The following is a 55436-nucleotide window of genomic DNA, read 5'->3' as shown; positions in this document are numbered from 1 at the left end:
GGCGACATGCAGAAGGAATGGGCCTCCTACGGTCCCGAGGCCAAACTCGCCGCCACCCGGTTCGCCGCGGGGATCAACTCCTACCTCGACTGGCTCGCCAAGCACCCCGAGGCCGCCCCGCCGGAGTTCGCCAGGCTCGGCTACCAGCCGTCACGCTGGCAGCCCGAGGACATCGTCCGCATCCGCTCGCACGCGATCGGCGAGAACCTCACCTGGGAGATCGCCCGCGCGCAAATGGTGTGCCACGCCGGGCCGGGCGCGAGCAAATACCTCCGCAGCCTGCACCCGGACCACGAAGCCGCGGTGCCCGAAGGCCTCGACCCCTGTTCGATCCCCGGCGACGTGCTTTCCGTGTACAACAAGGCGACCGCCGGCGTCACGTTCCCGAAGGGCGTCGCCTCGGACCGGGACATCGCCGACGCCACCAGCGGCAGCAACTCGTGGGCGATCGGCCCCGGCCGCACCGCCACCGGACGGCCGATCCTCGCCAGCGACCCGCACCGCCGCTCCGACTCGTTGCCCTCCGGCCGTTACGTCGCCCAGCTTTCCGCGCCCGGCCTGAACCTCACCGGCGCGGGCGAGCCGTGGAACCCGGGCATCGCCATCGGGCACAACGATTCCGTCGCGTTCGGCCTGACGAATCTGCCGGTCGACCAGACCGACCTCTACGTCTACGACCTCGATCCCGCCGACCACAGCCGGTACCGCTACCGCGGCGGCTGGGAGCCGATCACCAAGCTCACCGAAACCATCCCGGTGCTCGGCGGACAGCCGGTGACCCGCGAACTGTCCTTCACCCGGCACGGCCCGATCGTGAAGGTCGACGAAGCGGCAAACCGGGCATTCGCCGTGCGCACCGTGTGGACCGAACCGGGCAGCGCGGCGTATCTCGGCAGCCTGAACTACCAGAGGGCCCGCAACTTCACCGAATTCACCGCCGGAATGCGCGAATGGGGCACGCCCGGATCGAACCTCGTCTACGCCGACGTCCACGGCGACATCGGCTACGTCCCCGGCGCGCTGACCCCGCGCCGCACCGGGACCGCTTACGACGGTCTGCTGCCCGTTCCCGGCGACGGCCGCTACGAGTGGAACGGGTTCCATCCCAACTCCGAACTCCCGTGGCAGCACAATCCGCCTGCCGGATTCTTCGCCTCCGCCAACGACTACAACCTCCCGCCGGGCTTCCCGGTGGTGTCCAACTACGAATGGCAGCAGCCGTACCGCAAGGAGCGGATCGACGAACTGATCAAGTCCACGCCGCGCGCCCACGTCGCCGATTCGCTCGCCATCCAGCGCGACGAAAAGTCCTTGCTGGCACCCCGGCTCGCGCCGTTCCTGCGGAACCTCTCCTCCACGGATCCGGACACCGCGAAGGCGCTCGAAGTGCTGCGCGGTTTCGACGGCGTCGCCTCGGTGGATTCCGCACCGGCCCCGCTGTACGAAACTTGGCTGCTGAAGTACCTCCACGGCGGCTGGGCGCACGCGACGCTCCCGCAAGCCGCCGCGGATGTCCTGGCCAGCACGATCAATCCGGATTTCAGCCTGGTGCTCGCTTCGTTCGCCGACCCGGACGCGTGGTTCGGCCCGGGCGGTGCGGCCAAACGCGACAAGCTGATCCTCGACACTCTCCAGCTCGCTTTCCGCGACGTCGCCGGAAAACTCGGCAGCGACCCGGCGAAGTGGCGCTGGGGCGCGCTGCAGCACCAGGAATTCGTGCACCCGGCGGGCGGCCCGAACGTCGGCCCTAACTCGGTCGGCGGCGACTACCAGACCGTCCACCCGTCGTTCTTCCACCCGTTCACCTACCAGCAGCTCAACGGCGCGACCTTCAAAATGGCGCTCGACGTCGGCGACTGGGACGCGTCGCGGGCGATCAACGCGCCCGGCCAGTCCGGCGACCCGCGCAGCCCGCACTACCGCGACCTGAACGACCTGTGGGCGTCCGGCGGCTCGTTCCCCCTGCTCTCGAGCCGCTCGGCCGTCGAACGCAACCTCGACACCCGGATCAGGCTGGTTCCGAGGTCCGCTTCGGGAAGTTAGCCCGCATCCGGACGAGCGGGACCGCCGCGCCGGCCAGCAGGACCGCGCAGGCGGTCTGCAGCAGCAGGAACCAGACCGGGCACGCACCCGGGATCAGGTCGACGCCGACGAGCGCGACCGGAGCGATGATCGAGATGAACCGAGCCCGCTCATAAGCCCGGCGCGACCCCTTCGCCGCGAGCGTGACCAGCCAGTACATGATCGCGGCGCTGACCGGCACCAGTGCGGAGCGCGTCCACATGAAGCCGGTCGCGCTCCCGTCGACGACGGCCAGCGCGACGATCGTGCCGAAGACGGCCGCGCCCATCGCTCCGTAAGCCACGACGAACTTCTTCGCCAAGCCGAACCGGTCTTGGCCGGCCGGGCGTTCGATGGTCTGCATCGCTGTTCTCCCTTGTGGTTTCCCGTTGTGCCAGCAACGCTAGGAAGCCGCGGCCCGGCCCGGTATGGGTCTGGCCGCACAAGGGGGTGGGGCTGGACCCACTCCTGTCCCGCGACGGCGGGAATCCGGCGTTTCGTGGTGCACAGTGGACCGCGAAGCCGGATGGACAGGGGGAAGAAACGATGCGACAGCTACGGTCCTGGATACGGGACTGCGGGGTGGGATTCGTCCGCGCCGCCCAGGCGGCGGGCGTGGCGCTGCTGATCCCGGTCGTGTGGGCGGCCGCGGTCGGCCTGTGGCAGCTGTGGGGCGGCAGCCCGTGGTCGTGGATCGCGCCGTTCATCTGGGCGGCGATCGGGACGCTGGCGCTGGCGCGTCCGGTGTGCCGGATGACGCGGGTCATGGTCGCGAACTGGACCGGCATCGTGCTCCCGCCCGGATACCGGAAGCTCCCGCCGATCACCCAGCTGTCGACCGGATACTGGTGGAACGGCCACTCCTACTCGCGCACCCAGGAAGAGGCCCGGCGCGAGCAGCGGTTGAAGAACTGGCGCTACGACCCGGCGACCTGGCGGGACCTGCGGTTCGCGCTGCTCGCGCCGGTCTCGTTCGGCCTGGTCGCGCTCGTGCCGCTGCTCGGGGTCGTCGCGGCGGTACTGACGCTGGTGAACCTGCCGGAGGGATATCTCGCCGGTCTGCTGATCACGATCGCGACCGCGCCGTACGCCTGGCGCAGCGTCATCCCGGTGGCCACGCGGTTCCTGGGCGCGTCCGCCACGATGGAACTGGCCGACCGCGTCGACACCCTGACCGCCCTGCGCGCGGACACGACTATCGCGCAAGCCGCGGAAATCCGCCGCATCGAACGGGATCTGCACGACGGCGCGCAAGCCCGGCTGGTCGCGCTCGGCCTCGCGCTGGCGACGGCGGAGAAGCTGATGGAGACCGATCCCGAACAGGCCAAGGAATTGCTGCGCGACGCCCGGGCCGGTGCCGCCACGTCGCTCACCGAATTGCGCGAACTGGTCCGCGGCATCAGCCCGCCGGTGCTGAACGAACGCGGGCTCGCCGACGCGGTCCGCGCGATGGCGATGGACCTGCCGCTCGACGTGACGGTCGAAGCCGATCTGCCGCAGCCGCTCGATCCGCCGATCGAATCCGCGCTGTACTTCGGAATCGCCGAATTGCTCGCCAACACGGTGAAGCACGCGCACGCGTCGCACGTGCAGGTTTCCCTGTTGCAGGAAGGGAATCGGCTGTGCGCCGCGGTCGAGGACGACGGTCTCGGCGGGGCCGGGATCCACCCGGACGGCGGGCTTGCCGGACTGCGCCGACGCCTCGCGGTCTTCGACGGCACGCTGGAGATCACCAGCCCGGAAGGCGGGCCGACCCGAGCGTGGATGATGGTGCCATGCGCATCGTCGTAGCCGAAGACCTCTACCTGCTGCGGGACGGCTTGGTCCGGCTCCTCCAGGCATACGGTCACGAGGTGGTGGCGACCGCGACGACCGGCCCGGAAACCGTCGCCGTGCTGCGCGAACACCGGCCGGACGTCGCCGTGGTCGACGTCCGGATGCCGCCAACGCAAACCGACGAAGGCCTCCGTGCGGTCCTCGCCGCGCGCCGCGAGACGCCCGGGCTGCCGGTGCTGATCCTGTCGCAGCACGTCGAACAGCTCTATGCCCGCGAACTGCTGGTCGACGGGGCCAGCGGCGTCGGATATCTGTTGAAGGACAGCGTTTTCGAGGCCGAGCAGTTCATCGACGCGCTCGAACGCGTCGCGGCCGGCGGCACGGCGATGGACCCGGCGGTGATCTCGAAACTGCTCACCAGCGGATCGCCGGACCAGCGCCTCGGCTCGCTGACCGAGCGCGAGCGTTCGGTGCTGGAGCTGATGGCGGAAGGCCTGTCGAACGCGGAGATCGCCCGGCGGCTGTTCCTGAGCGAAAGCGCGATCAGCAAGTACACGACGTCGCTGTTCGGCAAACTCGGCATCACCGACGACGACACCGGCAACCGGCGCGTCCTGGCGGTGCTGACCTACCTCAACTCGTGAGTGCCTAGGCCGGTTAGAACCGGCCTAGGCACTCACGAGGGGGTCAGCCGACCAGATTGTCGAAGCGGCGCAACGTTTCCTCCGCGCCCAGCGCCTGCGTGATCGAGTGCAGGTCCGGGCTGCGGGTCGACCCGGTGATCGCGATCCGGATGATCTGCGAGGCCTCGCGGATCGAACCCGGGTACGCGTCCGGGTCCTTCTTGTATTCCTTGGCGTTCTTGGCGAACCCGTGCTTCGCCGCGACCTCGCGGATCTGCTGGAACCACTCCTGGCCGTCGTCGAGCTGCTGGTACGCGGACACGAAGTCCGACGCCACCGCGCGCACGACGTCCGCCGGAACGCCCAGCGCCGCGATCCGCTCGTCGTCCGGACCGGTCGCCGCCTGGTGCAGCTGCGGGAAGAAGAACCCGTAGACGGCGCGGAACTCGCTCCACTTCTTCAGGTCCTTGCGCGGGTTCTCGACGCCCTCGCGCTCCACCGCCAGCGCACGCAGCGCCAGCTCGCGGGAGGACTCCAGGACCGCCTTGAGCTCCGGGTCGAACCGCTCAGCCCACTCCAGCACCGACGCGAGGATCTCCTCGCCGGACAGCGTCGCGACGTAGTCGGCGGCGAGGTCGTCCAGCTTCACCAGGTCCACGAGCGGGCCGGCGACGCCGCACTCGTCGAGGTTGATCGGCGCGTCGAGCGCTTCGGCGAGCGGCATCTCGGCGAGCCGTCCGTTCGCCAGGCCGCGCAGGTAGTACAGCACCGCCGGGACCGGGTAGCCGGCTTCGAGATAGAAGTCGACGGAGGCTTCCGGGTCCTTGCGCTTGGACAGCTTCCGCTTGCTGCCGCCCTCCTGCTTCATCAGCGGCGCGATGTGCGCGTACTGGATCGGCTCGAAGCCGAGCGCTTCGAAGAGCTGCTGGTGCGTGGGCACCGAGGAGATCCACTCGTCGCCGCGGATCACGAGGTTCACCCGCATCAGGTGGTCGTCGACGGCGTGCGCGAAGTGGTAGGTCGGCAGCCGAGGGCTCTGGTCGGAGCTCTTGAGGATCACCACGTCGTTGCGGTTGGCCTCAGCCTCGATGGTGCCGCGGATCGCGTCGGTGAAGCGCACGCGCTGCCCGGTGTCGTCGGGCGCGCGAAAGCGGACTACCCACGGCTCGCCCGCGTCGAGCTTCGCCTGCACGTCGGCCGGGTCGGCGTCGCGCCAGATCGCCCACGAGCCGTAGTAGCCCGTCGGGAGCTTCGTGGCCTGCTGCCGCGCGGTGATCGACGCCAGCTCGTCCTTCGTCGCGAAGTCGATGTACGCGCGGCCTTCGCGCAGAAGGTGCCGTACGTAGGTGAGGTAGATCTGCTCGCGCTCGGACTGCCGGTACGGCCCGTACTCGCCGCCGCGCACCGCGTCCTCGTCCGCCTGCAGCCCGAAGTACGCGAAGCCGCGTTCGAACTGCTCCAGCGCCCCCTCGACCTCGCGCGACTGGTCGGTGTCCTCGACGCGCACCAGGTAGCGGCCTTCGGAACGGCGCGCGACGTCCTGGTCGATCGTCGCGACGTAGATGCCGCCGATGTGCACGAAGCCGGTCGGCGACGGGCCGAACCGGGTCACCTTCGCGCCGTCGGGCAGCTGCCGGGCCGGATAGCGCTGTTCCCAGTGCTCAGGCTCGGGCAGATCCGCGGGGAACAGGGCGTCGATGACCGCACGGTCCAGCATCGGAGGTCGGGTCTCCCAGGTCGTTCGGGTGTTTTCGCTAGTACTTCGAGTATCGCCGACCGCCGTCCTCCCCGGTCGGCCAGGTCCCCGGGTTGTCGGCATGGTTGCGAACCGACCGTTTCCGATATATCGTGAACGTGTCGCAACAGTTCGAGAAAGGAACTTAAGACCATGAACCGACGACGACACCCCTTCCCCGGCGGACGCGCGTTCCCCGGCGGACATCACGAACACGGAGAACACGAACAGCACGGCCGGTCCTCGTTCGGCCCCTGGGGCCGGGAATTCGGCGAGTTCGGCTTCGGGCCGGGCGGTCGCGGGCGACGCGGCCACGGTCCGGGCGGACGCCGCGGCTCCCGGCGCGGCCGGCGCGGCGACGTGCGGGCGGCGATCCTCACCCTGCTCGCGGAACAGCCGCGGCACGGGTACGAGATCATCCGCGAGATCGGCGAGCGCAGCGGCGGGCTCTGGAAGCCCAGCCCCGGCTCGATCTACCCGACCCTGCAGATGCTGGCCGACGAGGGCCTGGTCGTGAGCCGCGACGAGAGCGGCAAGAAGCTCTTCGAGCTCACCGACGAGGGCCGCACCACCGCCGAACAGCAGACCGGCACGCCGCCGTGGGAGCACTTCACCGACGACGTCGAACCGGTCGAGCACGACCTGCGCAAGGCGGGTGCCACGCTCGCCGCCGCGGTCGTGCAGGTGATGCGCGCGGGCAGCGAGAACCAGCAGGCCCGCGCGGTGGACGTGCTCAACGAGGCACGCCGGTCGATCTACTCGATCCTCGGCGAGGTCGAGGAATCGGAAGACTCGGCCGAGTCCGGAGAGGCAGCCGAGTGACCGGGCAGGACGAGGCCGGTGGGTTTGACGCGGCAGTGCACGCGATAACCCACCGGCAGCGTCACCTCGCCCGACCCCGGGTTCAGGCGGCGCGTGTCAGCGATCGCCCGCTGCGCGACTTTCCCGCTGAACTCGATCTTCAACACTGATTCCGCCGCGGCGAAGTCCGCGAAGCGCCAACGCGTGCGTACGCGCCGGCAGTTGAAGCCGTGCGCGGCGAAAAACCGTTCCACCGCAGGCGGGTCGTAGTGCGGCAAGTCCGTCCGCATCCACCCGCCGTAGGGCTCGCTGGTCACGTCGAGGTCGACGATCATGATCGATCCTCCTGGCCGCAGCACCCGTTCCGCTTCGCGCAAACCGGGTTCGCATCCAGGGCCGAAGAAATACGCGGTACGCGCGTGCACGATGTCCACACTGGCGTCGTCCACCGGCAGCCGCTGCGCTCGTCCCACCCGGACCCGCACGTTCTCCAGATCCCGCACCCGTCGCTCCGCGTCCCGCGCGAGCGGCGGGTGCGGTTCGATTCCGAGCACCGAACGCGCGTCCGCGGCGAAAAGCGGCAAGTGGTATCCGTCACCGCAGCCGAGATCGAGCACGTCGAGGCCGGTCCAGTCGTGCTCCTCGCGCAGTACGCGCCAGATCTCGCCGTCCGCGTCCTGCGCCCGGTTCTCGACGTCGTAAACGTCCTGGTAGTACCAGATGTTCGGGCTGGGAACGACTTCCTTCGACGCCGCCGGGCCGCGGAACAACCAGCGCACGGCACTCCTCTCCGCCTCCAGGGGCTCCGACGGGCGCGGCAGCTTTCCCGCTCAGAGCGTAGAACGCCGCTCCGCCGAATAGACTTCACCCTCTCGGGGAGGAGAACGCGATGTCGACCGACTGGCAACTCGCCCGCACGCTCCCGGCAGGCCTGCCCTGCTGGGTCGAGGTGGCGTGCCGCGACGAAGCCCGGACCCAGGACTTCTACTCCCGGCTTTTCGGCTGGGAATACGAAACCCGGCGCGATCCCGCGTCGCCGACCGGCCGGTACTCCATCGCCCTGTGCGACGGGGTTCCCGCCGGCGGCCTGTACGAAGCCGGCGCCCGCAGCGCACCCGGCTGGACGATGCAGCTCGCGGTGCCGCACACGGCGAGCGCCGCCGAATGGGTCGAGCACCTCGGCGGGCAGGTGACGCTCGGGCCGATCGCGATCCCCGAGCGCGGCAGCATCGTGCACGCGATCGACGCGTGCGGCGCGCCGGTGGTGTTCTGGGAAGCCCCGCCGGACTGGCAGTTCGCGGGCGGCGTGCCCAACACGTTCAGCGGCGCGGACCTCAACACGCACGACGGCGTGGCCGCGGACCACTTCTACACCAAGCTGTTCAACTACTCGAGCCGTCAGGTCGGCGACGGCGAAAGCGTCGACTATGCGGAATATTCCATTGAGCACACGGCGGTGCTGTACCGCTACGTGATGGGTCCCGAGTATCGCCGGGACACTCCCCCGCACTGGCTCGTGTACTTCGAGGTCGACCCCGCGCGCGGCGCGGACGCGGCGGCGGGCGAGGCGCTGATGCTGGGCGGTTCGGTGGTGATCGAGCCGTACGACACCCCGTTCGGCCGCACCGCGATCCTCGCCGATCCGGACGGCGCGGTGTTCGCGGTGATCGACCACTCGCGGGTGCTGGAAGACGTGGGCCGCGCCGAGGTCGACGACCCGTACGACGACTGAGGATTCAGGCGGGGGCTCAGGCCGGGACGAAGGCCGACAGCAGCAGCCACGACACGACGGCCGAGGGCAGCAGCGAGTCGAGGCGGTCCATGATGCCGCCGTGGCCGGGCAGCAGCGTGCCCATGTCTTTGATGCCGAGGTCGCGTTTGATGAGCGATTCGACGAGGTCGCCGAGCGTCGCGGTGAGCACGATGGCCGCGCCGAAGATGACGCCCTGCCACGCGTGGCCGTCCAGCATCAGGCTGATCGTGAGCACGCCCGCGACGATGCCCGCGATCATCGAACCGGCGAAGCCCTCCCAGGACTTCTTCGGGCTGATCGTGGGCGCCATCGGGTGCTTGCCGCCGAGCACGCCGGCGATGTAGCCGCCGGTGTCGGAAGCGACGACGCCGATCAGGAACGTGAGCACGCGCCCGACCCCGTCGTGCGGCGGCACGAGCATGGCCGCGAACGCGCCGAACAACGGCAGGTACGCGGCGGCGAAAACGGAAGCGCTGACGTCGCGCACATAGCCCTTCGCGCCGCCGGGCAACCGCCACAGCAGGCACGCGAGCACGGTGAGCACGAACGCGGTGAGCGCGCCTTCCCGGCCGAACGGCCAGGCCAGCCAGATCATCGCCTGCCCGCCGACGAGCACCGGGATCAGCGCGACCTTGGTGTCCGCGACCCGGCGCAGCACGCCGGAGAACTCGAACGTGCCGACCGCGATCGCGGCGGCGATCACCCCGATGAAAATGAACCGGACGGTGAGCAGGGAAACGATGATCGCGGCCCCGAGCAACAGCCCGACGCCGATCGCCGCGGGAAGGTTGCGCCCGGCCCGGGAGGCCTTCTTCTCCGGTTCGGCTTTCGCTTCGTCGCCGGGTTTGCCGTCAGCCGCAGCCGGTTCGGCTTTCCCGCCGTTCACCGGGCCGGTCTTCGCGCCTCGCTCCGGTTTGCCCCCGGGCACGACGGACTCGCCTTCGGCCGCACCTTTCGCTGATCCGCCCTTGGACGCAGCTTTCGCGCCTTCGGCCAACCCGCCCTTAGGCGCAGCCTTCGCACCCTTCGCCAGTCCGCCCGCGGGAACGCCCTTCGCACCCTTCGCCGACTCGCCCCCGGATTCCCCGAGATTCCCCGCCGCAGCACCGGATTCCGCGCGCGCATTCGTCGCGGAATCCGATTTCCGCTGCCCAGCAGGGGTTTCCGAAGCCGGTTCCAGCCGCGAAACCGGGTCCGGCTCGGCGGCCGGGCCCAGTGGCGGGGTGTCGCTCACCCGCTCGTCGCGTTCCTCGCTCACCTGGCTCATCAGACCTCGAGCAGCTCGGCTTCCTTGTGTTTCACCAGCTCGTCGACCTGGTGCACGTAGGTGTCGGTGAGGTTCTGCAGTTCCTTCTCGGCGCGCGCGACCTCGTCCTCGCCCGCTTCGCCGTCCTTGGCGATGCGGTCGAGTTCTTCCTTGGCTTTGCGGCGGACGCTGCGGATCGAGACGCGGGCGTCCTCGCCCTTGCCCTTCGCGACCTTCACCATCTCCTTGCGCCGCTCCTCGGTGAGCTGCGGGATGACGATGCGGATGACGTTGCCGTCGTTGCTCGGGTTGACGCCGAGGTCGGACTCGCGGATCGCCTTCTCGATGGCGTTCAGCTGCGTCTGGTCGTAAGGCTTGATCAACGCCATCCGGGCCTCCGGCACGTTGACGCTGGCCAGCTGGTTCAGCGGGGTCGGCGCACCGTAGTACTCGACGACGATGCGGGAGAACATCGACGGGTGGGCCCGCCCGGTGCGCACCGACGTGAGGTCTTCCTTCGCGACGGACACCGCTTTTTCCATCTTCTCCTCGGCGTCGAGGAGGGTCTCGTCGATCACGGCTACTCCCGGTGTTGTGTTGTCGGACCTGAGCTTGATCCCAGCAGGTCTAGGCGGACGCCTCGTCGGCGGGGGTCGAGACCAGCGTGCCGATCCTCTCACCGCCCACCGCGCGGGCGATGTTGCCCTCGGTGAGCAGGTTGAACACGATGATCGGCATCTTGTTGTCCATGCAGAGGCTGAACGCGGTGGCGTCGGCGACCTTGAGACCGCGCTCGAGCACCTCGCGGTGAGTGATGTCGGTGAACATCTTCGCGTCGGGGTCGGTCTTCGGATCCGCGGTGTAGACGCCGTCCACGGCCTTGGCCATCAGCACGGCTTCGCAGCCGAGTTCGAGCGCGCGCTGCGCGGCGGCGGTGTCGGTGGAGAAGTACGGCATGCCGACGCCGGCGCCGAAGATGACGACGCGGCCCTTCTCGAGGTGCCGTTCCGCGCGGCGCGGGATGTAGGGCTCGGCGACCTGTCCCATCGTGATCGCGGTCTGCACGCGGGTCGGGAGGCCTTCCTTTTCGAGGAAGTCCTGCAGCGCGAGGCAGTTCATCACGGTGCCGAGCATCGCCATGTAGTCGGCGCGGTCGCGGTCCATGCCGCGCTGCGACAGCTCCGCGCCGCGGAAATAGTTGCCGCCGCCGATCACCACCGCGATCTGCACCCCGGTGCGCGCGACGTCGGCGATCTGCTGGGCGACGGAGTGCACGACGTCGGGGTCGACGCCCACCGCGCCGCCGCCGAACATCTCGCCGCCCAGTTTCAGCAGCACCCGGCGGTACCCGCCCTCGACCCGGTCCTCACCCATGTCTGTCGCCTCCTGCCCCTCGGTAGACCCGACTGTGCCCCGTCCCCGATGCGCGGAGACGGGGCACAGTGCCAGAACCTAGTCCCAGTGCCTCGCTCAGGCCTGGCCGACCTCGAACCGGGCGAACCGGGTCAGGGTCACGCCCGCCTCGTCGAGCAGGGCCTTGACGGTCTTCTTGTTGTCCTTGACCGACGGCTGCTCGAGCAGCACGTTGTCCTTGTAGTACGCGTTGACCTTGCCCTCGATGATCTTCGGCAGCGCCTGCTCGGGCTTGCCTTCCTCGCGGGCGGTCTGCTCGGCGATGCGGCGCTCGTTCTCGATGATCTCGGCCGGCACCTCCTCGCGGGTCAGGTACTTCGCGCGCAGCGCGGCGACCTGCATCGCGGCGCCGCGGGCGGCGTCCACGTCGTCACCGGTGAACTCGACCAGCACGCCGACGGCGGGCGGGAGGTCGGAGCCGCGGCGGTGCAGGTAGGTCGCGGTCTTGCCCTCGAACGACACCACGCGGCGCAGCTCGAGCTTCTCGCCGATGCGGGCCGACAGCTCCTGCACGACCTCGTTGACCGGCTTGCCGTCCAGGTCGGCGGCCTTCAGAGCCTCGACGTCGCTGGACTTCAGCGCCTTCGCGGTCTCGACGATCTTCGCCGCGAGCTGCTGGAAGTCGTCGTTCTTGGCGACGAAGTCGGTCTCGGAGTCGAGTTCGATCATGACGCCGCCGTCGCCGGCGACCAGGCCCTCGGCGGTGGCGCGCTCGGCGCGCTTGCCGACGTCCTTGGCGCCCTTGATGCGCAGGAACTCGACAGCCTTCTCGAAGTCGCCGTCGTTCTCCTCGAGGGCCTTCTTGCAGTCCATCATGCCCGCGCCGGTCATCTCGCGCAGGCGCTTCACGTCAGCGGCGGTGTAGTTCGCCATCGTGTTGAATCCGTCCGTTTCAGGTACGTGTGCGGTGAGCGCCGTCCGGGCGGCCCTGCGCGGACCGCCCAGACGGGGTGGATCAGGAGTTGGCCGGAGCCTGCTCGCCGGTCGCTTCCGCGGTTTCGGTCGCGGCAGCCGTCTCGGTGGCGGCAGCGGCCTCGGTCGCGTCGGCGGCGGCGGTCTCCGAGCCCGCGAGGAGCTCCTTCTCCCACTCGGCCAGCGGCTCGTCCGAAGCACCGGTCTCCGGCTTCGCGTCGGCCGAGGCGCCGTTGCGGCCGGAACGGGCCATCAGCCCGGCCGCGGCGGCCTCGGCGACGACCTTCGTCAGCAGCGCGGCGGAACGGATCGCGTCGTCGTTGCCCGGAATCGGGTAGTCGACCTCGTCCGGGTCGCAGTTGGTGTCCAGGATCGCGACGACCGGGATGTTGAGCTTGCGAGCCTCGCCGACGGCGATGTGCTCCTTCTTGGTGTCGACGATCCACACCGCGGACGGCACCTTGGCCATGTCCCGGATGCCGCCCAGGGTCTTCTCGAGCTTGTCCTTCTCGCGGGTCAGCGTGAGGATCTCGCGCTTGGTCAGGCCGGTGAAACCGCCGGTCTGCTCCTGGGCCTCGAGCTCCTTCAGGCGGAGAAGGCGCTTGTGGACGGTCTGGAAGTTGGTCAGCATGCCGCCGAGCCAGCGCTGGTTCACGTAGGGCATGCCCACGCGCGCGGCCTCGTTGGCGATCGCTTCCTGAGCCTGCTTCTTCGTGCCGACGAACATGATGGTGCCGCCGTGCGCGACGGTTTCCTTGATGAACTCGAACGCACGGTCGATGTACGTCAGCGTCTGCTGCAGGTCGATGATGTAGATGCCGTTGCGCTCGGTGAAGATGTAGCGCTTCATCTTCGGGTTCCACCGACGGGTCTGGTGCCCGAAGTGCACGCCGCTGTCGAGCAGCTGCTTCATGGTGACGACGGCCATTGCCGGAATCACACCTTTTCTGTAGTCGCGCGCTCCCGCTGCCGGTGTTCGTTCCGCCCGCGGAGGCGCTGTTCCGGTTAGTCGCCCCCGACCGGGAGGTCGTGGGCCCTGGTGCCGCAGCCGATGCCCGGACCCGTGGGTTCGGCTGTGCGAAACCCCAGGGACCGCCGGACACCGTGCGCCCCTCCGTCCGGGTTCCCGCCAGAAGCGGCCCGTCCGGGGACGCGCGCACGTGCACGCGAAGTCAGCCCAGCGAGTGGACTGCGGAATTGATTCTACCCCCTGCCACCAGGCCCGCCCCTGCGGGCAGCCTTCGCCCGGCCCGGAGTTGTCCACAACCGCGCCCACCTGTGGACAACCCCCGCTGAACAGCGGGTTCCGGTCGGCCGGCGCCCGAGGATGGGGACATGACCACTACGCGATCTTTTCCCGTTGCCGCCGTTGCTTCCCGCACTGCCGATTCTCCTGAGGATTCCCCGGTTCTTGCGCCCTCGGTTCCTGCACCCTCGACGTCGAGTTCTCTGCCCAATCCCGCCGCTGTCTCCGCTGAATCACGCACGGCTTCCCGTGTGCGTGAGCCCTCGGCACCGAATTCTGTGGCCCACGCTCCTGCTTGTCCCGCCAACTCCCGCACGGCTTCCCCGTCGCGTGCGCCCTCGATGCCGAGCTCGGCCAGTTCAGTGCCCTCCCCTGTGCCTCGCCCGGACAGAGAAGCGAGCAGCCGATCCGGCCCCTCTCCGAATCCGTCGCCGCTCTATCGGCCGCCTGCGACACCACCGCCAGCGTCGTCAGTGTCACTGCCGTCGTCGCCGTCATCGACTGCGGTGGCGGCCGAGTCGGCGGGGCCGGGATCAGAGGGATCGGAATCGGCCGGGTTGGGGTCGGAGCCAGCGGTGTCGGCCTCGGCAGCGACGGTGCCGGATTCGCCTCATCCGGTGGTCCTGGCAACCGCTGCCCTGCTCACTCAGCACCCATCGGCAGGTGCCGCCCTCCTGAGCCCGGACGACGCCATCCCGCCCCCTACCTCAACGGGTCCGCTCCCGCGCGGCGGCCGCCATCGCCGACCACCCGCCAGACCGCCCAGAATCCGCACCGCACTCCGCCGCACGTGGACCCGCGCGAGGTCCGCCGCGAGCACCGTCAGCCGCTACGCCCTCTTCGCCTCCCGCAGGCTCCTTCGCCCTGCACGCCCAAGACCCGTGCCCCTCTTGCCGAGCGTCCGAATCTCGCTGCCCTGCGATTTCAGCTGGGGTCACCCACCCCTGCGACTGGCCGGAGCAGGCGGCGAACTCCCGACGTTCGCCCCGCGCAGCCGCAAAGTCACCCGAACGTGGCTGATCCTCGCGACGGTCTTGACCTTGTCCGCGGGCTCAGCAGCCCTGCTCCACTCCCGAGCCGACGCCGCGCCCCTCCAGCCCGTTCCGGAAGAACCCGGACGGCTGGCCTGGCCCCTGACGCCCCGCCCGCACGTCACCCGCAACTTCGAACCGCCCGCGACCCTGTTCGGCCCCGGTCACCGAGGCGTAGACCTGGAAGCCGCCGCCGGACAACAAGTGCTGGCTGCGGACATGGGAGTGGTGGTCTTCGCCGGTCAGGTCGCGGGACAAGGAGTAGTCGCCGTCGACCACGACGGCGGCCTCCACACGACCTACCTCCCGATCACCCCGACAGTCGCCGCCGGAGACCAGATCTACCGCGGCCAGCCGTTGGGAACCGCCATCCCCGGCCACCCCGGTTGCCCGACCGCCACCTGCCTGCACTGGGGAGCCCGCCGCGGCATGGAATACATCGACCCGCTCGCCTTGGTCGGCACTCCCAGCCGAGTACGCCTCAAGCCGTGGGCGGAAGGCCCGTGACACCAAAGCAGCCGTCGCTAGCGGCCGATCGATCCGAAGGAGGTCACTAGGGTCAAACCACCGACACATCGACCGTGGTCCGCCGCCGCGTCGACAGTGGTCCGCAACCACCGCCGCGTCGGCCCGTGGTCCGCACCGACCCCGCCTGAGCACCGGACAAGCCTTGCGAACAAGACAATCGATGCGCCGGTTGCGGATCCAGGGGTCAGCCGCTGGGCTGCTCCATCAGCTTGGCGCGCAGTCGCATCACCGCGCGGGTGTGCAGCTGGCTCACGCGCGATTCCGTGACTCCCAGGACCTTCCCGATTTCCGCCAAGGTCAGGCTTTCGAAGTAGTAGAGGCTGACGACGATCTTGTCCCGGTCGGTCAGCTGCGCGATGGCTTCGGCGAGCTGGCGGCGGTTGTCCTGGTCCACGAGGACGGCCACCGGGTCGACCGCGCCGTCGTCGGGGAGGGTGTCGACCAGCGAACCGGCGTCTTTGCCCGCGGTGACAAGGTCTTCGAGCGCGACCACGCTGGTGAGGCGGAGCTGGCCGTAGAAGTCGCGCAGGTCGTCGAGGCTGATGCCCATTTCGCCGGCGAGTTCGGCGTCGGTCGGGGTTCGGTGCAGGCGGGCGCCGAGGCGTTCCAGGGCGCGGGCCGTTTCCTTCGCCTTGCTGCGCACGGCGCGCGGGACCCAGTCCTGGGAGCGCAGGTCGTCCAGGATGGCGCCGCGGATGCGTTGCATCGCGTACGTCTCGAAGCGCAGGCCGCGTTCCGGGTCGAACTTCTCGATCGCGTCGACCAGACCGAAAATGCCTGACTGCACAAGGTCGCCGACGTCTACGTGCGTAGGCAGACCGGTGCCGACCCGGCCCGCGACGTACTTCACCAGCGGTGCGTAGTGCAGCACCAGCCGGTCGCGCGACGTCTGGTCCGGTTTGTCGGCGAACTGCTGCCACAGCGCCTGAATCCCCGCGTCGACGTCCTGACCAGGACGACCGTCCCCGTTGACGGCGTCCTGCACGCCGGGGCGTGCCGCCCCGGCTTCCGTGACCTGCGATGTGGAAGTCATTGCACGGTCGTTCTCGGCGTGCTGCTCAGTGTTGTCTCCGTGCTCGTGCGGATGCGCGTGCGCCGACGGTTCGGCCCTGCCGTCCCCGGCCGAGCCTCCGCCGGCCGCGTCAGGCCCGCGGGTGTGCTCGGTCATGGATCGCCTTCAGCCGATCGACGGTCACATGAGTGTAGAGCTGGGTCGTGGCCAGCGTAGCGTGACCAAGCAGTTCCTGAACGCTCCTGAGATCGGCACCTCCTTCGAGCAGATGCGTCGCGGCGGAATGCCTTAGCCCGTGCGGCCCCATGTCCGTTGCGCCCGGCACCGCGGCCACCGCCTCGTGCACCACCCGGCGCGCCGCGCGCGGGTCGAGACGCTTGCCGCGAACGCCCAGGAAAAGCGCCGCCGGCGGCGTTTCCCCAGCCAGCGCAGGCCGTCCGTCCTCCAGCCACGCGGTCAGCGCCTCGGCCGCCGGGACGCCGAACGGAACCGTCCGCTCCTTGTCTCCCTTGCCCACCACCGAAACCACGCGGCGGGAAAAGTCCACGCTGCCGACGTCCAGTCCGCACAACTCCGACACCCGAATGCCGGTTGCGTACAGCATTTCGACCAACGCGCGGTCACGCAGAGCGACCGGATCCCGTTCGGCTGCCCCTTTCGCGGAGGCGTCCATGAGCGCGTCGGCCTGCTCGGCGCGGAGTACCCCGGGCAAGGTCCGGTGCGTGCGCGGCGCGGCCAGCCGGCCGCCCGGGTCCGACTTCAGCAAACCAGTGCGGTGCGCCCAAGCCGTGAAGGTGCGCGCCGCCGCGGCGCGGCGCGCGAGGGTGGTGCGCCCGGCGCCGTCCGAGCACTGCCCCGCGAGCCACGCGCGCAGCTGCGTGACGTCCAAGTCCTCAAAGCGCCGCGCGGGACGGTCGCCCTCCCCCACGGTCAGGAACGCCAGCAGCGAAACGACATCGCCGACGTACGCGCGCACGGTGTGCGGCGACAGCCCACGCTCCAGCGACAGATGCCGTTCGTAACCGGCCACCACCGATTCGGCGGACTCCGGCAATTCGGCGCGAAGTGCACGAAGATCGGGTCGTGGCGGGCGTTTCCGGTGTCCACCGGGACGCGGGACCGCGTCCTTGCGTGCACTCGCTGACGGCATGACGATTACGCTGCGCGAACCATCGCCATTGGTCAAGCATCGCCACGCCCATCATCGGTTGGCCGTTCGGACTATCTGCCGCCAGCCGGTCTCGCCGCGCACCGCGAAACCGTCGACTTCCAGTGCGGGCAACAAGGCGCGAACTCGGGAAACAGGCACTCCAGCGCTTTCCGCTACCTCTTCCGGAGCCCGGCCAGCCCGCGGAAGCAGCGCGTCGTAGACCCGTGATGCCTCCGGACCGAGATTGTCCGTGGGCCGCCGACTCGACTCGGCCGCGGGAGCAGCGGTGCCGAACCTGCCCACGGTTTCGAGCACCTCGTCAACCGAAGTGACCAACGTGGCTTTGCAGTCCCGGATCAGTGCGTGGCAACCGGCTGAACTGCCAGAATGCACTGATCCCGGCAACGCCATCACGACCTTGCCCAGCGCACCCGCGATAGTGGCGGTGTTGCGCGCACCACTGCGGATTCCGGCCTCTACAACGACTGTGCCGTCGGTAAGACCTGCGATAAGGCGATTCCGCACCAGAAATCGATGGCGCGCGGGCGGGGTCTTCGGCGCGTACTCGCTGACGATCGCACCGCCCTCGGCGACGATGCGGTCCAACAAGCCGCTGTTCCCAACCGGATAGGAGTAGTCGACAGCGCAACCGAGGAGCGCGACCGTGATCCCGCCGCCGCTGAGCGCGCCTCGGTGGGCGGCGGCGTCGATGCCCAGGGCAGCACCGGAGAAAACCGGTACTTGGCGGGTTGCCAAGGCGTGGCCGATCTCGACGGCGTTGTGCAGGCCGTAGTCCGTGGCCATCCGAGCGCCGACGACCGCCACCGCGCGGTCCGCGACTTCCGCCAGGCTCGCGTCGCCGCGCACCCAGAGCCCGAGCGGTGCCGCCACGTGCTTCACACCGTTTCCGGTTGCTACCGCTAGCGACAGCAGTGGCCACGCGGGCCATTCGTGGTCTTCGGGAACCACGAGCCGGGCACCGGCTTTGGCGGCTGCCTCGAGATCTTGTTCCGCGATCGTGGATTCCCGCCGCGCGGCCGTTTCGCGGAGAACCTTCTCGGGACAGTCCCCGGCCCGGACGCGCTCGGCGGCCGCGACCGGGCCTTGTTCGCCGACGAACTCCAGCAGATGCGGTGCCGGTGGTTCCGCGACGCCGAGCAGATACGCGCGGGCGAGGCGTTCGGAGTCGGTTGCCGCGGTCTGGTCCTCGACAGCGATGCTCACGCCGCACCTCTTCGGCTGCCGGGGTTTTCGGGGCGGACGACGGCGAGGTGGCGGTGCAGCGCCAACCGTTCTCGGACCCGGACCGGATCGTGTTCGGGGCGGACTTCCCGGTGCCGGACCGGATGCAGATGCCGGACGATCTTGTGCTGCGGCGTCTTCGGCCTGCGGTGCCGGGTGCGCGGGGACGAGGACGGGATGGCTCGGTGGGACATGGTGCTTTCCTTTCGTTGGGATTCCGGACGGGCAGGCTTGCCGGTCCGAGACTGGGGGCCACGGCCGCGACTGGGCTGGGCTGGGCTGGGCTGGGCTGGGCTGGGCTGGGCTGGGCTGGGCTGGGCTGGGCTGGGCTGGGCTGGGCTGGGCTGGGACGCAGGATTGCGGATCTAGGAGTTGGGACATCTGGTCCGGACATCGGCGAGAAAGCGCTGGGCGGAGCTCCGGGGATCGCCAACGTCAGCGCGCATGGCCGCTTACTCGGCCTGTTCGCCGGGCACGGCTGAGCAGACGGCAGAACCTCTTGCCGGAGGCGGACCCTGCACCGAAGCGAGCTGATACCTGCCGAAGTTTCCTGGCACTCGCCTTGGGCAGGCTCGGCCTACGGGGTGGATCAGCCGGTTTTGCGTTCTCGGAAGTCCAGGGCCGCGGTGACGTGGTCGGTGTCGGGTTGGGGCAAGGCCGCCAGGTCGGCCAGCGTCCAGGCGATGCGCAGGCATCTGTCGGCTCCTCGGGCGGTCAGCAAGCCTCGGTCCAGGGCTCTGTCTAAAACCGCGGTGGCGGGGGGTGGCAGGGCGAAATCTCGGCGCAGGATCGGGCCTGGGACTTCGGTGTTGGACTGCCAGCCGTGTTCGTGCCAGCGGTGTTTGGCTCTTTCGCGGGCGGCCAGGACGCGGGCTCGGACGGTCGAGGACGGTTCTGGGGCGGTGGATTGGTGGGCGGAGATCGCAGTCAGAGGGCGTAGGCGGACGCGGAGGTCTACTCGGTCCAGGAGAGGGCCCGAAAGGCGCGACAGGTAGCGGCGGCGGGTGGGTACTGAGCAGGTGCAGTCGGTTTCTCGCGGTGGGGCGCAGGGGCAGGGGTTGGTGGCCAGCACCAGTTGGAACTGGGCGGGATAGCGGACGACGCCCTTCGCGCGGGCGATGCGGACTTCGCCTTCTTCCATGACGGTGCGGAGCGAGTCGAGGCGTTGGTTGCCGAATTCGCAGGCCTCGTCTAGGAAAAGGACGCCTCGGTGGGCTCGACTGATGGCACCCGGAGCCGCTAAGCCGGTGCCGCCGCCGATTAGGGCTGGTGGGCTGATCGAGTGGTGTGGGGCGACGAAAGGCGGGACTGTTACCAGGGGCGATGACTTGGACAGGGAGCCGTCTACTGAGTGGATGGCGGTTACTTCCAGGGACTCGGCTGGGGAGAGGTCGGGCAGCAGGCCGGGGAGGCGTCTGGCCAGCATGCTTTTGCCTACGCCAGGCGGGCCGGTGAGCAGGAGGTGGTGGCCGCCTGCTGCGGCGACTTCCAAGGCCCATCTGGCTTCTGGTTGGCCTACTACGTCGGCCAGGTCGGGGACTTCTACTGGGGCGGCGGCTGCGGGAGCGGCGGGTGGTTCCAGGTCGGCTTCGTCTTTGAGCCAGGCGATGAGTTCTGCCAGGCGGGTTACTCCGGAGACTTCCAGGCCGTCTACCAGGGCGGCTTCTACCAACGACTCGGTGGGCACGACGGCGCGTTCGTGGCCGGCGGCTTTGGCTGCCAGCAGGCCGGGGAGGACGCCGCGTACGGGGCGGATTCGGCCGTCCAAGGCCAGTTCGCCCAGCAGGATTGTGTGCAGGAGTTTTCGGGCTGGGACGGCACCGATGGCGGCTAGGACTGCGGCGGCGATGCCCAGGTCGTAGCCGGAGCCCATTTTGGGCAGGTTGGCGGGAGACAAGGCCAGCGTGATCTTGCCGTCGGGCCAGGATTGGCCGGAGTTGCGGACTGCGGAGCGGACGCGGTCTTTCGCCTCGCGGAGGCCGGCGTCGGGCAGGCCGACCAGGGTGACTCGGCTCAGGCCGCCGCCTAGATCGGCTTCGATTTCCACTACGCGGCCTTCGATGCCGAGCAACGCGACGGACCAGGTTTTGGCGTGTGGCATCAGAAAGCACCCACCAGGTGCCGGACGACCGGCTCTTCTCCGTCGGGGGCGTAGACGGTCACGACGTCGTAGCGAATGCGGCACCAACCGACTCGATGTTCCTTGAGCCAGCGCATCGCGGCTCGGTGCACGCGGTCGATCTTGTCCTGTGTAACCGACTCGGCGGGAGTGCCGTATTCGGTGCTCGAGCGGGTTTTGACCTCGCAGAAGATCACGCGGTCGCCCTCGGAGAGGACTAAATCCAGTTCGCCCTCGCGGCAGTGCCAGTTCCGGCTGAGCAGGACCATGCCGGCGGCCTGCAGATGCCGGGCGGCGAGGTCCTCGCCCCAGCGGCCGAACGTCCGTCGCCAGGCCGCGCCGGGGTGCGGGCCGTCGTTCATGGTGTCCCCCTCGGACAGCGTGAGCACCGTCGATCACGGTGCGTGTGCTTTCACGATCGCAGCGTGATCAAACGCTGCGCCAGGGGGATTCCGAGCAACTGTGGATAAGCCGGGGGTTGTGGATCAAGCGCTGGTCTACGGGCGAGAAAACCGGCGGATTGTCGGTGCGGTGTGCGTGAGGGCAGAGAACGACGAAGGCCACCCGGGCAGGTGCCGGGTGGCCTCGTGGTGAGAGAAAAGCGGGGGTCAGCCCGAGAACGGACCGTCCTCGGGGAGCCGCAGGTCGGGCTTGTCCAGTTCTTCGACGTTGACGTCCTTGAAGGTGATGACCCGGACGTGCTTCACGAACCGGGCGGGGCGGTACATGTCCCACACCCAGGCGTCCGACATCCGCACCTCGAAGTACACCTCGCCCCCGCCGTCGCGGACCTGGACGTCCACCGCGTTGGCCAGGTAGAACCGCCGCTCGGTCTCCACCACGTACGAGAACTGGCCCACTATGTCGCGGTACTCGCGGTACAGCGAGAGCTCCATCTCGGTCTCGTACTTCTCGAGATCCTCTGCGCTCATGAAATCCGCGCCCCTCCTCGCATTCGTCCTGCTCCGGCGGCGGAGCGTTCATTCTTACCCACCGAGCGGCCCGGGGCACGGACCGGCCCGCCCGCTTTTTCCAGGGCATTCTCCAGTGCAGCGTAGGTGAGCACGACCGGATGCGGGGCAGTGAGTCCGTGTGCGAGGGCGACAGTGGCGACATTCGTGTAGGACCAGCGGTGCGCCGGGCTCGGGCCGTGCTCACTCAGCGCAGCCAGATGGTCCGAGGTGCTGTAGCCCTTGTGCACGTCGAAGCCGTACGCCGGCAACTCTTCGTGCAGGCCGGCCATGATCCGGTCCCTCGTCACCTTCGCCAGGACCGACGCCGCCGCGATGCTCGCGACGCTGCGGTCTCCCTTGATCACCGCGACATTCGGCGCGGGAATGCCGGGGACCGGGAAGCCGTCGGTGAGGACGTACCCGGGATGCGTGCGCAGTCCGGCGACGGCGCGGCGCATGCCTTCCAGGTTCATCACCCGGATGCCGAGCAGGTCCACCTGCTCGGAGGGGATGACGATCACCGAGTAGTCGAGGGCGCGTTGCAGGACCCGGTCGTAAACCCGGTCCCGGGCCTTCGCGGTGAGCATCTTCGAATCGGTCAGCTCGGGCAGGCGCGCGCCGTCGCCGGGACGGAGCACGCAGGAAGCCACCACGAGCGGGCCCGCGCAGGCTCCGGCGCCGGCTTCGTCCACGCCGGCGACCGGGCCGAGGCCGCGTCGTTCGAGTGCGCCTTGCAGACCCCAGAACAGCTCGCCGCGCACCACGGCACGGGGCGGGCGCAGCGGTTCCGCCGGAGTGCGGGGAGGAGGGAGAGTCACCGAAACACCACCCGGGAGTCGCGGACGACGGAGCGCACCGCTCAGCGTCTCCGGCCGGCCGCCTTGCGGAGGCCTGCCTTCAACCGGCGTCCGACGAAGAGCGTCGGCACCGCGGTGGCGAAACCGATGCCGAGCGGCAGCCCTTGCTGCCACGCGGGCGCGCCGAGCGCGACCGGCTGGGCGTTCTGCTGCGGATTGTGGTCCGAGATCCCGCCCCAGCGGCTCGGCGGCAGCACGATGATGCGGGCCTTGCCGATGACGTCGTCGACCGGAACCGCGCCGTTGGGCCCGCCGCCGCCCTGATAACGCGAGTCGGCGGAGTTGTTGCGGTTGTCGCCCATCACCCAGAGCGCGCCCTGCGGGACCTTCACTGGGGCGAACGACTCCTGCACGCGGTGGTTGTCGTCTTCCCAGTGGATGTAGGGCTCGTCGAGGGCCTTGCCGTCCACGATCACCCGGTTGCGGTCGTCGCAGCACTGGACGGTCTGGCCGCCGGTGGCGATGACGCGCTTGACGAAGTCCCGCTCGTCCGGCGGCGCGAAGCCGACCAGCGAGCCGAGACCGCGCAGCGCGCGCACGACGATGTTGCTCGACTCCTGCGGCGCGATCTCGTTCTCGGTCCACGCGGGCGGGCCCTTGAACACGATCACGTCCCCCGGGGAGGGGTCGGTGAAGTCGTAGGTGACGCGGTCGACCAGGATCCGGTCGCCGGTGCAGCTCGGGCAGCCGTGCAGCGTGGACTCCATGGACCCCGACGGGATCATGTAGACCTTGGCGAGGAACGCCTGGATCAGGATCGTGAGCACCAGGGCGATCACGATCAGGATCGGCAGTTCCTTCCAGAACGACCGCTTTTTCGAGGACTTGCCCCGCCGGTGCGACCCCCGACGCCCGCCGGACCGTTCCTGGTCCTCCTCCGGGCGTTCGGGGCCGTCCTCATCGGCGTTCCGCGACACAGGTTCGACCACGTCGCCAGGCTACCGGTAACCGGCTCGTCACTCAGGAGGCGGAGGTGGTCTCGCGGTTCTCGCGGCGCTCCTTGATCTTGGCCTTCTTGCCGCGCAGCTCGCGCAGGTAGTACAGCTTCGCCCGGCGGACGTCGCCGCGCTTGAAGACCTCGACCTCGGCCAGGTTCGGCGAGTGCACCGGGAAGGTGCGCTCGACGCCCACGCCGAACGAAACCTTGCGCACGGTGAAGGTCTCCCGGATGCCGCCGCCCTGACGGCGGATCACGACGCCCTGGAAGACCTGGTTGCGCTCGCGGTTGCCCTCGATGACGCGGACGTGCACCTTGAGCGTGTCGCCGGGGCGGAAGTCCGGGATGTCGGAACGCAGTGACTGCGCGTCCAGCGCGTCCAGGGTGTTCATCGGTGGTCCGTCCTCGTATTCGTGTGGCTTACGTACAGCTCGAGCGCGCAGCGGATCACTGCGACTAGCCCGGGGCTGATGGCATTCACGGTTGGCATCGCGACTGAACCGCCGCTGTGAGCGCATGTAAAGCACCACGCGTCACGCCAACTAATCCATTATGGCAGAGGCCCCCGGAGACCTCGCACGGGGCCTATCCGGGCTGGTCGTCCAGCCCTTCGAGGACCTCGCGGTCCCGCTTGTCCAGGCTGCCCTCGGGCAGCCGGTCCAGGAGATCCGGCCGCCGCTGGGCGGTGCGAGCCAGCGCCTGGTCGCGCCGCCAGCGGTCGATGAGCGCGTGGTTGCCCGAGCGCAGCACGTCCGGCACCGCCAGGTCGCGCCACACTTCCGGGCGGGTGTAGCTGGGGCCTTCGAGCAGGCCGTCGGAGAACGAGTCCTCGGCCGCCGAGCGCGCGTTGCCGAGCACGCCCGGCAGCAGCCGGACCACGGCCTCGACGATCACCAGCACCGCGGCCTCGCCGCCGACCAGCACGTAGTCGCCGATGGAGACCTCGTCCACCGGCATCCGGCGGGCCGCGTCGTCGACGACCCGCTGGTCGATGCCCTCGTACCGGCCGCAGGCGAACACCAGGTGCTTTTCCTCAGCGTAGGCGTGCGCCAGCTCCTGGGTGAACGGCTTGCCCGCCGGGGTCGGGACCACGAGCCGGGTCCCCTCGCCGCACACGTCGTCCAGCGCCGGGCCCCAGATCTGCGGCTTCATGACCATGCCGGGGCCGCCGCCGTACGGCGCGTCGTCCACCGCGCGGTGCACGTCGTGGGTCCAGTCGCGCAGGTCGTGCACGCCGACCTCGATGAGGCCGCGGTCGATCGCCCGGCCCAGCAGCGCCGCGCGCAGCGGGTCGAGGTACTCGGGGAAAATGGTGACGACGTCGATGCGCAAGCGGTTACCAGTTCCAGTACTCGGTGGCCTGGGCGTGCCACGGGCTCGGGACGTCCTGGTCGATCGCGAAGGCCATGCCCAGCCCCTTCGCGATCTTGATGCTGCGGTGCAGGGTCTTGCGGATCGGCGACCCGGCGGGCAGCCCGTTGTCGTCCGACCACGTCTCGGTCTGCGTGACGCAGGTGCGCGCCCCGAAGCGGGCGTTCGAGCACGGAGCGGGCGCGCCCCACGTCTGCAGGTGCTCGAAGTGGACGACCTTGCCCGAGCTCTTCTCGGTGATCGTGCCGCGCGCGACGAGCCGGTAGTCGGTGGACGGCACGGTCCAGCGCACGTAGTGCTGGCGGCCGCCGTCGGACGGGATCGGCGTGCAGGTGGAACCGGTGCACGCGAGTTCTTCGGTGACCCGCTCCGTGTAGTACGTGCCGTTGCCGTCCCAGCCGTCGATCAGCACCCAGTCGCCGGAGCGGACGAAGTGCTCGGCGGTCGCGGGCGGCCACGCGACCGGGTCGCCCCAGGTGATCTGCGATTCGGTGGCCGACTGCGGCGACCACGCCCATTGGAACGCCTTCTCCCCCGGCGGCGCGTACTGTCCGGCGCTGCGCTGGAACATCATCGAGAAGTCGCCGTACACCGGCGAAGCGGCCTGCGCGGGCGGCGCGGCGAAAGCGGTGGCCAAAACGGCTGCGAAGACAGCCTTCGTCCAGAACTTCACGAACTCCCCCTCAGTCAGCGTCGAGGAGGCCTTCGGGCGGATCGAGCACGACCCGGCCCCCCGCGACGTCCACCACCGGAACGATGGCGCGGACGAAAGGTACCAAGACCGAGCGTCCGTCATGATCGAGTTCGAGCAATTCCCCGGCCGGCGAGTGGACCACCTCGACGACCTTGCCCACGGCCGTCCCGTCGGCGAGTTCCGCGCGAAGCCCGGCCAGCTCGTGGTCGTAGAACTCGTCCGGGTCGCCGGTGGGCGGCAGCGAATCGGTGTCCGCCAGCAGCAGGGCGCCGCGCAGGGTTTCCGCGACGTCGCGCGTGAGCACTTCCTCGAAACGCACCAGCAGCCGCCCGCTGTGTTCGCGGGCGGCTGCGATGGTGAGTTCTCTCGTGCTGCCGTCGCGCAGCTTCGTCGTGACGACCGCACCGATCGCGAACCGCTCCTGCGGCGAATCCGTGCGCACGTCGACCGCGAGCTCGCCGCGGATGCCGTGCGCCTTCGCGATACGGCCGACTACGACGTCCATACCTGACCGTTTCCGAGAATCCGGGTCAGCGATCGGTGTCGACGACGTCCACGCGGACGCCTCGGCCGCCGATGCCGCCCATCACGGTGCGCAGAGCGGTCGCGGTGCGCCCGCCCCGGCCGATCACCTTGCCGAGATCGTCGGGGTGGACGTGCACCTCGAGCGTGCGGCCACGACGCGTGGTCAGCAGCTCGACCCGGACCTCGTCCGGGTTGTCGACGATCCCGCGCACCAGGTGCTCGAGGGAGTCGGCGAGGAAGCTCACTCGGACTTCTCGCCCTCGGCAGCCTCGGCCTTGTCGGCTTCGGCCTTCTTCGGGGCCGACTTCTTCTTCGGCGTGACGGCCTCGGTGGAGGGCTCCTCGCCCGCCGCGGCCAGCGCCGCGTTGAACAGGTCCTGCTTGGACGGCTTCGGCTCGGCCACCTTCAGGGTGCCCTCGGCTCCCGGCAGGCCCTTGAACTTCTGCCAGTCGCCGGTGATCTCGAGGATGCGCTGGACCGGCTCGGTCGGCTGCGCGCCGACGCCCAGCCAGTACTGCGCCCGCTCGGTGTCGACCTCGATGAAGCTCGGCTCTTCCTTGGGGTGGTACTTGCCGATCGTCTCGATGGCCTTGCCGTCCCGGCGGGTGCGCGCGTCGGCGATGATGATGCGGTAGTACGGCGCACGGATCTTGCCGAGGCGCTGCAGCTTGATCTTGACGGCCACGGGTGTGGGTACTCCTCAGTGCTGTGTGGTGCAGGGCGCGCGCGAAACCCGTGGGGACAGGCTCGCGACGCCCGGAGGTCAGGAGCTTCCACACGGCGAGAGGGTCCGGCGGAAGCGGGCAAGCGAACATTCTGCCAGATGCCGTCGTTGTGCCTGCGCAGGGGCCTCAGAAGGACGCGAGGCCGAGCGCGCCGAGCAGGATCGCGACGGCGGGCAGGAAGTTGTTGACCGCGTGCGCGACGATGCTGCCCGCCAGCCGTCCGGTGGACAGCCGGGCCAGCCCGATCGGGATGGAGATCACCAGCAGCAGCGTGGTGCGCAGCGGTTCCAGGTGGCTGGCCGCGAAGACCGCGGTGGACAGCAGGAACGCGGCGACCCGGCCCCAGCGCTCGCTGCGCCACTGCAGCCGCTCGACCGCGCCCCAGAGCAGGCCGCGGTAGATGATCTCCTCGCAGATCGGCCCGAGCAGCCAGAGGTAGCCGAACATCACCGCGGCGGCGGGCACGGACATCTTGCGGTCGTCGACCAGCGCGCTGATCGCCGACGTCGCGTCCGCCGTGCCGACCAGCTGGGTCCACACGTAGGCGCTCAGCGAGGTGAGCACGAGGCCGAGCATGCCGAATTTGAGCCCGGTCCAGACGTCCGCCCAGCGCCATTCGAGCCGCAGGTCGAGCTTCGGGCCGTTGCCGCGCACGACGGTGATCAGCACCGCGACGCCCGCGGCGATCATGGTGGGCAGCATCGTGCCGAGCAGCACCGTGCCGATCGGGAGCGGCTTGCCCGGAGCCGTGGGGCCGGCGAGCGCGCCGATGAACGCGGCCGACGCCAGCAGCACCGCCTCGACCAGCAGGAACGCCCCGAATCCCCAGCGATGCGCCGGGAACGCGGTCGGTTCGGCCACCAAGTCCTCCGGGGAGAGCGCGCGGGAGAAAGGTTCACGGGGCTGTGATGTGGTCACGCCCGCCTCCCCGTGCTCGCTCTGCTCACCGGTCGAGCCTAGCGGCCGAAATGGTTTCGCACAGTACTCGGCCGGTCACCGGTTTCCCTCAATGCCCGGTGAAGAGAAGGACGGCGGGCGGCAGGTTGTTCGCCGCGTGCGCGAGCACGCTCGCCGAGGTCCGGCCGGAAAAATGCCGCGCCAGCCCGAGGACGAGGCCCTGGCCGAACAGCGCGATCGTGCGCGTGGTCTCGCCGTGCAGCAGCGCGAACACCAACGAGGTGAGCACGAGCACCACCCACGGCGGGATCCGGTAGTGCAGCAGGGCGTTCCACAGCGCCCCGCGCAGCAGCAGTTCCTCGGTGAGCGGGACGGCGACCACCAGCACCAGAGCGGTCGCGATCAGCCAGACCGGGCTGCCGCCGGACACGTCGGGCAGGTCGGTGAGCGGGCTGTCGGACACCTCGTCGCCGCCGAAGACCGCGATTTCGGCGGCGTTCAGCACGAAGCCGACGACGAGCGCGAGCAGGCCGCAGGCAAGGCCGATGCGGAGGTCGCGGCCCCGGGTGCGGAGCCCGAAGTCGCGTTCGAGGCCGGAGCCGTACCGCAGCGAGGCGGTCGCCGGGCCGAGGCCGAGGACCAGGTTCGGCAGGAACGCCAGCAGCAGCAACGGTCCCGCGTACGCCTCGACCGGATCGTCGTCGCCGACGTGCCGGTTGAACGCGGCGGCGGTGAGGAGGGTGACGAGGTAGTAGCCGGCTACTCCGAAGAAGAACGCGGCGAAAGCCCAATGGGCGCCCAGGATTCGCTTTCCCCCACCGTCTTCGGCCACGGGTTCACGCTATGTGGCTGGGGCGTGGCGCATCGAGGCGGGGTCGTCTCGCGCTCCTCGACCGGACTGCCCCTCGCCCCGGCGCGGACGCGAGGTCCGTGAGGGTCGCCTTGAGGGAATCTGATTCCCTCAAGGCGACCCTCACGGACTTCTGCGGAGCGGGAAGGCCACTGGGCCACCTCGTGCCCCGACGGGTATCGCATGCAACGAACGCCACATTGGGTGCGTTCAGCGCAACCAATGCCACATTGGGGTGGTCAGTGGAAGACCGTGCCGCCCAAGACAATGTGGGTCGGGTGGTGCAGGGCGGCCAGGTCGGCGCGCGGGTCCTCGGCGTAAACGATCAGGTCCGCTGGGGCGCCGTGTTCGATGCCGGGGTGGCCCAGCCATTCGCGCGCCTCCCAGGAAGCGCTCGCGAGAGCCTGCGTACGCGACATGCCCGCGCGGTGGAGCGCTTCGACCTCGTCGGCGATACGGCCGTGCGCGACCATGCCGCCCGCGTCCGTTCCCGCGAAGACGCGTACGCCCGCTTCGACCGCTGAGGACACCATCTCGCCCACACCGGCGTGCAGCGCGCGCATGTGGGCCGCGTACGTCGGGTACTTGCCTGCCTTGTCCGCGATGCCCGGGAAGTTCTCGATGTTGATGAGCGTGGGCACCAAGGCGACGTCGCGGCGCGCGAGCTCGGCGAGCTGATCCGGCGACAACGCGGTGCCGTGCTCGAGGCAGTCGATGCCCGCGCCGATCAAGCCTGGCAGCGCTGCTTCGCCGAAGACGTGCGCCGTGACGCGTGCGCCGAGGTCGTGGGCGATGCGGATGGCTTCAGCCAGCACGTCGTCCGGCCAGAGCGGCGCGAGGTCGCCTTGGCCGCGGTCGATCCAGTCGCCGACGAGCTTGACCCAGCCGTCGCCGTCGCGGGCCTGTTCGGCGACTGCTTCCGGCAGCAGGGCCGGGTCGTCCAGTTCGATCGCGAAGCCGGGGATGTACCGCTTCGGCAGCGCCAGGTGGCGTCCGCAGCGGATGATCGTGGGCAGGTCGGCGCGCGATTGCAGCGGGCGGACGTCCAGCGGCAGGCCGCAATCGCGGATCAGCAGGGTGCCCGCGTCGCGGTCGGTCGCGGCCTGGTCCGCCGCCTCCTCCACCGACAGTCCGCCGCTCGGGCCGAGGCCAGGGTGGCAGTGCGCGTCGACGAGCCCGGGGACCACGAATCCGCCGGTGGACAGCGTTTCCGCGCCGGGAACCGGCTCGAAGGACAGCTTTCCGTCCTGGATCCAGAGGTCACGCGGTTCGCCGTCGGGCAGGACGGTTCCGTGCAGGTGCAGCGGGCTCAATTGTTCTTCGGGTCCTTCGGCAGCTTGAACTTGGACGGGTCGAAGCCGGGCACGTCGTTCATGCCGCCGAGCTGCGACAGGTCCGGCATCCCGCCGGGCATTCCGCCGCCGGGGGGCAGCATCGGCATGCCGCCGGGCATCCCGCCGCGCATCCTCGGCTGCGTGGGGCCCTTCTTGCCCTTCTTCCCCTTCTTGCCCTTGCGGTTCTTGCTCCCGCCGCCTCCGCCGCCGAAGCCGAACCGGCCCGCCATCTGCGCCATCATCTTGCGCGCCTCGAAGAAGCGGTTGACCAGGTCGTTGACCTCGCGGACGGTCACGCCGGAGCCGTTCGCGATGCGCAGCCTGCGCGAGCCGTTGATGATCTTCGGGTCGGCGCGCTCGGCGGGCGTCATGCCGCGGATGATCGCCTGGAGCCGGTCGAGCTGCTTGTCGTCGACCGCGGCGAGCTGGTCTTTCATCTGGCCCGCGCCGGGCAGCATGCCGAGCAGGTTGCCGATCGGGCCCATCTTGCGCACCGCGAGCATCTGCTCGAGGAAGTCCTCCAGCGTGAGCTGCCCGCTGGTGAGCTTCTGCGCGGCCTGTTCGGCCTGTTCCTGGTCGAAGTGCTGTTCGGCCTGCTCGATCAGGGTCAGCACGTCGCCCATGCCCAGGATGCGCGAGGCCATCCGGTCCGGGTGGAACGTGTCGAAGTCTTCGAGCTTCTCGCCGTTGGACGCGAAGAGGATCGGCTGGCCGGTGACCTCGCGGACGGACAGCGCGGCGCCACCGCGGGCGTCGCCGTCGAGCTTCGTGAGCACCACGCCGGTGAAGCCGACGCCGTCGCGGAACGCCTCGGCCGTGGTGACCGCGTCCTGACCGATCATGGCGTCGACCACGAACAGGACTTCGTCCGGCTGCACGGCCTCGCGGATGTCCGCGGCCTGCTTCATCAGCTCTTCGTCGACACCGAGGCGACCCGCGGTGTCGACCACGACGATGTCGTGCTGCGCGTGCTTGGCCTCTTCGATCGCGCGGCGGGCGACGTCGACCGGGTCGCCGACGCCGTTGCCCGGCTCCGGCGCGAACGTGACGACACCGGCTCGCTCGCCGACGACCTGCAGCTGGGTGACCGCGTTCGGCCGCTGGAGGTCACAGGCGACCAGCATCGGCGCGTGGCCCTGCTTCTTCAGCCACATCGCCAGCTTGCCGGCGAGCGTCGTCTTACCAGCGCCCTGGAGACCCGCGAGCATGATCACCGACGGCGGGTTCTTCGCCAGGTTCAGCCGCCGCGTCTCGCCGCCGAGGATGCCGACGAGCTCCTCGTTGACGATCTTCACGACCTGCTGCGCCGGGTTCAGCGCCTGCGAGACCTCGGCGCCCTTCGCGCGGTCCTTGATCTTCGCGATGAACGCCTTGACCACCGGGAGCGCGACGTCCGCTTCCAGCAGCGCGATGCGGATCTCGCGCGCGGTGGCGTCGATGTCGGCGTCGGACAGCCGGCCCTTGCGCGAGAGCGACTGCAGGGCCGAGGTGAGCCGATCGGAGAGGGTGTCGAACACGGGGGTGCACGCTCCAGCTGGGTCGAAAGTTCGCGTGCCGGGCGGTGCTCGGCACCCCCGGCATCTTCCGAGGGTAGCCGCCCCGGCCACCCGGCCTTCACGGGTACGGGAAGGGTACTACGCATGCGCGTATTAATTGTCCCCACGACAACAGCTCAACCACGCGAAAACCGCTCGACCAGCGTCGGGAATTAAGTAAACATAGGCGTATGACATCAGCTACGGCCCGGCGTCCGACGCTCGCCGAACCGGCAGGGGACGAGGACGACCAGGTCCCGTTCCGCCGCATCGCGGGCCTCTTCCGGCCGCACCGGCGGGCGCTGGCCGGGCTGTGCGCGCTGCTGGTCGTGCAGGCCGGGCTGGGCGTCACCTCGCCGTTCCTGCTGCGCGAGATGCTGGACGACGCGCTGCCGCACCGCGACGTCCTGCTGGTCAGCCTGCTGGCGGCCGGGATGATCGCCGCCGCGCTCGGGTCCGGCGCGCTGAGCGTGCGGACCACCGGGCTGTCCAACACCATCGGCCAGCGGGTGATGAACGAGCTGCGGGTCGCGGTGTACAGCCATCTGCAGCGGATGTCGCTGGGCTTCTACACCCGGACCAAGACCGGCGAGGTGCTGTCGCGGGTGTTCAACGACATCGGCGGCGTGGACAACGTCGTCACCGGGACCGCCGCGTCGATCGTGCAGAACGGCACGACAGCGCTGGCGATCGCGGTGGCGATCCTGGTGATGGACTGGCAGCTGGCGCTGTTGTCGCTGGTCGTCGTGCCGTTGTTCCTGCTGTTCACGCTGCGTCTTGGCGGCAAGCAGCGGAGGCTCGCCCGCGGCCGGACCCGGCGGATGGCGCGGCTGACCACCATCGTCGAAGAATCGCTGTCGGTCACCGGCGTGCTGCTGGCCAAGACGATGGGCAACGCGAAGCTGATGCGCGACCGGTTCGCGGCGGAATCGCGCGAGGTCGCGGCGCTGGAACGCAGTGCCGCGCTGGCCGGGCGGTGGCAGCGGGCGGCGCGGTCGATGAGCCTGACGATCATCCCGGCGCTGGTCTACTGGGCGGCCGGGCTGGAACTCGCCGGGGGCGCGGCACCGATTTCGCTGGGCACGGTCGTCGCGTTCACCAGTATGTTGAACCGGCTGCTCGCGCCTGCGACAGCGATGCAGACGGTGGGCCAGAACGTCTCGTCGGCGAAGGCGTTGTTCGGGCGGATCTTCGAGGTGCTCGATCTGCCGGTGGAGATCGACGACCGGCAGGGCGCGCGGACACTGCATCCGAGCGGCGGGGCGGTCTCGATGCGCGGAGTCTCGTTCCGCTACGACGACGAGGGGCCGTGGACGTTGCGCGATATCGATCTCGACGTGCCCGCGGGGACGACGACGGCGTTGGTCGGGTCGACGGGTTCGGGGAAGACGACGCTCGCCTACCTGGTCGCCCGGTTGTACGAGGTGACCGAGGGAAAGGTGTGCGTGGACGGGACGGATGTCCGGGATGTCACGCTCGCGTCGCTGGCCGCCGGGGTCGGGCTGGTGTCGCAGGAGACGTATCTGTTCCACGCGTCGGTGCGGGAGAACCTGCGGTTCGCGAAACCGGACGCCACCGACGAGGAGCTGGAGAACGCCGCGAAGGCCGCGCACATCCACGACACGCTGGCCGCACTGCCGGAGGGATACGACACCGTCGTCGGGGAACGCGGCTACCGGTTTTCCGGCGGGGAGAAGCAGCGGATGGCGATCGCGCGGATCCTGCTGCGCAATCCGCCGGTGCTGATCCTGGACGAGGCGACGAGCTCGCTGGACAACCGCACGGAACGCGCGGTGCAGGCGGAACTGGACCGGCTCGCCGCGGGCCGCACGACGATCGCGATCGCGCACCGGCTGTCCACTGTGGAGCACGCGGATCAGATCGCGGTGCTGGACACGGGACGGATCGTCGAACGGGGAACGCACGCGGAGCTGCTCGCCTCCGGCGGCAGGTATGCCGCGCTGGTGCGGGGAGAAACCGCCTAATGTGGCCGCATGGAGACCGAACCCGACGCGCACCGGGCCGACGAGCTGGCGACGCTGGCCCGGACGGTGCGCGAGGGCGTCGGGCGGCTGAACTGGCGGATGCGCTCCGAGGCGGGCTCGCCCGCCCCGGGACCGGCCGTGCTGGCGGTGCTGTCGCGGCTGTACCGCGGCGGCACGCACACGCCGGGCGAGCTGGCCGAGGCCGAGCGGATCCATCCGCAGTCGCTGACGCGGATCCTGGCCTCGCTGGCCGAACGCGAGTGGATCACGCGCACCCCGGACCCGGCGGACGGGCGGCGGTCGCTGATCGAGATCACCCCGGCCGGGCTGCGGGAACTGCGCACCTACTCGATCGCGCGGGAGAACTGGCTGGCCGCGGCCGTCGAACGGACGCTGAGCCCCACCGAACAGGAACTGCTCCGGCTCGCGGCCGGGCTGCTGACGCGGATCGCGGATTCCTGAGGCCCGGGAGTTCCGGGGCGGCCGCTCCCCACGGCCGTCCCCGGAACCGTGGCGGAAGAGCTCACCTCCCCAGGAGGCCTTCCGCCGCGGGCACGCGGAGCGGTTCCCCCTCGGCCGCCCGGCGTTGGGGAGAAGTCTGCCGTCCGGGGGCGGGCGCGCGGCAGCGTGAAGTCCCCCAATCCGGACTGAGTAGGACTACTCAAACGCGGGTGTCGGGTCCCGCGGAGTCGCTCGCGAACTCGAAGAGCGGTTCGGCGTCGGCGAGTTCCTCGGCGGAGCAGCTGACCGCGCAGGCGGCGGCTTGCAGGACCTCGGTGAGGACCTCGACCTCGGACGGCGAGACCGTGGCGAGCGCGGGGTTGCGGACGTCCATGCGCCCGGCGAGACCGGCCAGGGCGTGGGACAGCGCGTGCTGCCCGGCGACCAGCTGGGTGACCACCTCGGAGAGTTCGCCGAGGGTGGCGGCGGATCCGTCGCCGCGGAGCAGGGCGGAGAGTTCCTCGGCGCAGGTGCGGAGGTGCCCGGCCACGACGGTCGGGGGCAGCGAAAGCTCCGGCAGGTTCTCGTGCCCTCGCATCGCGTTCACCTCGCCCCTTGCCCGGACCTGCCATCCTGCCATCGGAACCGGGGTCGGCGCCGCCGACACCCCGGACGGGTGAGCCCGGATGGCGCAATGCGGCCGGGTCTGCCCTGGTCATTCGTCCGTGAAGGGCTCCTTGACGGAATCTGATTCCCTCAAGGAGTCCTTCACGGACGGTCAGGAGACCGCAGCCAGGACGGCGTCGGTGATCGCGGTGCGCCACGAAGGGGTGACATGGCCGGAGCGCGGCGAGAGGGCGAACGAGTCGACGACGGCGCCGCCCAGGGTCGCGGCTTTCGCCCAGTGGACGTCGGCCTCCGCGCGGCGCAGGGCGCTCGCCACGCGGAACAGCAGGCCGATCCGGTCGGCGGCGCGCAGTTCCAGCACGACGGCGTCGGGACCGCTCGTTTCGTCGTCGAACCAGCGCACCACCGGCTTGACCACGACCGGCGACGCGGTCGCGTAGTCGCGTTCCTTCGCGGCCAGCCGCTGGGTGAGCGGCATCGTCCCGGCGACCGCGCGGGCGAACTGTTCCCGCAGCAGCGCGGGATCCGGCAGCGATCCGAACTTCGGCGACGCGGTGAACACGCCCGCCCGGCCGTGATGCTCGCGCAGGACCGCCGAGTGGACTTCCAGGGAGTTCAGCGCCAGCACGCCGGCCGCGGGAGCGAGCAGTTCGCGGTCCGCAGGGACGGCCAGCAGCACCGTGACGACCTTGCCGTGTGCGGAGATCCGGATTTGGCCGACGCCGGTCCGGGTGGCTTCGGCGACCAGCTCGCGTTGGTCGTCGTCCAAGGGCTCCGGCGGCGTGAAACCCTTGCCGTGCACGGCTTCCTCGCAGCCGCTGACCAGCTCGGCGAGCAGGCGGTCCTTCCAGTCGGTCCAGACGCCGGGTCCGGTGGCCAGCGAATCGGCGCGGGTGAGGGCGTGCAGGAGTTCCAGCAGGACGACGTCGCGGTCCAGGGTTTTCACCACGCGCGAGATGGTCGCGGGATCGCCGATGTCGCGTCTGGTCGCGGTGTGCGGCAGCAGCAGGTGGTGGCGGACCATCGCGGAGACCGTCGCGACGTCCGCGGGCGGCAGGCCCAGGCGTTGCGCTACCGAGGCGGAGATCTTCGCGCCCAGTTCGGAGTGGTCGGCGTCGCGGCCCTTGCCGATGTCGTGCAGCAACGCGCCGATCAGCAGCAGGTCCGGCCGCGACACGGTGGTGGTCAGTTTCGCTGCTTCGACGCACGCCTGGACGAGGTGCCGGTCGACGGTCCATTGGTGCACTGGCGACCGCGGCGGCAGGTCGCGCACGGCGCCCCACTCCGGGAACAGCCGGGCCCACAGACCGGTGCGGTCGAGGGCTTCGACCGCGTCGACCAGTCCCTCCCCCGCGCCCAGCAGTTCGACGAGGGCGTTGCGGGCGTCGTCCGGCCATGGTTCGCGCAGTTCCGGGGCGGACTCCGCGAGGGTGCGCAACGTGCCTGGTGAGATGGGTTTTCCGGTCCGAGCCGAGGCCGCTGCGGCACGGAGCAGAAGCGCGGGGTCCCGGGCGGGGAGTGCGTCTCGGGCCAGCGCGACCTCGTCGCCGTGCAGTACGACGCCCTCCGCCAGCGGGCGGCGAACCGGGCGTCGGCCGAAGAGTGGACGCGGTTGCTCCACAGTGGACCGAAGAGCGACATCGACGGCGTACGCGATGGTTCGGCCCGCGCCGGAAAGCTTGCGCGCCAAGGCGAATCGGTCGCCCAGCTCCAGTTCGTGCGCTACGACGTCGGCGTCGGCCGCGCTGAGGATGTCTCGTTCGCGACGTGCTTCGCGGCGGAGTTCGGTGCGGACGTCGAGCAGGAGTTGCTTGGCTGCCAACAGTTCTTCGCCCGGTCGCGCGGTGAGCTGTCCGGCCGCGAGGGCTTCCAGCACGCCGAAGTCGCGAAGGCCGCCGCGGCCGTGTTTCAAGTCCGGCTCGGCGGATTGGGCGATCTCGCCGCTGCGCCGCCATCGTCCGTGGACGGATTCAGCCAGCTCCGGCAAGCGTTTGCGGGCGGTGCGCCGCCACTGGTCGCGGGCGGCGGACGCGAGGCGTTCGGTGAGGCCCGGGTCTCCGGCCAGGTGCCGGGCGTCGAGCAGACCGAGCGCGGTACGCAGGTCCTCCGCGGCGACTTTCAGCGCCTCGCCGGGCGTGCGGACCGAATGGTCGAGGCCGACCCGCGCGTCCCACAACGGGTACCACAGCGCGTCGGCGATCTCCCCGACCTGGTTGTTTCCGTTGTGCAGCAAGACCAAATCGAGATCGGAGTACGGCACGAGCTCGCGCCGCCCCAACCCCCCTACGGCGACCAGCGCGACACCTGGGTCCGCGGTGTCGACGCCGGCCGCCGTCGCTCCTTTCCCGAGCCAGAACTCGTAGAGATCGACCAGGGAGTTCCGCAGCGCGGGCGCTCCGTGCCGTCCTTCGAGCAGCAGCGCAGTGGCTCGGGCGAGTTCGCCCCCGTCGGTCATCGGCTACAGCGCGTCCGTGCCGCGTTCGCCGGTGCGGACCCGGATGACCGTCTCCACCGGCGTCACCCAGACCTTCCCGTCGCCGATCTTCCCGGTGTGCGCGGCGGTGGTGACCGCGTCGAGGACCTTCTCGACCACGACGTCGTCCACCACGACCTCGATCTTCAGCTTGGCCACGAAATCCACCGAGTACTCGGCCCCCCGGTAGACCTCGGTGTGGCCCTTCTGCCTGCCGTAGCCCTGGACCTCGCTCACCGTCATCCCGAGCACGCCCAGCTGCTCCAGCGAGGAGCGGACGTCGTCGAGCGTGAACGGCTTGACGATCGCGGTGATGAGCTTCATGCCTTGGTCTCCTCGAGTTTCGTGGCGGGCTTGGCCGGGAACGTCGCCGAGTGGCCGAGGCCGCCCATGCCGGTGAAGTCGTAGGCGCTCTCCGCGTGCTGGCCCTCGTCGATGCCGCTGACCTCGTGTTCGGTGCTGACGCGGAACCCGCCCGCCTTCTTGATCGCGAAGCCGATGATCAAGGTCATGATGAACGAGTAGCCCAGCACCGCAAGCGCGGCGACCACCTGGATGCCCAGCTGTTTGAAGCCGCCGCCGTAGAACAGGCCGTCCGCGCCCGCCGGGTTCACGCTCTTGGTGGCGAAGAACCCGATCAGCACGGTGCCGACGAGACCGCCGACGAGGTGCACGCCGACGACGTCGAGGGAGTCGTCGAAGCCGAAGCGGAATTTCAGCGAGATGGCGAGCGCGCACAGCACCCCGGCGATCACGCCGATCGCGATCGAGCCGAGCGGGCTCACGAAACCGCAGGCGGGGGTGATCGCGACCAGCCCGGCGACCGCGCCGGACGCCGCGCCGAGCGTGGTCGGCTTGCCGAACTTCAGCTGTTCCACGACGAGCCAGCCGAGCACCGCGGCCGCGGTCGCGACGGTGGTGTTGGTGAACGCGACGCCCGCGAGGTCGTTGGCGCCGAGCGCGGAACCGGCGTTGAAGCCGTACCAGCCGAACCACAGCAGCGACGCGCCGAGCAGGACGAACGGGACGTTGTGCGGACGGCCGGTGTCCTTCGGCCAGCCCTTGCGCTTGCCGAGCACCAGCGCGAGGGCGAGACCCGCGGCGCCCGCGTTGATGTGCACCGCCGTGCCGCCCGCGAAGTCGAGCGCCTTGAGCTGGTTGGCGATCCAGCCGCCCACCGAATCCTTGCCGGTGAATCCGTCGAACGAGAACACCCAGTGCGCGACCGGGAAATACACGACAATGACCCAGATCGTCACGAAAAGCGTCCAGCCCCAGAACTTCGCGCGATCCGCGATGGCTCCGGAAATGAGCGCCGGGGTGATGATCGCGAACATCAGCTGGAACATGCAGAACGCGAGCAGCGGCAACGCGTCCGGGCCGGGCCACGGGACGGCGGGCGGGCCCGCGCTGGCGAGGCCGACGAGCTTGCCGAACGCGTCCGTCAGGCCGGCGTAGTCGAAGTTCCCGACCAGGCCGCCGAAAGCGTCGTCGCCGAAGGACAGCGAGAACCCGAAGAGCACCCACAGCACCCCGACTATCGCGAGTGCGATGAAGTTCATCATCAACATGTTCAAAACGCTCTTCGCGCGGACCATGCCGCCGTAAAAGAACGCGAGGCCTGGGGTCATGAGCATGACCAGCGCGGCGCTGATCAGCACCCAGGCGGTGTCTCCGGCGTTCAGCACAATCGTCCTCCCGTGCCGTGGGCAACTGCAGAGGAAGTGTTGGCCGCGGGTGTTTCACCAGGCTTCGGTTCACGTTTCCCTCGCGTGAACTCCGGCACGTGGGTTGTTACGGGGACGTTTCCGGGGAGCCGGGGTGAAATGTCCGGTCAGGCAACCTCATGGTCGAATAGCGCCATGTCTTTGCCTGATCGGGTGATCGCGGCGCTGCGCTGTTCGGTGTGCGCGGAGCCGGTCTCGCTGACCGGCCGGACGCTGCGCTGCGAGCGGCGGCATTCGTTCGATCTGGCCCGGCAGGGTTACGTCAATCTTCTCCACGCGCGCATCCCGGCGGGCACGGCCGACACCGCGCCGATGGTGGACGCGCGGGCGGCGTTTTTGTCCTCCGGGGCGTACGCGCCGCTCGCCGAGGCGGTCGCTGAGGTTGGTTCTGCTCCTGGATTGATCATCGACGCCGGAGCCGGGTCGGGTTATTACCTCTCGCGAGTACTGGACGCCGCACCGGACGCGGTCGGGCTCGCACTGGACGTGTCGGCGATCGCGCTGCGACGGGCCGCGCGGGCGCATCCGCGGCTGGGCGCGGCGGTGTGGAACCTGTGGGAACCGTGGCCGGTGGGCGACGGGGTGGCTTCGGTGGTGTTGGACGTGTTCTCGCCGCGGAACGCCGCGGAGTTCCACCGGGTGCTCGCGCCGGGCGGGAAGCTGGTGGTGGCATCGCCGTTGCCGGGGCATCTCGCGGAGCTGGGGGATCTGGTGCTCGCGGTGGACGCGCGTAAGGAAGAACGGCTCGAGGCCGCGTTGGGCGGGTTGTTCGAGCGGGAGTCCGGGATGGAGGTGGTCCGGACGCAGGAGTTCAGCGCGGCGCAGGTGCGGGATGTGGTGGCGATGGGGCCCGCGGGCTTCCATCTGGACCGGGACGGACGGCGGGAGCGCCTCGAAGCGGCGACTGGGAGGGACGTGACGCTGGCGGTTTCGGTGAGCACGTGGCGGAAGAGGGACGACGGGCTGTGAGCCGGGTGCGCGTGGCCGAGCTGAGCGACGTCGAGGCGATCTGCCGTTTCGGCGAGACGCACATCCCACCGCACTACGCCCCGCTGATCGGCGAAGCGGCAGCCCAGCGCCAAGTCCGTCGGTGGTGGAACGAAGCGCATATCGGCGCCGCCGTGACCGACGGGCGCGTGGTCGTCGCTGAAGCCGAGGGGCGCATCGTCGGCGTCGGACAGCGCGGACCGGACCACGTCGTCTACAAGCTCTACCTGGACCCGGAACACCGCGGCCACGGGTTGGGCCCACAACTGCTCGATGCCCTAACCAGCCACCTGCCAGAAGGCGTCGACCGGCTGCGCATCGAGCACTTCGCCGCCAACGAGCGGGCCGCGGCGTTCTACGAACGGGAAGGATTCGCCGTCGAGCGGATCGAGCCGGACCCCGGTGGCGATCCGGCGCTCGCCGTGGTCTGGCGCGCCCGCCCGATCACTCTCCGGGAGGAATGGCCGCCACCGCCGCCGCTGGGTTAGCGTGGCCGTCGATGAGCGAACGTACCTGGGGCTTCCGCACCCGCGCCCTGCACGCCGGCGGCACTCCCGACCCCGCTACCGGGGCTCGTGCGGTGCCGATTTACCAGACGACCAGCTTCGTGTTCGAGGACGCGGCCGACGCGGCCAATCTGTTCGCGCTGCAGAAGTACGGGAACGTCTACAGCCGGATCGGCAACCCGACCGTCGCGGCGTTCGAGGAGCGCGTCGCGAGTCTCGAAGGGGCCATCGGCGGGGTCGCGACGGCCAGCGGGCAGGCGGCGGAGTTCCTCACCTTCTCGGCGCTCGCGGAGGCCGGCGACCACATCGTGTCGGCCGCCGGGCTGTACGGCGGGACGGTCACGCAGCTCACCGGGACGCTCGCGCGGTTCGGTGTCGAGACGACGTTCGTGCACGGTGACACCGAGGACTACGCCAAAGCGGTGACCGACCGCACGAAGCTCATCTACACCGAGGTGATCGGCAACCCGAGCGGCGCGATCGCGGACCTCGCCGGGCTGGCTGATCTCGCGCATTCGCACGGCATCCCGCTCGTGGTCGACGCGACGCTCGCCACTCCGTATCTCTGCCGCCCGATCGAGCACGGCGCGGACATCGTCCTGCACTCGGCCACGAAGTTCCTCGGCGGGCACGGCACGACGCTCGGCGGGGTCGTCGTCGAGGCGGGGACTTTCAACTGGGGCAACGGAAAGTTTCCTCGGATGACCGAGACCGTCGACAGTTACGGCGGGCTCAAGTACTGGGAGAACTTCGGCGAGTACGCGTTCTGCACGCGGCTGCGCGCGGAGCAACTGCGCGACATCGGCGCGGTGCTGTCGCCGCATTCCGCGTTTTTGCTGCTGCAGGGCGTGGAAACGCTGCCGCAGCGGATGGACGCGCACGTCGTCAACGCGCGGGCGATCGCGGAGTACCTGAACGCGGACCCGCGGGTCGCGTGGGTGTCTTACGCGGGGTTGCCCGATCACCCGGATCACGAGCGGGCGGCGCGGTATCTGCCGCAGGGGCCGGGCGCGGTGTTTTCGTTCGGGGTCAAGGGCGGACGCGCGGCGGGCGAGAAGTTCGTGGAGTCGGTGGAACTGTTGTCGCACTTGGCGAACGTCGGCGACGCGCGGACGTTGGTGATCCACCCGGCCTCGACGACGCACGCGCAGCTTTCCGAGGACCAGCTCGCCGCGGCGGGCGTCGGCGCGGACCTGATCCGGCTGTCGGTCGGGCTGGAGGACGTCGAGGATCTGTTGTGGGACCTCGACCAGGCTCTCGACAAGGCGGTGAATGCGTGAGCTACGACGTCGGGGCGGTCGAACGGCGGCGTCTTCTCGGGCGCACGAAATCGGTGACGGTCGTGGGCGCGTCGGCGAATCCGGCGCGGCCGAGCTACTTCGTGGCGACGTATCTGCTGTCTTCGACGCGGTACGAGGTCAACTTCGTCAACCCGCGGCTCGACACGTTGCTCGGGCGGCCGGTGTATCCGTCACTGGCGGATGTGCCGGGCGAACTGGATCTGGTGAGCGTGTTCCGCAAGCACGATGACCTCCCCGGGGTCGCCGAGGAGGTCATCGAGGCCGGCGCGCGGACGTTGTGGCTCCAGCTCGGCCTGTGGCACGAACCGGTGGCGGACCGCGCCCGCGAAGCCGGGCTGGACGTGGTGATGAACCGCTGCGTGAAGATCGAGCACGCGCGGTTCGCGGGCGGGCTGCATCTCGCGGGGTTCAACACCGGGGTGATCAGCTCGCGGCGGCAAACCGCGCCCTGAACCGGCTAGGTTCGGCGAGGTGAACCCGAACTGCCCGCACGGCTGGCCGCGTCCGGAAACCGAGATGACCTGCCTGGACGACCGGGAAGTCGTGTTCCGCGGCGACCAGGTCTCGGTGCGGTTCGGCGAAGCCGCGGCCTCGCCCGGTTCCTCGACGGGCTCGACTTCCGCGGCTGGGAAGGCGAGCGACGCTGGGTCAACGCCGACCGCGACCTGATCGTCTGCGCGACCCACCACTCCGGCGGCCGCGTCGAACTGGCCTGGACGCTGCGGCCGTGGCGGCATTCCGTCTACGGCGAATGGGAAGCCACCGTCACGACCGCGATGGAGGCAGGCGCCGAGAAGGACGACCTCGCCGCCCAGCTGCACGATTTCCTTACTGCCGAAGGGTTTCCGGTCGAATACCGCGACGCCGAGTTCAGCTGACCGTCGCCACCAGGAACTCCTCCCCCGACGTCTCCAGCCCGTCCGAACGACCGGACAGATACCGCTTGTTCAGCTCAGCCGCACTGACATGCCGGGCGTCCTGGAAACCGCACTCCCGCGCGAAATCCAGCATCTCGTCCGGCGCGAAGAAGCTCACGAACGGCGTCCCCGCCGCCTTCGCGCCCTTCATCGCCGCTGCCCTGGCCGCGCGATCGGGTTCGTCCAGGTACTCCTCCGGCATCTGGAACGTCATCGCCACCACGGTGCCCGGCGCGAAACCGGCGAGCGCGCGCAATGTCGCGGCGTTCGCCTCGCGCGTCAGGTACATGCTGACTCCCGTCGACGCCACCACGGCGGGCTTCTCCAGCTCGAAACCGTTGGCAGCCAAGCGTTCCGGCCACTGTTCGCCGGATTCGAAGTCGACCGGCACGAACCGGTACGGGGCGGGCAGCCCGAGTTCGGCCAGCCGCGCGCGCTTCCACTCCTGCGTGCCCGGCTGGTCGATCTCGAACACCCGCACGCCCAGCTCCGGTTCCCGCTGCGCGAACGTGTCCAGCCCGGCGCCGAGCAGGACGTACTGCGAGACCCCGCGTTCGCGCACCAGATCTTCGACAAACCGGCTGCGCAACGCGATTCCCGCGCGGAACCGGCGGGTGAAGTCCCGGTCCATGTCCGGCCGGGAGCGCCAGTCCGGACCAGGATCGGCCAACTGGAGCCCGATCTCGTCGGCCAGCGCGTGCGGCGGCGGATCGGCGAGCACGTGCAGCGCGCGCCACAACGCGACGCGCACCGCGGTGTGGTCCGGCTCGCTCACTTCGGGGCCCGCAGGGTCCAGATCCGGCCGTCCGGATCCCGCACGGTCATCTCGCGCGTGCCGTAGTGAGTGTCTTCGAACGGGGTGACGACGTCGAGTTCCGCGTCGACCGACTCGTCCGGCACCGCTACCACCACGGCCGTGCGCGGCTCCTGGTTTTCCGGCACCTCGACGACGAACACCGGCGCGCCGTCGCCGTTCGAGAGCTGACCCGAGTTGTGGTCGGTCTCGAAATCGAGGCTGAACCCCACGCGCTGCAGGAACTTCGCGGTCTTGCCCCAGTTGTGCGTCTCCATGACGAACATCGTGATGCCGTCGCTCATGTCAGCCGTCCTCTCGTTGGTCGGGCGAGGTGCCGAGATAAGCCCGCAAGGCCGCGGTGACCAGCGCGGACAGTGACTGCTCGGTCTCGATCGCCCGGTACTTCACCTGCTTGATCAGCTCGACCGGCAGGTAGACGTTGAATTGTTTGACCTCTTCACCGGCCATTCTAGGATGCTAGCAATCTAGCCGGCGGCGGACAAGGCCCGCCCCGGCGCTCGTGAGAAGGTGGAGGCATGGCGAAACCCTCCGGGCTGCAGATCAGGAACATCATCGCCGCCGTCCTGATGGCTGCCGCGTTCGTGTTCAACCTGGTGACCGGCGGCCCATGGTGGGTCACCGCGATCGTCGGCGTCGCGGCCCTGCTGTCGTCCTTCTCCGCCTACCTGAACCGCCCCAGCGCGCGCGGCTGACCCGTCCGTCCCTTCCGGCCCGCACGCTCGGGCAGGAAGATCGTCTCGTTCAGCCTTCGTCCGCACGCACGTCGCCTCCGGTTCAGCCGCCGCTGCTCTACTCGGCGCGGCCCGATCGCGGCAGGCGAAGGAGTGTTGGTGGCAGGGAACGGCTTCACCGTCCACCCGGACGAGTTGCACACATTCAGCGAGTACCTGGACAAGACCACCGTGCCGACGGTGAACGACTCCGCGAAGGCGGTGGACGACGCCAATGGCGGGGACATCGACGCGTTCGGCGTCGTGCTCGCGCAGGTGCTCGCGATTCCGGCGCGCATCGCGCTGAAGGCCGTCTCCGACAATCTGCACGGCGTCGCGAAGGACGTGACCGACAGCGCGGACAAGACGCGCCAAGCCAGCGAGCAGTACAGCAAGGGCGACCAGGACCTCGCGAAGGCGTTCGACAAGTTCAAGCCGGAGCAGGTGAAATGAGCGTCGTCGAGCCGATCACCGATTCGAACAACACCACCGGCGCGGGCGCCATCGACAGCTGGCACAGCGTCGTCTCGTCGATCCAGGAGATCCAGCACCTGCACGGCGCCGACGCGGCTGCGGTGGGCGTCGAGATCGGCGTTTCGATCGTCGGCGCGATCGCGGACACCGCGGCGCTCGTCCTCGACCCGTTCGGCAAACTGATCGCGGCCGGGCTCGGCTGGCTGATCGAGCACATCTCGTTCCTCAAAGAGGGCCTCGACAAGCTCGCCGGCGACCCCGCGGCGATCAAAAAGATGGCCGAGGAACTGCACAAGACCGCGCAGAACCTGCGCAACGCGGCGAAGGACCTCGACGCCACGCTGCAGAAAACGGTCACCGACTGGCAGGGCGACGGCGCCGAGGCGTTCAAGAAGAACATCGGCGACCGGCGCGGCCAGATCGACAGCGCCGGACAGGCGGTCGACGTCGCCGGTTACGTCGTCGAGACGACGATGGCCCTGGTCACCGTGGTGCGCTCGCTGATCCGCGACCTGATCACGACGTTCCTCGGCGACGTCATCGCGACGATGCTGATCGCGCTCGCGATGGCGGCGTTCACGTTCGGCGCGTCGATCGTGGTCGGGGTCGGCAACGTGATCCGATCGGGGATCTCGCTGGCGCTGACGATGGCGTCCAAGATCGCCCGGGTGGTCGGCCTGGGAGGGCGGACCGCGAGCCGGTTGGCGCAACTGGCGGAGAAGGTGAAACCCGGACGCGGCGGCGGCTCGCACGGCGGCGGGAACAACCACGAGATGACCGACCTGGGCGGCAACCACGGCGGCGGCCATGGCGGCGGGACCGGTGGCGGCGGTGGCGGTGGCGGTCAGGGCGGGCAGGGTGGTCACGGCGGGAACAACACGCCGCATGACGACACGCCGGGTGGCAACAACAACCACCACGACGACACCCCGGACGGGAACAACGCCCCGCACGACGACACCCCCGGCGGCAGCAACACCCCGCACGACGACACGCCAGGTGGCAGCAACCACCACGACGACACCCCGGGCGGGAACAACACCCCGCACGACGACACCCCCGGCGGGAACAACACCCCACACGAGGACACCCCCGGCAGCAACACGCCGCACGACGACACGCCAGGCGGCAACAACCACCACGACGCCACACCCGGCGGAAACAACACCCCACACGAAGAGCGGCCGAACAATCAGCCGCACGAGGACGATCCGTTCGACACCTGGCTGGCCGCGGATCAGCACTTCAACCCGCCGCCCAACCGCCCCCACGACACTCCTGGCGGCAATCCGCACCACGAAGACACCACGGGCGGGGGCGGCAACCACGAGAACACCCCGGGCGGCCACGACAACACCCCCGGCGGGAACAACCAGGACCACGACACCCCCGGCGGCAACAACACCCCGCACGACGAGACTCCCGGCGGGAACAACCACCACGACGACAATCCGGGCGAGAACCAGAACCACGAGACCAACGGCGACCACCACGGCGACAACGCAGGCGGGAACCATCAAGAAGGCAACGCAGGCGGCAATCACCAAGAGGGCAACGCAGGCGGCAACCACCAGGAAACCAACCAAGGCGGCGAGCACGGGAACACGCAGGGCGAGGGAGGCGGGTCCGGTCGTCCCTCCGGCCCGCAGTCGCCGTTCAAGCCGTACGACTTCAGGTGGATGAAGAAGCACGAAGACTGGCTCGAGAACATGTGCAACCTCCCCCAGGTCCAGAAGTACACCGGGGGCAAGAACGTCTGGAAAGACATCGTCAAGGCCCCGGACGAGTACTTCAAGACGCACCCGAAGCTCTACCCCTTCCTCAAGGGTCTGGCGGATGCCAAGAGCAGCAAGAACTTCGTGGGCTGGATCGGCAAGGACGCGATCAACTTCGACAAGGCGATCACCGACATCCACATGCAGGCCGAGGAGGCCTGGAAGACCTCCGACGAGGAGTGGCGCAAGGAGCATCCGGACCCGGCCGCCGAAGGAAGCACCGCGGAGTAACGAAAAAACCGTGCGGGTCACCCGGAAGGAATTCCAGGGTGACCCGCACGGCTGTGACCGAGCCGAGAGGTCAGTCGGATGTCTCCGCGAACCGTGCCGTCATGGCTTCCCTGCCGCGTTTGCTCAGTTCGCCGTACAGGCGCAGCCGGGCGAGGCCGCCGTCGGGGTAGATGTCCAGGCGGACTTCCGTTACCTCGGGGCCGTCGTCCGCCAGGGCGAAGCGGTGCCGGGTGTCGGGCTGCAACCTGGTGCGCGGCAACAGTTCCACCCACTCGCCCTCGTCCAGGCGGCCGCTCACCGAGGCCCAGCCGGGGGCGTTTCCCTTGAGGTTGCTGGTGTCCAGTTCCACGAACCGGACCAAGCCCGCGCCCGCCAGGGAGACCGTCGCCCAGTCGTTGCCGTCGTCGCGGCGGCGGGCGGTTTCCCAGCCCTCCGCCTGGTGCGCGGCGAGGCCCGGCGACAGCATGTTGTTCGGCGACGAATAGAACATGTCGCTGCACCCGGTGACGACCGCGCCGTTCTCCAGCGCCGCCAAGTCCAGGGAGCGCGGGTCGAGCAGCGAAGGGTCGGGAACCGGCGAACCGTGTACGCGCAGTCGGGCGACGCCGCCGTCGGGGTGCTGGGTGAGGCGCACGTGGGTGTAGCGCCGCGGGGACGTCACCTTGTAGTAGTTCTCCGAGTCGCCGACCGCCGGTTCGTGGTCGACCAGGACGTCCCAGTCGGCGTCCTGCAGTTCGGCCGCGCTCGGGTAGCCGGGGACGGACGTCGCCGCCACGGACACGAACGGCGGGTAGTTGCCCTTGAAGAACGCCGTGTCCACCACCACGCCGGACACCACGCCGCCGAGGCCGAGGCGGATCAGGGCGTGGTCGTCGCCGGGTTCGCGGTGCCGCCGGGTCTCCCAGCCGTCGTACACCTGGCCTTTCGGGCCGAACGTTTCGGCGCGGTGCGCCGGCCGCCACGGGTTGACCAGGTTTTCCTTCTCGGCGAACAGTTCGTCGCTCGCCCACATCACGGTGCCCCCGAACAGGCGCGAGGCCAGATCGGGCTGGGTAGTCCACTCCGGACGGTCGGACACGTGCTCCTCCATCTCTTCAGCAATTGCCCCGGGTCAGCAGAGTCCCCCTCGGTTCGCCGCCGGTCACCGGCTCGCCGCGCAGCCACGTGCCGCGCACGACGCCGGCCAGCGGACGCTGGTCGTACGCGCTCACCGGGTTGCGGTGCTTGAGCTTCGCGACGTCCACGACGAAAGCTTCGTCTGGTGCGAAGACGCAGAAATCGGCGTCGCAGCCCACTTCCAGCTTGCCCTTGCGCGTCATCCCGACCTGCGCGGCCGGTCGCTCGGCCATCCACCGCACGACATCGACCAGACCGAAGCCGCGCTGGCGGGCCTGCGTCCAGATCGCGGGCAGACCGAGCTGCAGGCTGGAAATACCGCCCCAGGCAAGACCGAAATCGCCGGTGTCGAAGCGTTTCAGCTCCGGCGTGCACGGCGAATGGTCGCTGACGATCGTGTCGATCACGCCGTCCGCCAAACCCTGCCACAGCAATTCCCGGTTCGCCGCCTCGCGGATCGGCGGGCAGCACTTGAATTGCGTTGCCCCGTCCCGGATTTCCTCCGCGACGAACGACACATAGTGCGGACAGGTTTCCACCGACAGCGCGACACCCTCGCGGCGGGCACTGGCAATCAGCGGCAGAGCGTCCGAAGAGGACAGATGCAGGATGTGCGCGCGGGCGCCGGTGCGCCGCGCCGCTTCGATCACGTGCGTGATGGCCAGGTTTTCCGCGCCGCGCGGGCGGGAACCGAGGAAGTCGTGGTACTTCTCGCCGTGCGGGTCGGGAGCGGCGTCGATCGCGTCGGAATCCTCCGCGTGCACGATCATCTGCGCGTCGAACGATTTCAGCTCGCGCAGCGCGGATTCCAGGCCGTCCGCGTCCAGGGGCGGGAACTCGTCGACGCCGGAGTGCAGCAGGAAGCACTTGAAACCGAAGACGCCTTCGTCGTGCAGCCCGCGCAAATCGCCTTCGTTGCCCGGAATCGCGCCGCCCCAGAACCCGACGTCCACGTGCACGCGACCGCTCGCCGCCTTGCGCTTGACCTCGAGCGCGGCCACGTCGACCGTCGGCGGCAGGCTGTTGAGCGGCATGTCCACGATCGTGGTGACACCGCCGGCGGCGGCCGCGCGCGTCGCGGTCTCGAAACCCTCCCACTCGGCCCGGCCGGGATCGTTGACGTGCACGTGGGTGTCCACGAGACCGGGCAGCAGCACCTCGTCTTCGGCCAGCTCGACGAGCCGCGTGCCCGGCATCTCGACAACGCCGGGTTCCGCGGCGACAATCCGGCCGTCCCGCACGCCGATCGTCGCCGGCCCGAGACCGGCGGGGGTCACCGCACGCGCGGCCCGCACCACGAGGTCCATCGACGGTCTCCTCCAGTTCCACGTTACGGAAAGACTCTTTCGCTCACCGAGATTAGACACGTCCTTCCCGGCTCGTCAACGCCGTCCCTCCCACGTTACGGTCACCAGGTGGAGTTGGAAGCCGAGTTCACCAGCGAGCCGTTTCGCGGCGAGGGCGCACCGCCGGAGCACGCCGTCCGCGCCCGCGACGCCGCCGACGCGGCCGGGCTCGACACCGACTTCGGCCCCCTCGGCACCCTGGCCCGCGGCACCGCCGACGAGCTGTTCGCCGCGTTGCCCTCGATCGCCCGCGCCGCCCTCGAAGGCGGGGCCACCCGGGTGACGCTGCAACTGCGCCGAACCGACGACTCCGACACCGTTCCCGCGGTCGAACTCAACAGCGCGCTGTCGCGATTGATCTCCGACGTGGAACGCGAACTCGGCTCGAAACTCCGCGATCTCGACCGCCCGGAAAAGCAGCGCGCGGTCCGCCTCCTGCGCGAGCGAGGGGCCTTCAACCTGCGGAAATCGGTTTCGGCGGTCGCCGAGGAACTGGGCGTCACGCGGTTCACGGTCTACAACTACCTCAACCGGGAAGCCGACTGAGCCGCGATTCAACAAAGTGTTGACGCACGCTCGACCCGGCCGTACGGTCAGCGGAACACCACCTCCCCGGAGGAGATTCCGTTGCCGCTCGCACTCGCCGAGTTCAACTCCGCATCAGCCGCCGAACTCCGGCCGACGCTCACCGCCTGCCTGGCCGTGCCGCGCTGGGTCGACACCGTGCTCGACGGCCGTCCGTACGCCGATTTCGCCGCGCTGAGCAAGAGCGCGGACAGCGCGACCCCGTTGCGCCGCAACGAGATCCGCGACGCGATCGCCGCGCACCCGAGGATCGGCGAACGCCCGACCAGCAAGGGCAGCGACGCCGACTGGTCGCGTTCGGAGCAGTCCGGCGTGGACAACGCGGACGAATTCGCCGCCGCCAACGCCGAGTACGAAGCCCGTTTCGGCCACGTCTTCCTGGTGTGCGCGAGCGGGCGCAGCGGCGAGGAGCTGCTCGCGAACCTGCGCTCCCGGCTCGGCAACGACCCGGACACCGAACTCGACGTCGCCGGCGCGGAGCTGGCCAAGATCGCGCAACTGCGCCTCGCGAAAGCGGTAACGGCATGAGCCTTGTGACCACGCACGTCCTCGACACCGCCACGGGCAAGCCTGCCGCCGGGATCGCCGTGCGCTTCGAGCGCCAGGACGGCTCGCTCGTCGCCGAAGGCAAGACCGACGACGACGGCCGCATCCGCGACCTCGGCCCGGACACGCTCAACCCCGGGGTGTACCGGCTGATCTTCGACACCGGGAGCTACCTCGGCCCGGAAGCGTTCTTCCCCGACGTCACGATCGCTTTCCGGATCGTCGACGGCACGTCGCACCACCACGTGCCGGTGCTGCTGAGCCCGTTCGCCTATTCCACCTATCGCGGGAGCTGACATGGGAATCTCGTTGGGCCCCAACCAGTACGGCAAGGCCGAGGTCCGCCTCGTCACCGTCCGGCGCGCCGGCGGCGTGCACCACCTGCGCGACCTCACGGTGTCCTCTGCCCTGCGCGGCGACCTGTCGGCCACGCACCTCACCGGCGACAACTCCGCCGTGCTGGCCACCGATACGCAGAAGAACACGGTGTACGCGTTCGCCAAGCAGCAGGACGTCGGCGAGATCGAGGACTTCGCGCTGCGGCTCGGCCAGCACTTCGTCGGCACGCAGGAAAAGATCACCGGTGCGCGGATTTCTGTCGAAGAGCAGGAATGGGACCGCATCACCGTGGACGGCGCGCCGCACGACCATTCGTTCAGCAGCTCCGGCGGCGAACGCCGCACCACGACCGTCACCGTGCACGCCGACCGCGCCTGGGTGGTGTCCGGAGTGGACGGTCTGGTGGTGCTCAAGTCCACCGGGTCCGAATTCCACGGATACCCGAAGGACGAATACACCACGCTCGTCGAAACCGACGACCGCATTCTCGCCACCGCCGTCACCGCGCGCTGGCGCTACGAGGGATTCACCGGGATCGACTGGGCCAAGAGCCATCGGGAGATCCGGCGGACGCTCCTGGAGACGTTCGCCACCAAGCACAGTCTTTCGCTGCAGCAGACCCTGTACGCGATGGGCGAAGCCGTGCTGCGGGCACGGCCGGAAGTAGCCGAGATCCGGTTCTCCCTGCCCAACAAGCATCACTTCCTCGTCGATCTAAGCCCCTTCGGCCTCGAGAACCACAACGAGGTGTTCTACGCCGCCGACCGCCCGTACGGCCTCATCGAAGGCACGGTGGTCCGCGACGAAGCCGAAGAGCCCGGCCCGGCCTGGACCGACGCCGTGCTCTAGCCCCGAGTCCCCTCCGGGAGAGCGCATGTCAGTTGCACAGGAACGACCTTCTCGGCACCCCGTGGACGCGGCGCCTCCGCTGCCGCAGTTGATCCTCGGCGGAATCCAGCACGTAGCGGCCATGTACGCCGGAGTGGTGGCACCACCGCTCGTCATCGGCGCGGCCGTAGGCCTCTCCCCCGGCCAGCTCGCCTTGCTGATCAGCGCGGCGTTGTTCACCGCGGGGCTGGCCACTCTCTTGCAGACCCTCGGCTTCTGGCGTTTCGGCGCGAGACTGCCGCTGGTCAACGGCGTCACTTTCGCCGCTGTCGCACCCATCCTGTCCATCGCGGCGCAGCATCGCGACGGCAACGCACTGGGCGTCGTCTACGGCGCCACGCTCGTCGGCGGCGTGTTCGTAGTGTTCGCCGCACCGTTTTTCTCCAAGCTGACGCGGTTTTTCCCGCCGGTGGTGACGGGGACGGTCATCACGCTCATCGGGATCTCGCTGCTGCCGGTCGCCGTGCAGTGGATCGCTGCACAGCACAAATCGGCCAAGCCCAGCGGGCTCCTGCTGGCCGGGATCACGCTGGTCGCGGTGCTGGTGTTCACCCGGTTCCTGACCGGGTTCTGGAGCCGGATCGCGCTGCTGCTCGGCCTGGTCGCCGGTACTGCGGTGGCGTGGCCGATGGGCCAGGTCGACACCTCGACGCTGAAGCAGGCCCCGGTGTTCGGCATCGTGACGCCGTTCCATTTCGGCACGCCGGCGTTCGACATCGCGGCGATCGTCTCGATGCTCATCGTGATGCTGGTGATCATGGCGGAAAGCACCGCTGACCTGCTGGCACTCGGCGAGATCGTGGACCGGCCGACCACCAGCCGCGTCCTGGCCGACGGCCTGCGCGCGGACGGGCTCTCCACCGCCCTCGGCACGATCTTCGGCGGATTCGCCTGCACGGCGTTCGCGCAGAACATCGGCCTCGTGTCGCTCACCCGCATGGTCAGCCGGTACGTGGTCGCGGCCAGCGGCGTCGTGCTCGTGCTGCTGGGCGTGTTCCCGGTGACCGGCGGGATCGTCGCGCTGGTGCCGCAGCCGGTGCTCGGCGGGGCCGGGCTGGTGCTGTTCGGCAGCGTCGCGGTGAGCGGCGTCCGGACGCTCGCGAAGGCGTCGTTCGAGCATCCGATCAACGTCGCGATCGTCGCCGCGTCGCTCGGGGTCGGGCTCATCCCGATCGCCATGCCGGACTTCTACTCCGGGTTCCCGGCGGCGCTGCAGGTCGTGCTCAACTCCGGGATCAGCGCGGGCTGCGTGACCGCGGTGGTGCTCAACCTGGTGCTCCGGCCGCGCTTGATAGAACGCTCTACCGTCCAGGAGCTATCCTCGGTGTCGTGACTGGCACCAAGGACCGGATCCTCGCCGCCGGGGCGGAACTGTTCCGGCAAGGCGGGTACGCGGGCACCGGCATGAAGCAGATTGTCGAAAAGGCCGGCGCGCCCTTCGGGTCGGTGTACCACTTCTTCCCCGGCGGCAAGGAGCAGCTGGGCGAAGAAGTGGTACGCACCTCGGGGATGCAGTACGCGCAGCTGTTCGAGGTTTTCATCGGGCCCGCGCCGGACCTGATCACCGGTCTCGAAAGCTTCTTCGCGGGCGCGGTCACCACGCTGCTCGACACGGACTACGTCGAGGGCTGCCCGATCGCGACCGTCGCGCTCGAAGTGGCGACCACGAACGAACCCTTGCGCAAGGCCACCGCGGACGTGTTCGAGGCATGGACCCAAGCGGGCACCAAGGGGTTCTCCGCGTTCGGGCTTCCCGAGGAGCACGCCCGCACGCTCACGCTCGCGTTGGTGACCAGCCTGGAAGGCGCGTTCGTGTTGTGCCGCTCCATGCGGACGACTGAACCGATGGCGGTCGCGGGCGCGGCGGTGGTCGACGTAGCGCGACGGCTCCTGACCGAACTGGGTGACGACGGGAAACGCCGTCCCTCCGGCGGCTAAGCTGGAACCAGCGTCCGGGTCCGCAGGAGGTGGCCGGTGTTCGGTCTCAGCATCGACCACATCGTGATTTTGCTGCTCGCCGGGTTGTTCATCCTCGGCCCGGAGCGGCTGCCCGAGGCGGCGCACTGGGTCGCGCAGGCCCTGAAACGCGCGCGCGGGTTCGCCGCGGGCACCAAGGCCCAGCTCGAGGCGGAACTCGGCCCGGAGTATCAGGAGCTGCGGAAACCGTTGCAGGAACTGCAGTCCCTGCGGATGGGCAACCCCCGGGCGGCCGTGACGAGGTATCTGTTCGACGACACTCCCCCGGCCGCGACGCCGCCGCCGGTCCCGCCGGTTCCGGCTCCGGTTCCGTTGCGGGCGAACGAGCGGCCGCCGGTCGATCCCGACGCCACCTGATCATTCGGCCGCGCGCCACGCCCATCCGGCGAGCACGAGCAGTTCGACGAGTTCCAGCACGGCCATCAGCCGTTCCACGAGCCCGGTCGCGACGGTCGGCAGATGCTGCCCGAATGCGACATTGGCCGCGAACGGAATGAGAAACGGCAGAAAGAACGGCACGGCCGCCAACCCCAGAATACGCGACCAGCGCGCATAACCCCGCCAATCCGGCGAATTCCGGTGTGCCCGGCCGAGCAGCCATCCGGCCAACGGCAAACTCACACAACTGATCCCGGTCGCGCCGAGGTGCACTTTGCCGACCCACGACACCGCATTTCCCTGCGGGTCCTTCGTGAACAACGCGACCGCCGCGAGCCCGGCGCACCAGGCGGCCATCGCGACGACCGTCAGCGCTCCGCACAGCAGCCCGCGGCGGCGCAGGACCACGGCCACCACGACCGAACCGGCCGACGTCAGCAGCATCGCCGCCGCCCACATCCACCAGCCAGGAGTCCAGGCGTAGTCGCTGAGCATCGCGCTGACCGGGTCGATCGGGCCCCAGTAGCGGTCGACGTGCAGCACCACCAGGAACGCCGCGGCGAGCAGCACCGCGACCACCGCCGCGCCGAGCGCGCGTTTCGTCGCTTTCGCCGACGGGGCCGACACCAGCACCGGAGTCAGTTCTGTCGTCACCGCTGGTTCTCCGCTCGCCCGCCCGCTTTCCCGAAAGCATATCCCGACCGCGGTCCCGTCGCTTTCGGACAGTCCGCCCGAATTGCCGCGCATTCTCAGCGTCCTGCCAGAAATCGCGACTACCCTCGCGGCGGTTCACTGATTTCTACCGACGGGAAATCCATGCCTGCCGCGCGCGGTACGGAATTGCGGCTGCTTCTGTTCGCGTTGGCGATCGTCTGGTGCGCGTTCCTGCTCGTGGACGCGAACGCCTTGGCGCGGCTCAGCTTCTCCGTCGTCGGCTACGGCGCGTCGTTCACCGCGGTGGTCGCGGCGGCGCACCTCGCGGTCCGGCGCTGGGCCCCGCACGCGGACCCGCTGATCCTGCCGTGCACCGTGCTGCTCAACGGGCTGGGACTGGTGGTGATCCACCGGATCGACCTCGGGCTCGCCGAACAGGCGGTGCAGCGGGGCAAGACGTACTCGGCCGTCGCCGGGCAGCAGGTGCTGTGGACCGTCGTGGCGCTGGCGTTGTTCCTGGCAGTGCTCGGTTTCGTTCGCGACCACCGCGTGCTGGCCCGGTACGGCTACCTCGCCGGGCTGGCCGGGATCGTCGCGGTGCTCCTGCCCGCGCTGCTGCCGTCGTCGCTGTCGGAGGCCAACGGCGCGAAGGTGTGGATCAGAATCGGCCCGCTGTCGCTCCAGCCGGGCGAGTTCGCGAAGCTGCTGCTGATCGTGTTCGCCGCGACGACGCTGGTCGCGAAACGGGAGCTGTTCCGGGTCGCCGGGCGCAAGGTGCTCGGCGTCGAACTGCCGCGGGCGCGCGACCTCGGGCCGATCGTGCTCGCCGCGCTCGGCTGTGTGGCGGTGCTGGCGTTCGAGAAGGAACTCGGCGCCTCGCTGCTGTTCTTCGGGATCGTGCTGGTGATGATCTATCTCGCGACCGAGCGGGCGGTCTGGGTGTATGCCGGGCTGACTGTGTTCGCGGGCGGCTGCGTGCTGGCGTACTTCCTGTTCAACCACGTGCGGCAGCGGGTCGCGAACTGGATCGACCCGCTCGCGACGTACGACCAGGCCGGCGGCGGGTACCAGATCGCGCAGGGCCTGTTCGGCCTCAGCACCGGCGGCATGGGCGGAACCGGCCTCGGCGCGGGCAGGCCGGACATCGTGCCCGAGGCGAACACCGACTTCATCACCGCCAGCATCGGCGAGGAACTGGGTTTCCTCGGGCTGGCCGCGGTGCTGATGCTGTACCTGCTGATCGCCCTGCGCGGTATGCGCCACGCGCTCGCCGTCCGCGACAGCTTCGGCAAACTCCTCGGCGGCGGGCT

60 protein-coding genes and 1 pseudogene (1 of these 61 running past the window's edge) are annotated in these 55436 nt (G+C 69.5%); 24 read left to right on the top strand and 37 right to left on the bottom strand.

Features of this window, described 5'->3' with window-relative positions; genetic code table 11:
- Positions 1-2043, top strand: the 3' portion of a protein-coding gene (locus tag EIZ44_RS33865; RefSeq protein ID WP_205673391.1) for a penicillin acylase family protein. Its footprint begins 318 nt before the window's first position; only the last 2043 of its 2361 coding nucleotides appear in the window; the start codon falls outside the window, past its left edge; the stop codon is at positions 2041-2043.
- Here the strand turns inward: EIZ44_RS33865 and EIZ44_RS33860 are convergent.
- Positions 2009-2425 carry a hypothetical protein gene (locus EIZ44_RS33860; protein ID WP_134668068.1) on the bottom strand — a complete coding sequence of 139 codons (417 nt, stop codon included), beginning with the start codon at positions 2423-2425 and terminating at the stop codon, positions 2009-2011. The two genes, EIZ44_RS33865 and EIZ44_RS33860, sit on opposite strands and share 35 nt — an antisense overlap.
- 218 nt (positions 2426-2643) lie before the next feature.
- Here EIZ44_RS33860 and EIZ44_RS33855 point away from each other — a divergent pair, with 218 nt between their 5' ends.
- Together EIZ44_RS33855 and EIZ44_RS33850 are read left to right on the top strand one after the other, a co-directional pair.
- Positions 2644-3852, top strand: coding sequence for a sensor histidine kinase (locus EIZ44_RS33855; protein WP_240691488.1), 1209 nt, complete (start codon positions 2644-2646; stop codon positions 3850-3852).
- Positions 3837-4481, top strand: a complete 645-nt coding sequence (locus EIZ44_RS33850) for a response regulator transcription factor (protein WP_134668066.1) — start codon at positions 3837-3839, stop codon at positions 4479-4481. The genes EIZ44_RS33855 and EIZ44_RS33850 overlap by 16 nt, the downstream gene beginning before the upstream one ends.
- Before the next feature lie 43 nt (positions 4482-4524).
- Here the strand turns inward: EIZ44_RS33850 and EIZ44_RS33845 are convergent, their stop codons facing one another.
- Positions 4525-6177, bottom strand: coding sequence for a glutamate--tRNA ligase (locus EIZ44_RS33845; RefSeq protein WP_043827762.1), 1653 nt, complete (start codon positions 6175-6177; stop codon positions 4525-4527).
- 171 nt (positions 6178-6348) lie between these two features.
- Here EIZ44_RS33845 and EIZ44_RS33840 point away from each other — a divergent pair, with 171 nt between their 5' ends.
- A complete protein-coding gene (locus EIZ44_RS33840; RefSeq protein WP_205673390.1) occupies positions 6349-7017 on the top strand; it encodes a PadR family transcriptional regulator in 669 nt (222 codons plus the stop codon).
- On the opposite strand, the gene EIZ44_RS33835 is transcribed toward EIZ44_RS33840, so the two are convergent.
- Positions 6951-7775, bottom strand: a complete 825-nt coding sequence (locus tag EIZ44_RS33835; protein ID WP_167754358.1) for a class I SAM-dependent methyltransferase — start codon at positions 7773-7775, stop codon at positions 6951-6953. The two genes, EIZ44_RS33840 and EIZ44_RS33835, sit on opposite strands and share 67 nt — an antisense overlap.
- A 110-nt stretch (positions 7776-7885) precedes the next feature.
- Here EIZ44_RS33835 and EIZ44_RS33830 point away from each other — a divergent pair, with 110 nt between their 5' ends.
- Complete coding sequence (locus EIZ44_RS33830; protein WP_037810319.1) at positions 7886-8728, top strand: VOC family protein; 843 nt, start codon at positions 7886-7888, stop codon at positions 8726-8728.
- A gap of 16 nt (positions 8729-8744) precedes the next feature.
- Here the strand turns inward: EIZ44_RS33830 and EIZ44_RS33825 are convergent, their stop codons facing one another.
- The 5 genes from EIZ44_RS33825 to rpsB all read right to left on the bottom strand — a co-directional run bounded on the left by EIZ44_RS33825 (position 8745) and on the right by rpsB (position 13248).
- Positions 8745-9635, bottom strand: coding sequence for a phosphatidate cytidylyltransferase (locus tag EIZ44_RS33825; RefSeq protein WP_240691490.1), 891 nt, complete (start codon positions 9633-9635; stop codon positions 8745-8747).
- Between the two features lie 380 nt (positions 9636-10015).
- On the bottom strand, positions 10016-10573 hold the full coding sequence (gene frr, locus EIZ44_RS33820) for a ribosome recycling factor (protein WP_037810317.1): 558 nt from the start codon (positions 10571-10573) through the stop codon (positions 10016-10018).
- 49 nt (positions 10574-10622) lie between these two features.
- Complete coding sequence (pyrH, locus tag EIZ44_RS33815) at positions 10623-11369, bottom strand: UMP kinase (RefSeq protein ID WP_037810316.1); 747 nt, start codon at positions 11367-11369, stop codon at positions 10623-10625.
- A 96-nt stretch (positions 11370-11465) separates the two neighbouring features.
- Positions 11466-12281: a translation elongation factor Ts gene (gene tsf / locus EIZ44_RS33810; RefSeq protein WP_037810315.1), complete on the bottom strand. Its 816-nt coding sequence runs from the start codon at positions 12279-12281 to the stop codon at positions 11466-11468.
- A gap of 82 nt (positions 12282-12363) precedes the next feature.
- Positions 12364-13248 carry a 30S ribosomal protein S2 gene (gene rpsB, locus EIZ44_RS33805; protein WP_043827764.1) on the bottom strand — a complete coding sequence of 295 codons (885 nt, stop codon included), beginning with the start codon at positions 13246-13248 and terminating at the stop codon, positions 12364-12366.
- A gap of 1379 nt (positions 13249-14627) precedes the next feature.
- Here rpsB and EIZ44_RS45770 point away from each other — a divergent pair.
- Complete coding sequence (locus tag EIZ44_RS45770) at positions 14628-15104, top strand: murein hydrolase activator EnvC family protein (RefSeq protein ID WP_240690880.1); 477 nt, start codon at positions 14628-14630, stop codon at positions 15102-15104.
- Between the two features lie 205 nt (positions 15105-15309).
- Here the strand turns inward: EIZ44_RS45770 and EIZ44_RS33795 are convergent, their stop codons facing one another.
- The 19 genes from EIZ44_RS33795 to ffh form a co-directional block, all read right to left on the bottom strand.
- Complete coding sequence (locus tag EIZ44_RS33795; RefSeq protein WP_037810464.1) at positions 15310-16158, bottom strand: FliA/WhiG family RNA polymerase sigma factor; 849 nt, start codon at positions 16156-16158, stop codon at positions 15310-15312.
- Between the two features lie 109 nt (positions 16159-16267).
- The gene (locus EIZ44_RS33790) at positions 16268-17287 is read right to left on the bottom strand and encodes a tyrosine recombinase XerC (RefSeq protein ID WP_240691487.1); all 1020 of its coding nucleotides are present in this window, start codon (positions 17285-17287) and stop codon (positions 16268-16270) included.
- Between the two features lie 51 nt (positions 17288-17338).
- Positions 17339-18511 carry a DNA-processing protein DprA gene (gene dprA / locus EIZ44_RS33785; RefSeq protein WP_051728739.1) on the bottom strand — a complete coding sequence of 391 codons (1173 nt, stop codon included), beginning with the start codon at positions 18509-18511 and terminating at the stop codon, positions 17339-17341.
- Positions 18508-18723, bottom strand: a complete 216-nt coding sequence (locus EIZ44_RS44935) for a hypothetical protein (RefSeq protein WP_037810308.1) — start codon at positions 18721-18723, stop codon at positions 18508-18510. Before EIZ44_RS44935 ends, dprA begins: the two co-directional genes overlap by 4 nt.
- 395 nt (positions 18724-19118) lie before the next feature.
- Complete coding sequence (locus tag EIZ44_RS33775) at positions 19119-20630, bottom strand: YifB family Mg chelatase-like AAA ATPase (RefSeq protein WP_134668063.1); 1512 nt, start codon at positions 20628-20630, stop codon at positions 19119-19121.
- A complete protein-coding gene (locus EIZ44_RS33770) occupies positions 20630-21010 on the bottom strand; it encodes a YraN family protein (protein WP_037810446.1) in 381 nt (126 codons plus the stop codon). The genes EIZ44_RS33775 and EIZ44_RS33770 overlap by 1 nt, the downstream gene beginning before the upstream one ends.
- A 246-nt stretch (positions 21011-21256) precedes the next feature.
- A complete protein-coding gene (locus tag EIZ44_RS33765; RefSeq protein WP_003096226.1) occupies positions 21257-21580 on the bottom strand; it encodes a DUF2469 domain-containing protein in 324 nt (107 codons plus the stop codon).
- Positions 21577-22365 carry a ribonuclease HII gene (locus EIZ44_RS33760; RefSeq protein ID WP_051171578.1) on the bottom strand — a complete coding sequence of 263 codons (789 nt, stop codon included), beginning with the start codon at positions 22363-22365 and terminating at the stop codon, positions 21577-21579. Before EIZ44_RS33760 ends, EIZ44_RS33765 begins: the two co-directional genes overlap by 4 nt.
- 95 nt (positions 22366-22460) lie before the next feature.
- A complete protein-coding gene (gene lepB, locus EIZ44_RS33755; protein ID WP_037810276.1) occupies positions 22461-23387 on the bottom strand; it encodes a signal peptidase I in 927 nt (308 codons plus the stop codon).
- A 31-nt stretch (positions 23388-23418) separates the two neighbouring features.
- Complete coding sequence (rplS, locus tag EIZ44_RS33750) at positions 23419-23787, bottom strand: 50S ribosomal protein L19 (protein WP_009074470.1); 369 nt, start codon at positions 23785-23787, stop codon at positions 23419-23421.
- A 193-nt stretch (positions 23788-23980) separates the two neighbouring features.
- Positions 23981-24727, bottom strand: coding sequence for a tRNA (guanosine(37)-N1)-methyltransferase TrmD (trmD, locus tag EIZ44_RS33745; RefSeq protein ID WP_134733167.1), 747 nt, complete (start codon positions 24725-24727; stop codon positions 23981-23983).
- Between the two features lie 4 nt (positions 24728-24731).
- Positions 24732-25439: a hypothetical protein gene (locus tag EIZ44_RS33740; RefSeq protein ID WP_134733165.1), complete on the bottom strand. Its 708-nt coding sequence runs from the start codon at positions 25437-25439 to the stop codon at positions 24732-24734.
- Between the two features lie 10 nt (positions 25440-25449).
- Positions 25450-25965 (bottom strand): ribosome maturation factor RimM, encoded by a 516-nt coding sequence (gene rimM, locus EIZ44_RS33735; RefSeq protein ID WP_037810270.1) that lies wholly within the window; start codon positions 25963-25965, stop codon positions 25450-25452.
- Between the two features lie 25 nt (positions 25966-25990).
- Entirely contained in the window at positions 25991-26230 is a 240-nt protein-coding gene (locus EIZ44_RS33730; RefSeq protein WP_003103110.1) for an RNA-binding protein, read from the bottom strand.
- Positions 26227-26670: a 30S ribosomal protein S16 gene (gene rpsP / locus EIZ44_RS33725; RefSeq protein ID WP_037810269.1), complete on the bottom strand. Its 444-nt coding sequence runs from the start codon at positions 26668-26670 to the stop codon at positions 26227-26229. Before rpsP ends, EIZ44_RS33730 begins: the two co-directional genes overlap by 4 nt.
- 166 nt (positions 26671-26836) lie before the next feature.
- Entirely contained in the window at positions 26837-27628 is a 792-nt protein-coding gene (locus EIZ44_RS33720; protein WP_037810267.1) for a CPBP family intramembrane glutamic endopeptidase, read from the bottom strand.
- An 88-nt stretch (positions 27629-27716) separates the two neighbouring features.
- Positions 27717-28439 (bottom strand): CPBP family intramembrane glutamic endopeptidase, encoded by a 723-nt coding sequence (locus tag EIZ44_RS33715; RefSeq protein ID WP_043827770.1) that lies wholly within the window; start codon positions 28437-28439, stop codon positions 27717-27719.
- 257 nt (positions 28440-28696) lie between these two features.
- Positions 28697-29770 (bottom strand): amidohydrolase family protein, encoded by a 1074-nt coding sequence (locus tag EIZ44_RS33710; protein WP_134733163.1) that lies wholly within the window; start codon positions 29768-29770, stop codon positions 28697-28699.
- On the bottom strand, positions 29767-31308 hold the full coding sequence (gene ffh / locus EIZ44_RS33705; RefSeq protein WP_037810264.1) for a signal recognition particle protein: 1542 nt from the start codon (positions 31306-31308) through the stop codon (positions 29767-29769). The genes EIZ44_RS33710 and ffh overlap by 4 nt, the downstream gene beginning before the upstream one ends.
- Positions 31309-31517: 209 nt before the next feature.
- On the opposite strand from ffh, the gene EIZ44_RS33700 reads away from it, so the two are divergent.
- Together EIZ44_RS33700 and EIZ44_RS33695 are read left to right on the top strand one after the other, a co-directional pair.
- Positions 31518-33311, top strand: coding sequence for an ABC transporter ATP-binding protein (locus tag EIZ44_RS33700; protein ID WP_134733161.1), 1794 nt, complete (start codon positions 31518-31520; stop codon positions 33309-33311).
- A 9-nt stretch (positions 33312-33320) separates the two neighbouring features.
- Complete coding sequence (locus EIZ44_RS33695; protein ID WP_037810262.1) at positions 33321-33773, top strand: MarR family winged helix-turn-helix transcriptional regulator; 453 nt, start codon at positions 33321-33323, stop codon at positions 33771-33773.
- A gap of 199 nt (positions 33774-33972) precedes the next feature.
- Here EIZ44_RS33695 and EIZ44_RS33690 read toward each other — a convergent pair whose 3' ends face one another.
- The 4 genes from EIZ44_RS33690 to EIZ44_RS33675 form a co-directional block, all read right to left on the bottom strand.
- Positions 33973-34350 (bottom strand): hypothetical protein, encoded by a 378-nt coding sequence (locus EIZ44_RS33690; RefSeq protein ID WP_037810443.1) that lies wholly within the window; start codon positions 34348-34350, stop codon positions 33973-33975.
- A 180-nt stretch (positions 34351-34530) separates the two neighbouring features.
- On the bottom strand, positions 34531-36834 hold the full coding sequence (locus EIZ44_RS33685) for a [protein-PII] uridylyltransferase (protein WP_134733159.1): 2304 nt from the start codon (positions 36832-36834) through the stop codon (positions 34531-34533).
- Positions 36835-36837: 3 nt separating this feature from the next.
- Entirely contained in the window at positions 36838-37176 is a 339-nt protein-coding gene (locus EIZ44_RS33680; protein ID WP_043827775.1) for a P-II family nitrogen regulator, read from the bottom strand.
- Positions 37173-38540: an ammonium transporter gene (locus tag EIZ44_RS33675; RefSeq protein ID WP_051728729.1), complete on the bottom strand. Its 1368-nt coding sequence runs from the start codon at positions 38538-38540 to the stop codon at positions 37173-37175. Before EIZ44_RS33675 ends, EIZ44_RS33680 begins: the two co-directional genes overlap by 4 nt.
- 174 nt (positions 38541-38714) lie before the next feature.
- Here EIZ44_RS33675 and EIZ44_RS33670 point away from each other — a divergent pair, with 174 nt between their 5' ends.
- The 5 genes and pseudogenes from EIZ44_RS33670 to EIZ44_RS46195 form a co-directional block, all read left to right on the top strand.
- Positions 38715-39548, top strand: coding sequence for a putative RNA methyltransferase (locus tag EIZ44_RS33670; protein WP_134733157.1), 834 nt, complete (start codon positions 38715-38717; stop codon positions 39546-39548).
- Complete coding sequence (locus EIZ44_RS33665) at positions 39545-40054, top strand: GNAT family N-acetyltransferase (RefSeq protein ID WP_134733155.1); 510 nt, start codon at positions 39545-39547, stop codon at positions 40052-40054. The genes EIZ44_RS33670 and EIZ44_RS33665 overlap by 4 nt, the downstream gene beginning before the upstream one ends.
- Positions 40055-40065: 11 nt before the next feature.
- Positions 40066-41352, top strand: a complete 1287-nt coding sequence (locus EIZ44_RS33660; protein ID WP_134733153.1) for an O-acetylhomoserine aminocarboxypropyltransferase/cysteine synthase family protein — start codon at positions 40066-40068, stop codon at positions 41350-41352.
- Complete coding sequence (locus tag EIZ44_RS33655) at positions 41349-41825, top strand: CoA-binding protein (protein ID WP_037810257.1); 477 nt, start codon at positions 41349-41351, stop codon at positions 41823-41825. Before EIZ44_RS33660 ends, EIZ44_RS33655 begins: the two co-directional genes overlap by 4 nt.
- A 30-nt stretch (positions 41826-41855) precedes the next feature.
- A pseudogene (locus tag EIZ44_RS46195) lies at positions 41856-42149 on the top strand (DUF6228 family protein); the annotation flags it as partial.
- Between the two features lie 94 nt (positions 42150-42243).
- Here the strand turns inward: EIZ44_RS46195 and EIZ44_RS33645 are convergent.
- Genes EIZ44_RS33645 through EIZ44_RS33635 form a run of 3 tightly spaced genes read right to left on the bottom strand, consistent with a single transcriptional unit; the run spans position 42244 to position 43554 of the window.
- On the bottom strand, positions 42244-43065 hold the full coding sequence (locus EIZ44_RS33645) for a class I SAM-dependent methyltransferase (RefSeq protein ID WP_167754357.1): 822 nt from the start codon (positions 43063-43065) through the stop codon (positions 42244-42246).
- A complete protein-coding gene (locus EIZ44_RS33640; protein ID WP_037810255.1) occupies positions 43062-43388 on the bottom strand; it encodes a VOC family protein in 327 nt (108 codons plus the stop codon). The genes EIZ44_RS33645 and EIZ44_RS33640 overlap by 4 nt, the downstream gene beginning before the upstream one ends.
- A 1-nt stretch (position 43389) precedes the next feature.
- Positions 43390-43554 carry a ribbon-helix-helix protein, CopG family gene (locus EIZ44_RS33635; RefSeq protein ID WP_134668052.1) on the bottom strand — a complete coding sequence of 55 codons (165 nt, stop codon included), beginning with the start codon at positions 43552-43554 and terminating at the stop codon, positions 43390-43392.
- A 68-nt stretch (positions 43555-43622) separates the two neighbouring features.
- On the opposite strand from EIZ44_RS33635, the gene EIZ44_RS44930 reads away from it, so the two are divergent.
- From EIZ44_RS44930 to EIZ44_RS44925, 3 genes are all read left to right on the top strand, one after another.
- Positions 43623-43799 carry a hypothetical protein gene (locus EIZ44_RS44930; RefSeq protein WP_167441866.1) on the top strand — a complete coding sequence of 59 codons (177 nt, stop codon included), beginning with the start codon at positions 43623-43625 and terminating at the stop codon, positions 43797-43799.
- A gap of 138 nt (positions 43800-43937) precedes the next feature.
- Positions 43938-44270 (top strand): type VII secretion target, encoded by a 333-nt coding sequence (locus EIZ44_RS33630; RefSeq protein ID WP_051171583.1) that lies wholly within the window; start codon positions 43938-43940, stop codon positions 44268-44270.
- The gene (locus EIZ44_RS44925) at positions 44267-46297 is read left to right on the top strand and encodes a WXG100 family type VII secretion target (protein ID WP_167754356.1); all 2031 of its coding nucleotides are present in this window, start codon (positions 44267-44269) and stop codon (positions 46295-46297) included. The genes EIZ44_RS33630 and EIZ44_RS44925 overlap by 4 nt, the downstream gene beginning before the upstream one ends.
- Before the next feature lie 70 nt (positions 46298-46367).
- Here EIZ44_RS44925 and alc read toward each other — a convergent pair whose 3' ends face one another.
- Positions 46368-47387 (bottom strand): allantoicase, encoded by a 1020-nt coding sequence (alc, locus tag EIZ44_RS33625; RefSeq protein WP_134733147.1) that lies wholly within the window; start codon positions 47385-47387, stop codon positions 46368-46370.
- 4 nt (positions 47388-47391) lie between these two features.
- Entirely contained in the window at positions 47392-48720 is a 1329-nt protein-coding gene (allB, locus tag EIZ44_RS33620) for an allantoinase AllB (protein ID WP_134733145.1), read from the bottom strand.
- Positions 48721-48828: 108 nt separating this feature from the next.
- Between allB and EIZ44_RS33615 the strand changes: the two genes are divergently transcribed.
- The 7 genes from EIZ44_RS33615 (at position 48829) to EIZ44_RS33585 (ending at position 53451) form a co-directional block, all read left to right on the top strand.
- Complete coding sequence (locus EIZ44_RS33615; protein ID WP_043833120.1) at positions 48829-49305, top strand: helix-turn-helix domain-containing protein; 477 nt, start codon at positions 48829-48831, stop codon at positions 49303-49305.
- 81 nt (positions 49306-49386) lie between these two features.
- Positions 49387-49872: a 2-oxo-4-hydroxy-4-carboxy-5-ureidoimidazoline decarboxylase gene (gene uraD, locus EIZ44_RS33610; RefSeq protein ID WP_037810249.1), complete on the top strand. Its 486-nt coding sequence runs from the start codon at positions 49387-49389 to the stop codon at positions 49870-49872.
- Positions 49869-50186 (top strand): hydroxyisourate hydrolase, encoded by a 318-nt coding sequence (gene uraH / locus EIZ44_RS33605; protein ID WP_134733143.1) that lies wholly within the window; start codon positions 49869-49871, stop codon positions 50184-50186. Before uraD ends, uraH begins: the two co-directional genes overlap by 4 nt.
- A 1-nt stretch (position 50187) precedes the next feature.
- Positions 50188-51078: a factor-independent urate hydroxylase gene (gene pucL / locus EIZ44_RS33600; protein ID WP_037810247.1), complete on the top strand. Its 891-nt coding sequence runs from the start codon at positions 50188-50190 to the stop codon at positions 51076-51078.
- A 25-nt stretch (positions 51079-51103) separates the two neighbouring features.
- Positions 51104-52450 carry a nucleobase:cation symporter-2 family protein gene (locus EIZ44_RS33595; RefSeq protein WP_134733141.1) on the top strand — a complete coding sequence of 449 codons (1347 nt, stop codon included), beginning with the start codon at positions 51104-51106 and terminating at the stop codon, positions 52448-52450.
- Positions 52447-53055, top strand: coding sequence for a TetR/AcrR family transcriptional regulator (locus EIZ44_RS33590; protein ID WP_134733139.1), 609 nt, complete (start codon positions 52447-52449; stop codon positions 53053-53055). The genes EIZ44_RS33595 and EIZ44_RS33590 overlap by 4 nt, the downstream gene beginning before the upstream one ends.
- A 36-nt stretch (positions 53056-53091) precedes the next feature.
- Positions 53092-53451: a twin-arginine translocase TatA/TatE family subunit gene (locus tag EIZ44_RS33585; protein WP_037810243.1), complete on the top strand. Its 360-nt coding sequence runs from the start codon at positions 53092-53094 to the stop codon at positions 53449-53451.
- Here the strand turns inward: EIZ44_RS33585 and EIZ44_RS33580 are convergent, their stop codons facing one another.
- Positions 53452-54126: a DUF998 domain-containing protein gene (locus EIZ44_RS33580; RefSeq protein ID WP_167754355.1), complete on the bottom strand. Its 675-nt coding sequence runs from the start codon at positions 54124-54126 to the stop codon at positions 53452-53454.
- 162 nt (positions 54127-54288) lie between these two features.
- On the opposite strand from EIZ44_RS33580, the gene EIZ44_RS33575 reads away from it, so the two are divergent.
- The coding region (locus EIZ44_RS33575) for an FtsW/RodA/SpoVE family cell cycle protein (protein ID WP_134733135.1) at positions 54289-55436 on the top strand (1148 nt) is incomplete at its 3' end.

This window comes from Amycolatopsis nivea, from assembly GCF_004522235.1.
GTDB lineage: Bacteria > Actinomycetota > Actinomycetes > Mycobacteriales > Pseudonocardiaceae > Amycolatopsis > Amycolatopsis nivea.
This window is presented reverse-complemented; position numbering and strand designations above follow the sequence as displayed.

What these genes read in the sequence shown, in the direction of transcription:
- allB (WP_134733145.1), bottom strand. Translation starts at nt 48,720, where the DNA reads ATGGACCTCGTGGTGCGGGCCGCGCGTGCGGTGACCCCCGCCGGTCTC.
- EIZ44_RS44925 (WP_167754356.1), top strand. Translation starts at nt 44,267, where the DNA reads ATGAGCGTCGTCGAGCCGATCACCGATTCGAACAACACCACCGGCGCG.
- EIZ44_RS33680 (WP_043827775.1), bottom strand. Translation starts at nt 37,176, where the DNA reads ATGAAGCTCATCACCGCGATCGTCAAGCCGTTCACGCTCGACGACGTC.
- EIZ44_RS44935 (WP_037810308.1), bottom strand. Translation starts at nt 18,723, where the DNA reads ATGTCCCACCGAGCCATCCCGTCCTCGTCCCCGCGCACCCGGCACCGC.
- EIZ44_RS33850 (WP_134668066.1), top strand. Translation starts at nt 3,837, where the DNA reads ATGCGCATCGTCGTAGCCGAAGACCTCTACCTGCTGCGGGACGGCTTG.
- EIZ44_RS33775 (WP_134668063.1), bottom strand. Translation starts at nt 20,630, where the DNA reads ATGCCACACGCCAAAACCTGGTCCGTCGCGTTGCTCGGCATCGAAGGC.
- EIZ44_RS33765 (WP_003096226.1), bottom strand. Translation starts at nt 21,580, where the DNA reads ATGAGCGCAGAGGATCTCGAGAAGTACGAGACCGAGATGGAGCTCTCG.
- EIZ44_RS33770 (WP_037810446.1), bottom strand. Translation starts at nt 21,010, where the DNA reads ATGAACGACGGCCCGCACCCCGGCGCGGCCTGGCGACGGACGTTCGGC.
- EIZ44_RS33635 (WP_134668052.1), bottom strand. Translation starts at nt 43,554, where the DNA reads ATGGCCGGTGAAGAGGTCAAACAATTCAACGTCTACCTGCCGGTCGAG.
- EIZ44_RS33595 (WP_134733141.1), top strand. Translation starts at nt 51,104, where the DNA reads ATGTCAGTTGCACAGGAACGACCTTCTCGGCACCCCGTGGACGCGGCG.
- EIZ44_RS33830 (WP_037810319.1), top strand. Translation starts at nt 7,886, where the DNA reads ATGTCGACCGACTGGCAACTCGCCCGCACGCTCCCGGCAGGCCTGCCC.
- pucL (WP_037810247.1), top strand. Translation starts at nt 50,188, where the DNA reads ATGGGAATCTCGTTGGGCCCCAACCAGTACGGCAAGGCCGAGGTCCGC.
- uraH (WP_134733143.1), top strand. Translation starts at nt 49,869, where the DNA reads ATGAGCCTTGTGACCACGCACGTCCTCGACACCGCCACGGGCAAGCCT.
- EIZ44_RS33670 (WP_134733157.1), top strand. Translation starts at nt 38,715, where the DNA reads ATGTCTTTGCCTGATCGGGTGATCGCGGCGCTGCGCTGTTCGGTGTGC.
- EIZ44_RS33640 (WP_037810255.1), bottom strand. Translation starts at nt 43,388, where the DNA reads ATGAGCGACGGCATCACGATGTTCGTCATGGAGACGCACAACTGGGGC.
- pyrH (WP_037810316.1), bottom strand. Translation starts at nt 11,369, where the DNA reads ATGGGTGAGGACCGGGTCGAGGGCGGGTACCGCCGGGTGCTGCTGAAA.
- EIZ44_RS33660 (WP_134733153.1), top strand. Translation starts at nt 40,066, where the DNA reads ATGAGCGAACGTACCTGGGGCTTCCGCACCCGCGCCCTGCACGCCGGC.
- EIZ44_RS44930 (WP_167441866.1), top strand. Translation starts at nt 43,623, where the DNA reads ATGGCGAAACCCTCCGGGCTGCAGATCAGGAACATCATCGCCGCCGTC.
- EIZ44_RS33685 (WP_134733159.1), bottom strand. Translation starts at nt 36,834, where the DNA reads ATGACCGACGGGGGCGAACTCGCCCGAGCCACTGCGCTGCTGCTCGAA.
- EIZ44_RS33790 (WP_240691487.1), bottom strand. Translation starts at nt 17,287, where the DNA reads ATGCCGTCAGCGAGTGCACGCAAGGACGCGGTCCCGCGTCCCGGTGGA.
- EIZ44_RS33795 (WP_037810464.1), bottom strand. Translation starts at nt 16,158, where the DNA reads ATGACTTCCACATCGCAGGTCACGGAAGCCGGGGCGGCACGCCCCGGC.
- rplS (WP_009074470.1), bottom strand. Translation starts at nt 23,787, where the DNA reads ATGAACACCCTGGACGCGCTGGACGCGCAGTCACTGCGTTCCGACATC.
- EIZ44_RS33860 (WP_134668068.1), bottom strand. Translation starts at nt 2,425, where the DNA reads ATGCAGACCATCGAACGCCCGGCCGGCCAAGACCGGTTCGGCTTGGCG.
- EIZ44_RS33700 (WP_134733161.1), top strand. Translation starts at nt 31,518, where the DNA reads ATGACATCAGCTACGGCCCGGCGTCCGACGCTCGCCGAACCGGCAGGG.
- alc (WP_134733147.1), bottom strand. Translation starts at nt 47,387, where the DNA reads ATGGAGGAGCACGTGTCCGACCGTCCGGAGTGGACTACCCAGCCCGAT.
- tsf (WP_037810315.1), bottom strand. Translation starts at nt 12,281, where the DNA reads ATGGCGAACTACACCGCCGCTGACGTGAAGCGCCTGCGCGAGATGACC.
- rimM (WP_037810270.1), bottom strand. Translation starts at nt 25,965, where the DNA reads ATGGACGTCGTAGTCGGCCGTATCGCGAAGGCGCACGGCATCCGCGGC.
- EIZ44_RS33845 (WP_043827762.1), bottom strand. Translation starts at nt 6,177, where the DNA reads ATGCTGGACCGTGCGGTCATCGACGCCCTGTTCCCCGCGGATCTGCCC.
- EIZ44_RS33695 (WP_037810262.1), top strand. Translation starts at nt 33,321, where the DNA reads ATGGAGACCGAACCCGACGCGCACCGGGCCGACGAGCTGGCGACGCTG.
- rpsB (WP_043827764.1), bottom strand. Translation starts at nt 13,248, where the DNA reads ATGGCCGTCGTCACCATGAAGCAGCTGCTCGACAGCGGCGTGCACTTC.
- EIZ44_RS33840 (WP_205673390.1), top strand. Translation starts at nt 6,349, where the DNA reads ATGAACCGACGACGACACCCCTTCCCCGGCGGACGCGCGTTCCCCGGC.
- EIZ44_RS33690 (WP_037810443.1), bottom strand. Translation starts at nt 34,350, where the DNA reads ATGCGAGGGCACGAGAACCTGCCGGAGCTTTCGCTGCCCCCGACCGTC.